Origin of the sequence: Rhodococcus sp. NPDC078407 (genome assembly GCF_044542515.1) — a bacterium.
Taxonomy (GTDB): Bacteria; Actinomycetota; Actinomycetes; order Mycobacteriales; family Mycobacteriaceae; genus Rhodococcoides.
The window spans coordinates 55,104-111,335 of record NZ_JBITUQ010000011.1; the positions used below are offsets into that span (position 1 = coordinate 55,104).

Consider the following 56,232-nt stretch of genomic DNA (forward strand, 5'->3'; position numbering starts at 1 on the left):
ACGAGCATCGCGTCCTTACCGCCGCACTCGGCGACCAGCGGCGTAAGCGACTTCGCGCACGTGGCCATCACCTTCTTGGCCGTCGCGGTGGAGCCGGTGAACGCGATCTTGTCGACGCCGGATTCCACCAGGGCCGTGCCCGTGGACCCGTCGCCGGTGACCGTCTGGAAGACCGGATGCGGAGCGGCCATCGAGGCCCACTTCTCGGCCAGCCAGACCCCGACGCCCGGGGTGAGCTCGCTGGGCTTGAACACCACGGTGTTGCCTGCGGCGAGCGCGTACGCGATCGATCCCATCGGGGTGTACAGCGGATAGTTCCACGGCCCGATGACCCCGACGACGCCGAACGGGCGGTAGCCCACGTAGGCCTTCTGGTTGACGGCGAGCAGACCTGATCCGACCTTGCGCTGCCGAAGAGTCTTCTCGGCATTGCGCGCGGCCCAGTCGAGATGTTCGACGCCCAACATGACCTCGAGCAGCGAGTCCTCGTCGGGCTTACCGGTTTCGGCGGCGATGACGGTCGCCAGGCTCGCGGCGTCCCGGGCGATGGCGGACTTGAATTCGAGCAACCAACGCTTCCGTCCGACGAAGCCCTGCAGGTCCCACCAGCGCGCGGCCGACCGGGCGCGCGCGACGGACGCGGCCACTTCAGCGGCATCCGCGACCGGATAAGTGGCGAGGGTGGTTCCCGTTCGCGGGTCGAGGCTCTCGAAGGTGGCGTCGTTCGTTCGTTCGATCTGGTCCGTCACGGGTTCCATCCTCCAGCGGATCGCATCACATATATTTGATGTGATTCAATGTTGTCCAGGCCACACTATGCGTCACCTTCGGTTGCTACAACCCCGCCGCCCGGCCGTGCAGGAGCAGGATTCTCGATGAGTATTGCCATTCCGCGTCGGCCGCAACTGTCCGAGGACGTGGCCGGGAGCATTCGCCAACGGATCGTGACCGGAGCCCTACCGCCCGGCTCCTTCGTGCGGATCGAGGAAGCGGCGGCAGAACTCGGGGTCAGCGCAACTCCGGTCCGCGAAGCGCTCGTCGCACTGCGCGGCGAAGGACTGGTGGAGCAGGTGCCGCATCGCGGCTACCGCGTGAACGAGTTGACGGCGCAGGACGTCGACGACATCTTCTGGCTGCAAGGCACCATCGCGGGCACACTCGCCGGCCGTGCAGCGACCGTCGTCACCGGCGAGCACCTGGACCACTTGAGCACACTCAACGACGGTTTGCGCGACGCCGTCGCCCGCTCCGACACCGAATCGGTGGAGCGCCACGAGTTCGAGTTCCACAAGTGCGTCAACAAGATCGCCGGCGGAATGAAACTGGCGTGGTTCCTTCTCGGTGCGGTGAAGTACACGCCGCGGTTGTACGCGACCGACACGGCGTGGGGTGAGGACGCGGTACGCAGCCACGAACAACTGATCGAGGCCTTCCGCCGGCGCGACGTCGACGCCGCTGCCGACGTGATGCGCCGCCAGTTCCGGAAGTGGGACATTCGATAGAACGGGCCCACTTCCGAAAAGGCCGGTCAGCTCAGGTGATGCGGCTGCGGGTGCGCCTTGTGTCCTTCGTCCGATCCCTCGCTGTCCTGATGACCGTCGGACGCACACTGTGTGCCCGAGCCGGCCGGAACCATCGAGATGATCACCGACTTCGAGGTGGGGGTGTTGCTGTGCAGCGCAGTCGAGTCCAACGGGATGAGCGGGTTGGTCTCCGGGTAGTACGCGGCAGCCGATCCACGCGGGGTGTCGTACTCGACGATCCGGAACGACGACGCGCATCGCTCCACATCGTCGTCGTCCCATTTGGTGATCAGGTCGACCATGTCTCCGTCGCGGAACCCGAGCGAGGAGATGTCTTCTCGGTGCAGGAAGATGACGCGACGGCCGTTCTCGATGCCGCGGTACCGATCGCTGAGGCCGTAGATGGTGGTGTTGAACTGATCGTGGCTGCGCAGCGTCTGCAGAATCAGATGTCCCGGCGGAACCTGTAGGACGTCGATCGGCGAGACCGCGAATTCACCTAGGCCACTCTTGGTCTCGAACGTACGGCTGTCGCGGGGAGGGTGCGGAAGGATGAAACCGCCGGGGCGTCGAACATTGACCTCGTAGCCCTCGCAGCCGGCGACGACACGAGAGATGTGCTGGCGAATGTTGCGGTAATCGTCGCGGTAACCCTTCCAATCGAGGCCGTATCGGTCACCGAGCGTGGCCTCGGCAATACCGCTGACGATCGCGACCTCTGAGCGCAGGTACGGGCTCGCAGGCTTGAGGGGACCGCGGGACGAGTGCACCGAGCAGGTCGAATCCTCGACCGAGATCCACTGCTCGCCACTGGCTTGCACGTCCTTCTCGGTGCGCCCCAACGTGGGCAGAATCAAGGCGGTCTCGCCGCACACCAGGTGCGAACGGTTGATCTTGGTGGAGATCTGCACCGTCATCCGCATCTTGCGCAGTGCCTCGAACGTGACGTCACTGTCCGGCGTCGCCTGAACGAAGTTGCCGCCGAGTCCGAGGAAGAAGTGCGCCTTGCCATCGCGCATTGCCCGGATGGAATCGACGGTGTCCAAGCCGTGCTCACGCGGCGGCTCGAAGTCGAACTCCGCGGCCATCGCGTCGAGGAAGGCCACCGGCGGGCGCTCCCAGATGCCCATCGTTCGGTCGCCCTGCACGTTGGAGTGGCCGCGCACCGGCAGAAGCCCGGCTCCGGCCTTGCCGATGTTGCCTTGAGCGAACGCGAGATTGGTGACTTCCTTGATGGTGGCAACGGCGTTGCGGTGCTGCGTCAATCCCATCGCCCAGCAGAAGACGGTGGCCTTGGAGTCGCGCAGCATCTCGGCGGCCTCAGTGATCTGCGCGACCGACAGCCCGGTGACTTCGGTGACGAGATCCCAGTCGACCTCGGCGACGTGCGCCTTCCACGCGTCGAAGCCGACCGTGTAGTTGTCGAGGAACTCGTGATCGAGTGCGTCCCACTTCACCAGCAGTGAGCCGAGGGCCTGGAAGAGTGCGAGATCGCCGTTGATCTTGATCGAGAGGTGCAGATCCGACAGGTCCGTTCCCGGTCCCACCATGCCGCGCGGGGTCTGCGGGTTCTTGAAGTTCAGCAGACCCGCTTCGCGAAGAGGGTTGATGGACAGGATCTTTGCGCCGTTCTGCTTCGCCATCTCGAGGGCCGAGAGCATACGGGGATGATTGGTGCCGGGGTTCTGACCGGCCAGGATGATCAATTCGGCGTTGTGGACGTCGTCGAGCGTGACGCTCGCCTTGCCGATGCCGATGGATTCTTGCAGCGCGATCGACGTCGACTCGTGGCACATGTTCGAGCAGTCGGGCATGTTGTTGGTGCCGAACGAGCGCGCGAACAACTGGTACGTGAACGCGGACTCGTTGGACGCGCGGCCCGAGGTGTAGAAGATGGCCTCGTCCGGGCTGGCCAGGCTCTTCAGCTCGTCACCGATCAGCCGGAACGCGTCGTCCCATTCGATGGGCTCGTAGTGGCTGCCGCCGGGCAGCTTGATCATCGGATGCGTGATGCGGCCCTGCTGTCCGAGCCAGTGCTCGGTGTGGGAGTCCAGCTCGGCAATGCTGTGCTGCGCGAAGAACTCCGGAGTTGCCCGCGTCGTCGTGGCCTCTTCGGCGACGGCCTTGGCGCCGTTCTCGCAGAACTCCGCTGCATGACGATGACCGGGATCGGGATCCGGCCACGCGCAACTCATGCAGTCGAAACCTTCTGCCTGGTTGAGCTTGAGCAGCGTCTGCGCGGTGCGCACCGGACCCATATGTCCCAGGGCGCGCTTCATCGACACCGCGACGGCAGTAGCGCCCGCCGCATGGGTCTTCGGCTTCTCGATGTCGAGATCGGCCTCGTCGACGTCGCTGTCCGTGCGTCTCATGCGGGTCCCTTCGTTGCGTTAACCCCCGCACTCGACCATAGCCTTCGGCTCAGCCGGCGAGGAGCTTGGTCACCAGATCCACGTACTGCTGCTTCGCCGAATCCTGGCTCGTACCTTCGAGCTTCGCCCAGGCATCGAACTTTGCACGGTTCACCATGTCCAGCCGCCCGGGCCGCTTACCCGTGACGTCGCCGATCGAACCCTGCTTGTAGAGCGAGTAGAGGCTGAGCAGATCGTCGTTGCTCGGCTTGGACGTGAGCTTCTTGACGTCTACCTGCGCGTCGGCGAACGACTGATCGAGATCGGACATGAAAAGAGCTCCTTCGGTTAGAGGTGGAGTCATCCTCGCACGGAGGCCTCGGAAATCAGCCGGATGCAGTGCGTTACGAGCGCCTCGCGGGACGCGGTGACGGTGCCGTCGAGGTAGCCGATGAACAGGGCGGTCAATGCGCCGACGGTTCCGACGGCGACCAGCTGCCGGTCCGCGGTGTCGGGAAGTTGTGAATGCACCAACTCGACGAAGCCCGGAAGCAAATCCAGGCCGCGTCGGCTCAGCGCCGGTTCCGCCAGCGGGGCGATGAGTAGCACCCGTCCGGTTCTCGGTTCGTCGATGATGAGTTCGACGAATGCCCGCACCGGCGCGGCGATGGCGTCCTCGGGTGACGCACTGGACATGGCGTTCTCCAGGGCCGTCCGCGCGCGCGACCCGACCCAGGCATACACCGCCCGGACGAACGTGTCCCGGTCGGTGAAGCCCTCGTAGAAGTAGCGCTCGGTGAGCCCCGCGGTTCGACACACGGCCCGAACGTTGACGGCCGGGCCGTCCGGAGAGCCGAGAAGCTCGACGCCCGCGGCGAGCAATGCGTCGTACCGCTTGGTTCTGCGCTCCTCCAACTGTTGACTACGCATGTTGTCGAACTTAGTCTGACAACATGCGTAGTCAGGACGACCGCCCCGTCCCGCTCGGTCCCGAATCGCTCACCTGGAGGTATTTCGGCGATTGGCGCGGCATGCTGCAGGGCGTCTGGGCAGGGTCGATGCAGAACATGCACCCGGGGCTCGGAGCCGGGGTGGAGCAGCACTCGACGTTCTTCGACGAGCGGTGGCAGCGTTTGTACCGATCGCTGTATCCCATCGGTGGGGTCGTGTTCGACGGCGACCGAGCAGAGGAGACCGCGCTGCAGGTCCGCGGGTACCACGCGAACATCAAGGGAATCGACTCCCGAGGCCGCAAGTATCACGCCCTCGATCCCGACACGTTCTATTGGGCGCACGCCACCTTCTTCATGGGCACCGTGCTCACTGCAAACCACTTCATGGGCGGGCTTACCGAGTCACAGAAAGTGCAACTGTTCGACGAGCACGTGCAGTGGTACCGGCTCTACGGCATGAGTATGCGTCCGGTTCCCGCGAGCTGGCCTGAATTCCAGAAGTACTGGGACAACATGTGCCGAAACGTGTTGGAGGACAACATGGCTGCGCGCGGGGTACTCGACCTGTCGAAGCTGGGGCCGCCGCCGTACGCGGCCTGGGTGCCTTCGCGCGTGTGGGCGGTGCTGCGGCGTCCGGTGGCGAGGCTGTTCGTATGGATCACCGTCGGGCTCTACGACGAGCCGGTCCGTGAACTACTCGGCTACCGCTGGTCTGCACGCGACGAGCGCCGGTTCGCCCTGTTCGGGAAGGTCGTCGACCTGGTGTTCGGGCTGCTGCCTCCGCGTCGTCGACGGCATCCGCGCGCCCGGGCCGGCTGGGATCGTGTTGCCGGCCGAGTGTCGGCAACCGCACCGCTGGTGCACACGCCGGCTCGTAACCTGCCACCCGTCACGCGGCGATCCAACCCGTCGCACTACAGCCCGAAGGTGTAAATCGACGCTGTCGGGGTACCACACGGGGTATGCACAACGTCAGAACCGGAACCGGAACCCCGATCGTCCTCGTTCATGGGCTCGGGTCCTCGCATCGAAACTGGGACCCGATCGTCCCCGCTCTCGCCAAGCATCGCGAGGTCATCGCCCTCGACCTGCCCGGGTTCGGGCAGACTCCGCCTTTGGCAGAGGTTTCCATCGCGTCGTTGACCGACGCGTTGAGGGAGTTCCTCGACAACGAGGGACTGGCCGACGCAGACCTCGTCGGTAGCTCGATGGGTGCGCGCATGGTCGTCGAACTGGCCCGCCGCGGTCATCGCGGGTCGATGGTGGCCCTCGATCCAGGCGGATTCTGGAACGACCGTCAGGTCAAGATCTTCGGAGCAACCATCACGGCTTCGTTGGCGCTGATGAAGAACGTGCAGCCCCTGGTGCCGTTCTTGGCCGGCAATCCGGTCACCAGGACTGCCGCGCTGGCGCAGTTCTCGGCTGCCCCGTGGAAGTTGCCGAGCGGATTGGTGGAGCGGGAGCTGAAGGGCTTCTCGGCCAAGACCTCGCCATCCCTGGACGCCGCGCGCAAGGCGTTGATCAACGGGCCCAAGCAGATGGGCGCAGCCAAAGGAACGTTGAACGGCTCCCTGCTCATCGGCTGGGGCCGTCAGGACAAGGTGACGACGCCCAGCCAGGCGAAGGTGGCGCTGGAGCGATTCCCCGACGCCACCCTTCACTGGTTCGACAAATGCGGACACTTCCCGCATTGGGATCAGCCCGTCGAGACTGCTCGAGTCATTCTCCGGGCGACGGGTCGCTGACGCTCCATGTGCACGCGAAGCCTTCGGTCGTTCCGCGGGCTCCACTCCGTGCTCGTAGCCTGCTACGAGGTTCCACTCACATGGGTCAGCCGTTCCACCAAGGGCGCAGCGGTAAGTTCGCCTGTCCCTTCGGCCCGAGCTTGACGGCCAGAACCTGGTGCAGCTGAACGACATTGCGCTCGAAGCCCAAGCGGGACCCGGCCATGTACAAACCCCACACCCGGGCCGTTCCTTCGCCCGCCTCGGCGACACATGCGTCCCAGTTGTCGACGAGGTTTCGGCACCATCCGGCGAGGGTCAGCGCGTAGTGCTCGCGCAGGTTCTCCTCGTGGCGGACCTCGAGGCCGACGTCCTGGATTTCGGTGATGATGCGTCCGGATCCGGTGAGTTCGCCGTCGGGGAAGACGTAGCGGTCGATGAAGCTGCCGGCCTTGGAATGGGCGCGGTTGTCGGGCCGGGTGATCGAGTGGTTGAGCAGTCGGCCACCGTCACGCAGCTTGGACTGGATGAACGAGAAGTACGACGGGTAATTCTGCACACCGATGTGCTCGGTCAGCCCGATCGACGAGATCGCGTCGAAGTTGGTCTCGGGCACGTCGCGGTAGTCCGAGAAGCGAACCTCGGCGAGATCGGAGAGACCTTCGTCAACGATCGCCTTCTGCGCCCACGACGCCTGTTCCTGGGAGAGCGTCACGCCGATCACCTGAACGCCGCGTCGGGCGGCGTAGCGCACCATCGAGCCCCAGCCGCAGCCGATGTCGAGCAGGCGGTCGCCCGGCTTCAGGCCGAGCTTGTCGAACACCAATCGATACTTGTTCTCCTGGGCGGCTTCCAGAGACTGATCCGCGCTTTCGAACGCCGCACACGTGTACGTCATCGAGGGGCCGAGCACCTTCTCGTAGAAGGCGTTGGAGACATCGTAATGGTGGTGGATCGCTTCGGCGTCGCGAGTCTTGGAGTGGCGCAGACCTTCTGCGATTCGACGCCACCGCGGAATCGCCTCCTGCGGCGGGGGAGCGATGGGCCGCAACACGTCCCAGCCGAGTGAACGCGCGATCGAGGTCAGCGTCATCGCAGACGGGCGACGGAAATGCAGCTCGTCACCCATCAGAGCGAGCAGCTCGTACGGATCACCGGGATGGACTCCGGTGGCCTCCAGATCGCCCGATACGTAGGCCCGCGCCATGCCCAGATCGCCGGGAGCGGTTGCGAGATAGGTGGTTCCGCGTGGGCTCTTGAGGTTGAGGCCGATCTTCGCGTCCTCGGGTCCGGCGGTACTGCCGTCGTATGCGGTGAAACGCAGTGGAATGTTGCCGTCGGAGATCAGTTCCAGGATCTCGGAGATCTTGAGCTTCTGGGCACCGCTCACCGTGCGATTGCCTGAGTCCTTGAACGTCGTCATCTGCGTTGCACCGCCTTCGAGTACAAATCCAACAATCGGGATTCGGGATCGTATTTCTTTTTCAGTTGGATGTAGCTTTCGCCGCCGTACAGCACGGCAAATTCATCTTCGGTGTAGTAAGCGTCCGAGTACAGCGATTTGTGCCCGGCGAAGTCGGTGACCTTCTTTTCGATGGCACGGTTCGCGGCACCCTCGGGTTCGCCGTCGATAATCGGGACGGACGACCAGAAACCGATGTTGACGTAGGTACGTCGGGGTTCGAGTGGATACAGCGGCCACGGGCGCGTCGGGTCGGCTCCGGGAGTTGCCGGCTCACGAAGACGCAACGGGCACAACCACAACGGCTCGATGGGAACGTTGTCGAGGAACCACGACACGAAGCCGGTGGTGTGTTCGATCGGAACCTCGACATCCTGCACCACGCGTTCGCGCGGCGGATTGCCCTTGCGCTTCTCCAGCCGATCGCCGATGTCGTACTTACGATCCAGCCCGATCAATTGCCAGTAGAAGCTGCTGCGCCGATACTTACGCGGCCAGAAGCGTCGGATCTTCGGGTTCTGAGTTCCGAATGCGCGCGAGCACCAGAACCAGTCGGTGTCCCAGCGCCACAGATAGTCGTGAATGGTCAGTCGATCGGTTTTCGGCGTGTCCCCGTCGTGCTGGATCGAACGGTAGAAGATGTCTGCCCCGGTGTAGTCGCTGACCGGTCCGGGTTCGTCGGTCTGGACTCCCAGCGTCAGGTAACTTTCGTCGGTACTGAAGACCACGCCGTCGAGGTAGTGGACCTCGATGCCGTCGTACTCGCGTCGGGTGACGATGTCGTACATCGTGGTCTGGAGGGTCTGGAGGTCGTGAAATCGCAAGTGGCGCAACGCGACATAAGGTAGGACGGCCTCGAGCTGAATTTTCAGCCGGGTCGAGTAGCCGAGGGTTCCGTAGGAATTCGGGAAGCCCCAGTACAGATCGGCATGTTCGCCCTCGGGTGTTGCGGTGACGATCTCGCCGCTGCCGGTGAGGACGTCGATCTCGAGAACCGACTCGTGCGGCAGACCACTGCGAAACGACGTCGACTCGATGCCGAGTCCGGTAACGGCTCCGCCCAGGGTGATCGTCTTGAGTTGCGGGACGACGAGGGGGGCGAGGCCGTAGGGAAGCGTGGCGTCGACGAGGTCCTCGTACGTGCACATGCCGGCGACATCTGCAGTGCGGGCCGCGGCGTCGACAGTGATGACCTTGTTCAGGCCCGACACGTCGAGGCCGGGGGTGTTCGATGTCGTCCTGGCCCGAAACAGGTTGGACGTCTTCTTCGCCAGGCGCACCGTAGCGTCGGTAGGGATCTCTCGATAGCTGCGAAGCAACTGCTCGACACCCGACCGGTGCGCTGAGTATCCGCTCTCTCTCGGTTCTGGCCGTCGTCCGAGAAGAGCATTCACTGAAGCCACGTATCGACGCTATATCTCGTCATGCTCGGTATCCACCGGCACGGACGTCGGACCGGTGAAACTTCACGCAACTGTTGCCGAATGAGGGTGAGAAACCAGAACAATTCGGGCAAAATGGTTGCAACATGCATGTGTTTTGTGTCCCATGAATATTTTTGTGATGCATGCCATATGTCGCTCGACGCGGTGCCGAATCCGGCCGTGAGGCGAGGCAGGATGGACGCACATCCCGTTCGCTATCGAAGGAGTTCGTCCGTGGCTCAGGTCAGTGCATCCAGTTCCGTCACCATCGCCACCACGCCGGATCGGGTACTAGCCGCTCTCGCCGACTACGAGACGGTGCGCCCGCGCATCCTGCCCGAGCAGTATCGCGACTACGAGGTGGTCCAGGGCGGTCAGGGAGACGGAACAGTGGCGAAATGGACCCTGCAGGCCACCGAAAAAAGAGTTCGCAACGTCGCCGCGACAGTCACCGTCGCCGGATCGACGATCACCGAACGAGACGCCAACTCCTCCATGGTCACCACCTGGTCGGTTGCGCCGGACGGCGGCGGCGCTTCCGTCACCACGACGACGGAATGGAAGGGTGCGGGCGGAATCGGTGGATTCTTCGAGAAGACCTTCGCACCGCTGGGCCTGAAGAAGATCCAGGCTGCGACGCTCGAGAACCTGCGCCGCGAGTTGATCTAAGCCTGCTCGAAGTCGGGGGCTTCGATCAGCGTCAGAGTGCCGACCACCACGGTGCGCATCGACCAGAGGAACATCGCGTGGGGTCCACGATCGACCGTGTCGTAGGCCCCCGGAAGTGTCTCGAGGTCGGTGCGCGCCGCGATCGCGTCGTCGTATGTTCGGTCGTGTCGGACATCGTTGTAGACGACCTCTGCCAGTGCGATCGCGTGCTCGACGACGGTGATGACGGCCCACGTCGCCTGCTTGGCGGTGAGGTCGTAGCGCACTCGGTACCGCGTTTGTATCGCGTCGGCCATCCGCAGGGCGTCGATGGAACTGGGATTGAGACCGACCAGGTACTCGGCGATGCCGGGATTGGAGTGCACCAGCTCGCGCATCGCCGACGCCAGGGCCATCAGAGCGTCGTGCATCGATTCGTCGTCCGCGGGCAGCGGGGGCGACCACCGGCGCAAAATTTCTTCGGCCACCAGGGCTTTGAGCGCGGGCAGATCGTCGATGTTGTTGTAGATCGCGACGATCGACACACCCAGGCTCTGCGCCACCGACTTCACCGACACCTTCGGAAGAGTGAGTGCGATGCCCGCCTCGGCCATGGTCTCGGGCGTCACCCGGCGCTTGCGCGGAGAGTGGCTCGCCGGCTGATCCATTCCGCAAGAATACGTGGGGTCAGTACTGACGAATGTTCATACGCGGGCCTCGAGAATCGCGTCGTGTTCTTCACATCTGCGCTGACTGTTACCGACGAGGATCGGTCGCTGGTCGAACTGGCCAGGCATACAATCGATTCGACGACGGATGCAGCTCCTGGTGAGGACGGCGTCCACACGATGGGTGCTGCGGTGCGAGTGTCGGACGGCCGCACTTTCACCGGGGTGAATCTGTATCACTTCACCGGTGGCCCGTGCGCAGAGACCGTCGCGCTGGCGGCAGCGCGGGCAGCCGGTGCTACCGAGCCGACGCTCATCGTGGCGGTCGGTAACCAAGGGCGCGGGGTGAGGAGCCCGTGCGGCAAGGACCGTCAGATTTTCGCCGACCTCTATCCCTCGATGCGCGTCATCATCGATACCCCCGACGGCCTCGTCAGCGTTCTCGCCGGTGAACTACTCCCCGCCGGGTACGACCATGGCGCGGAGCAACGCTGACTAACGTTCGGCTCGACTGCGCTGCGTGTCCACTATTCGTCACCGTAGGCGCGATCCCGTGTCTGCCGCGAGCTTGTGGACACTCAGCTCAGTAGTGTCGATCCGACGCACAGTGGATCGCAGCGATCGGAGGTGCGACTACGCTGGAGTTCGCTTCGAACCCACGCGAGAGGACGGCACAGTGCAACCCGGTGAGCAGCCCGACATGGCATCGATCCTGCAGCAGGCTCAGCAGATGCAGCAGCAGCTGATGGCCGCGCAGGCAGAGATCGCGGAAACCGAAGTGACCGGCCAGGCGGGCGGCGGACTCGTCGTCGCCACCGTCAAGGGGACCGGTGAGGTGGTCGGACTGACCATCGACCCCAAGGTGGTCGACCCTGACGATGTCGAAACCCTGCAGGACCTGGTGATCGGTGCCATCGCCGATGCGTCGAAGGCAGCGCATGCCGTCGCGAGCGAGAAGATGGGCCCCCTCGCTGGTGGTCTCGGTGGCATGCCCGGCCTGCCCGGGTTCTAGGCGGTGTACGAAGGTCCGGTTCAGGATCTGATCGACGAGCTCGGAAAGTTTCCCGGGGTCGGTCCGAAAAGCGCTCAGCGCATAGCCTTTCACCTCTTGGGCGTCGAACCGCCTGAGGTGGACCGGCTGATGCGCGCACTGCAGCGCATCCGCGACGGAGTGCAGTTCTGCATCGTCTGCGGGACCGTCTCGGACAAGGAACTGTGCCGAATCTGCGCCGACTCGCGACGCGACAGATCCATGATCTGCGTCGTCGAAGAACCCAAAGACGTTCAGGCCGTGGAACGTACGAGGGAGTTCAAAGGCCGCTACCACGTGCTCGGTGGGGCGCTCGATCCACTCAACGGCATCGGGCCGGACCAGCTGCGCATCCGAGAGTTATTGACCCGCGTGGGAACTCAGGACGACGGAGTGGACGTCACCGAGGTCATCATCGCTACCGACCCCAACACCGAGGGCGAAGCAACGGCCACGTACCTGGTGCGCATGATGCGAGACTTCCCCGGCCTGGCGATCACCCGCCTCGCCTCCGGTCTTCCGATGGGCGGCGACCTCGAATTTGCCGACGAACTTACGCTCGGCAGGGCTCTGACCGGTCGTCGGCGGATGTGAGTGGCGAAGCGAGTGTCGTACCCCTGGTGCACCATCCCGCCATGGACAACGACGAGACCCGGCTCCTTCGCTCGCTGCTCGACGCTCAACATGGCGTAGCGACCACCGTTCAGCTTCGCGCGTGCGGAATCACTCCGAGGTCCGTCCGTCATCACGTCGAGACCGGCCAGTGGCTTCGGGTGTTTCGCAACGTCATCTGCGTGACCAACGGTCCGCTCAACCGTGAGATGGAGCTGCAGGCGGCGTTGTTGTACGGAGGCGGCAGCGCAATCCTGAGCCATGACACTGCCGCACACGAGTGGGGGATGTTGCGTAGGACTCCCGGTCCCATCCACCTGACTGTGCCGCGTAATTGTTCTGCCATCAGCCAACCGCCGACGTTGCGGCATGTCTTGATCCGGCCGACTTCGCTCAGCAATGCTTGTATCCATCCCGGCGTTGTGTTGCACCGGTCATTGGCCATCCAACACATCGGTGTCGACACGGATCCGCGGCGGACGAGTAAAGAAGACACGGTCTTGGACTTGGCTGTATCCGCTCCGACGGCGCACGAGGGGGCCGCTGCCTTCGTCTCGGCCATGACCAACGGGAGAGTCTCCGTTTCGGCGATGCGTCGGAAACTCGAACTGCGGCGGCCGCGGCGGTACAAGAAGATTTTGCTCGACGCCCTGTCGTTGCTGGCTGGTGGCGTTCAGTCCGTTCTCGAATTCAGGTACGCAACCGATGTAGAACGTGCGCACGGGTTGCCGTCCGGGCGTCGTCAGGCGCCACACCACGTCGGTGATCGTGTGCTGTTCGAGGATGTCGAATATTCGGAAGGTGGGCTCATCGTTCGCCTCGACGGGCAACAATTCCATGCGGCCAGAAATGTCAGGTTTCGAGACCGTCTGCGAGACAATGCCGCCGAGCTCAGCGAACGCCCTCGGCTGGTCTATGGGTGGCAGGAAGTGAGCCAAGACCCGTGCGGGGTGTACCGCGAGGTACGTGAGGTCTTGGTGCGGGAGGGGTGGACAGATGCTTCCCACGAGTGCGAGCGATGCGCAGTGGTGCGATTAGGTACCGCCCAGGGGACTTAACCGCACCACTGCCGCAGGCACTATCGGAGCCGCTCCTTGCGAAGCTGCGTCACCTCGGGCAGCTCGAGGGGAGCGAGAGTGGTTCCCAACGCTCGCTCCAGCAGGTAGTCGGCCAACTCCGGGTTTCGGGCGAGTACCGGCCCGTGCATGTACGTCCCCAGCACCGAACCTTGTACGACGCCTTCTCGTCCGTCTCCCACGCCGTTGCCCACCCCGTGGGTGACCTTGGCGAGTGGAGATGCGTCCAGACCGAGAGTTGTTCCACCGCGGTGGTTCTCGAATCCGGTGAGCTTCTGGGTGAGACCCTCCAGCGCGGGCTCGGTGACGACCTCACCGATCGAACGTGTCGTTTGCGGTGCGGTGGTGACGTCGAACAGTGAGATGCCGTCTACGCGTTCGCCGGCAGAGGTTTCGTACCAGTGGCCCAGGACCTGGATTGCCGCGCAGATGGCCAATACGGGCGCGCCCCGCGCTGCGGCGTTCTGCAGTCCCGGGTACCGGGTGAGGTGACGGGTAGCCAAGCGTTGCGCTGAATCCTCCGCTCCGCCAAGGGTGTACACGTCGAGCGAGTCGGGAACCGGGTCGGTGAGGGTGATCTGCACTACCTCGGCATCGATGTTCCGCATGCGTAGCCGCTGCCGCAGAATGAGCGCGTTGCCGTTGTCGCCGTACGTGCCCATCACGTCGGGCAGAACGAGGCCGATGCGAACTGTGGACTCAGACATGGCGAGCCTCCCGTGCCAACGCGCGACCGAGATCGCGAAACGCAGTGTAGTTGGCCAGCACCTCGACGCGTCCGGGTGGGCAGGAAGCAATGGCCTGCAACGGATCTGTGATGGTGGTGTGCGGCGAGCCGGCATACAGCAGGCGCACCCCGAGGTCGGTCGCTCGTTCGCCGGCGGCGACAACGGCCACGTTCTCGAAATGCTCGAAGCGAACGTCCCACAACCACGACAGATCTTCACCGTCCGGCACCTGACCGTTGACTGCGATGACGAGGCCGTCGCAGGTGGGATCGATCATCGACAACGCTTCTTGCCAGCCCGCGGGATTCTTGGCCAGAAGCATTCGGACGGAATGGGATCCGTACTGGACGGTGGAGTAGCGACCGGCTACCTCGTCGACGCTCGACGCGGCTGCGACGGCGTCGGCAGGCGTTGCGCCCAGCGTCACGGCGGCCGCTACTGCTTGAGCGGCGTTGCCTCGGTTGGCTTTTCCTGGCAGCGACAACGTCATCGGGAGAACGAGACCATCGGGGCCGTAGAGGTTCTCGTCGTCGAGCCACCAGTCGGGCGTCGGACGCTTGAAATCGCTACCGGTGCTGTACCAATGCTCGCCGTCCCAGAGGATGGGCTCGCCCGTTCGGGGGCAGCTGACCGAGTCGCCTGCCCACCCGCCACCGGCGGCGACCCACACGACGTTCGGGGCGTCGAATGCGGCCGAGGTGACCAAGACGTCGTCGCAGTTGGCGATGACGACGGTCTCGGGGTGCCGGGCCAATCCGGCGCGCAGCTTGCGCTCGATCATGTTGATCTCGCCCACGCGGTCGAGCTGATCGCGACTGAGGTTGAGTAACACGATCGCTGCCGGGTCCACCGCGTCGGACACATGGGGGACGTGCAGTTCGTCGACCTCGAGCGCGGCGAGCTCGGCATCGAAGTGAGCGTGCAGCGCCGCGACGATGCCCGCGTCCATGTTTGCGCCATCGGCCTGGGTGGCGACGTCACCGAGTGTGGCCAGCGCCGCCGCGGTCATGCGTGTGGTGGTGGATTTGCCGTTGGTGCCGGTGACGATGACGGTGCGTCGTCCGCGTCCGAGCCCGCCGAGTATCTTCGGGTCGATCTTGAGCGCGACCAGCCCGCCGATCATCGAACCCTTGCCCCGGCCCGCTTTGCGGGACGCCCAGGTCGCCAGCTCCGCCGCGCGCAATGCCACGCGGCCCCGCGCGCCGATACGCCTGCGCTCACCCACTTCAATCATGCGCCGAGTCTGGCACAGAACCGCGCTCAGTTTCACGTTGGAGGTTGTGCCTACACAGGTGCTTTCTCCAGCACTTCGACGGGTCGGCGGACGGCCATACCCCCGAGGCAGCCGCCGATCACGATGGCGCCGCCGAGCAGGGCCAGCACTGAGGGGGTTTCGTCGAGAAAGGCCCATGCACCGGCGATGCCGACGACGGGAACCATGAGCGAGAACGGCGCGACGAGCCCCGCCGGGTTGCGGCTCATCAAAATGCTCCAGAGGCCGCTTCCGATGATGGTGGCCGGAATCACGATGTAGGCCAACGCGACCAGACCGGGCCAACCTTGGGGCCCGAACGACTCGGCCAGCGCATTCCAGCCCGTGCTCGGACCCTCGACGACGGCCGACAGCGCCAACATGGGCACCGGCGGCACGACGGTCATCCACAGCATCAGTGTCATCGGGGAATCCGACTTGGCGAGCCGGTTCCCGAGATTGCCGAACGCCCATCCGAGGCCCGCCAGCAGGGTGAGGATCACCGGCAGCAGGGTGGCGTTCTGGGCGCGGTCCCAACCGATCAGCACCATGCCGACCACGGCGATCGCAATGCCGATGGCTTGCCTGCGGGAGACGTGTTCGCGCAGCAGAACCGCGCCGAGAACGACGGTGAACGGTGCGGACGACTGCAGCACGAGCGATGCCAATCCGGTCGGCATTCCAGTGGCCATCGCTGCGAACAGGAAGGCGAACTGCAGGAAGCCGAAGCCGAAGCCGTAGAGCAGCAACCACTTCAGTGGCACCTTCGGCCGCGGGACGAACACGATGACGGGGATGGCGATGACCAGGAACCGCAGCGCGGCGAAGAAGAAGGGCGGAAAGTGATCGAGCCCGACGCGGATGGCGAGAAAGTTCAGGCCCCACAGCACGGCGACGGTCAGTCCGAGCAGGCGGTCGCGAGTGGTCATGGTGTCTATCGTGATGGCCGTTAATGATCAGCACAATCGAATAAAATCGCATCGACAGTTAAGATTTACTGTATGAATGTGGAGCGGCTGCGGATTCTCGCAGAACTCGCAGACCGCGGCACCGTCGCTGCCGTCGCCGACGCGATGTCCATGACTCCGTCGGCAGTGTCTCAACAGCTCAAGTTGCTGGCTCGCGAGGCCGGCGTGACACTGCTCGAGCCCGACGGGCGTCGGCTGCGTCTCACCGACGCGGGACGTGCCTTGGTGCTGCGAACCGACGATGTTCTCGCGGCTCTGGCCCGCGCCGCCGCGGAAATGGACCGCTATCGAGCCTCCCCGCGGGGGCGTGTACGCGTGGCACTGTTCCCGTCAGGTGCGGCACTGCTGCTGCCCGGCGTACTGACCCGTCTCGCGGACTCGGACGTCGATATCGACGCCCGCGACGAAGACCTTCCCGCCTCCTCGGTGCCCGAATTACTTGCCGACTACGACGTGGTGCTCACTCATCGAGACGAGCGGGCTCCGTCAACCGCGGGCCCCCGCATCGAGGTGGCTGCGTTGATGCGCGAACCCATCGACCTGGTGCTACCGCCGAGGCACCCATTGGCGCAGCACGGTTCGGTCGATCTGAGGGATCTCGTCGACGAACGCTGGATCAGCGTGCGTGGCGGATTTCCGGTGGACGACGTGCTGCTGTCGGTGGCCGCCGCAACCGGTGTCCAGCCGCGAGTGATGCAACGTATCAACGACTTCCGAGTGACAGAGACCCTCGTAGCCGCCGGGCATGGAGTCGCTCTGATGCCCAGATATGCCGTCGTACATCCCCATCTGGTGCGCCGAGAGCTCTCCGGTGTCAGAGCGGGTCGAATCTACGAACTGGCAACCCGGCCCGATGCGCGTCGATTACCCGCAATCGCTGCGGTGACCGACGCCTTCGAGGCGGAGGCGAACGCAACGACCAGAGCGTAGTCGCATCGGCGGATTCTCACCCTCGACGCACGAGAAAGCCGCCCATTCGCAAGAATGGGCGGCTTCGGCGTGCAGGTCAGCGCAGTGCGCGGTTCACAGCCGAGACCACCGCACGCAGTGATGCGGTGGTGATCGACGTCGCGATGCCGACGCCCCAGACCGTGGTGGCAACTCCGGCAGGTGAGGTCACCGAGGCTTCGACGTAGGCCGCGGCCTGCGCATCGTCGCCGGCGGACATGGCGTGCTCGGAGTAGTCGAGGACGCTGACGTCGTATCCGATGCTCGACAGCGCGTCGACGAACGAGGCGAGGGGACCGTTGCCGGAGCCCGAGATTTCTTGCTCGACGCCGTCGACCTTCACCGTCGCGGTGATCGTGTCGGTTCCGCCGTCGACCTCGGCAGCCTGTACCGACTGCTTGATGCGCTCGAGCGGCCGGATCGGCGTCAGGTACTCCTCGGCGAAGACGTCCCACATCTCCTTGGGCGAGACCTCGCCGCCCTCGCCGTCGGTGATGCGCTGTACGGCCTGGGAGAACTCGATCTGCAGGCGACGCGGCAGGTTGAGCCCGTGATCGGACTTCATGATGTACGCGACGCCACCCTTGCCGGACTGCGAGTTGACGCGAATGACGGCCTCGTAGGTGCGGCCGACGTCTTTGGGGTCGACGGGCAGGTACGGAACCTGCCAGGTGATGTCGCCGATGTCCGTACCCTGCTCGTCCGCAGTGACTTTCATCGCGTCGAGGCCCTTATTGATGGCGTCCTGATGGCTTCCGGAGAATGCGGTGTAGACCAGATCGCCGCCGTAGGGGTGGCGCTCGGCGACGGGAAGTTGGTTGCAGTACTCCACCGTTCGGCGAATCTCGTCGATGTTGGAGAAGTCGATCTGCGGATCCACGCCGCGGGTGAACAGGTTCAGGCCCAGCGTGACGAGGCAGACGTTGCCGGTGCGCTCGCCGTTGCCGAACAGGCATCCCTCGATCCGGTCGGCACCGGCCTGGTAGCCGAGTTCGGCTGCGGCAACACCGGTTCCGCGGTCGTTGTGCGGATGCAGTGACAGCACGATGCTGTCGCGGCGGTCGAGGTTTCGGCTCATCCACTCGATCGAGTCGGCGTAGACGTTGGGAGTCGCCATCTCGACGGTGGCCGGCAGATTCAGGATCAGCGGCTTCTCGGGTGTGGGATCGATGATCGCGGTGACCGCGTCGCACACCTCTTTGGCGTAGGAAAGTTCGGTGCCGGTGTAGGACTCGGGGGAGTACTCGTAGCGCCAGTCGGTATCGGGGAACTTGGCAGCTTCTTCGAGCACCTTGCGCGCACCGTCTGTCGCGATCTTCTTGATGACGTCACGATCGGCGCGGAACACGACTTTGCGCTGCAGTATCGACGTCGAGTTGTAGAAGTGCACGATGACGCTGCGAGCGCCCTCGCACGCGACGAAGGTGCGCTCGATCAGTTCGGGACGGCACTGCGTCAGAACCTGGATGGTGACGTCGTCCGGGATCGCGCCGTCCTCGATGATCTCGCGGACGAAGTCGAAGTCGGTCTGGCTGGCGGACGGGAAGCCGACCTCGATCTGCTTGTAGCCCATCCGAACCAGCAGGTCGAACATGCGACGCTTTCGCGCGGGGCTCATCGGATCGATCAGCGCCTGGTTGCCGTCGCGCAGATCCACTGCACACCACTGCGGCGTCCGGTCGATGATCTTGTCCGGCCACGTGCGGTCGGGGAGGGAGATGGATTCCACTTCCTCGGCGAACGGCCGATAGCGGAAGGTGGGCATCGAGGAGTTCTTCTGGGTGTTCCACACGGGCTGGTCGCTGGGTGCGGGCCGCGAGGGCGGGGTGATGGTGCGCGATCCCGAGGTGAATGCGTCGGCTGGTGACATGGTCTTCGTCTCTCCGTACAGATCAGAGCAATGTGTTCGACCGGCGCAACGAACCCCGCGACGGGAAGCCAGTCTGGTCTCAAACCCCGTCGCGGCTGTTAAGAAGGAGAGCTCGCAGCATGGGGTGAGTGTACTACCGCAGACCGACCGTCTACCCCAGGGTTCGGGGGTCGAACTTTTCGGCAATCGCGTCGTGCCTGCGCTGCCATTGTTCGATGTCGTTCAGTTGCTCGACACCGGCGGCGGTCCAACACCGGGCGAGGAGTTCGTATCCGAGGTGATCCACTTCTGCATGCCGGTCCCACACCTGGTGCGCCCAACGGCGATCGTTGTGCGCCGCTTCGGCTCCCGCGAGTGCGGCACCGACCAGCTCGAACTGCACGTCCCGTCGAAGCTCCAGAGCGACTGCCGCCGTTGCCGTCTCGATCCTCAGCACCGCCAGCAAGCGGGCCGTCGATTGCAGAACCCGTCGATCGGACCACAGCAGCGCGCGCCGAAAAGCGGCCGGCAACAACAACCACAACGCCGCGAAGGCAAGGGCCACACCCACCGCGGTCTCCACCACCCGATCCACGACGATGTCACCGAGAGGTGCCCCGGGATGGGAGATGGTGCCCATCAACAACGCGAGCGGCGTGATGAAGGTGACTGCGAGACCGTAATTGCGCGCAACGCTGATCTCGATCGCGAACTGCAGCACCATCAGCACCACGATCACTGCAAGACCCGTCAGCGGCGAAACATAGATCGCCGCGAACAGCACCACTCCGGCGAGAGTTCCGCCGAGCCGCTGCATACCGCGGTACGTGCCGTGGACGCGATCCGGGCCCTGTTGCAGCACCAGAACCGCGCCGAGGATCGCCCAATCCGGCCAGCTCAGATCCAGCGCCACACTGATGCCGCCTGCCGCTGCCGCCGCGCAGAACACTCGGATCGCCGTGGACGCCGCGTGCGAATCTCGATGCAACGACCGCCGCAACCTGTACCCAATACTCGGACGAGCCAGCGGCAGCTGGTCGCGTGGTGATTCGACCGCGCTTTCGGGATCCGGGACGGCACCGGCGAGCGCCGACGTGCTCGTCGCAAACGCGCGATGCGCGTCGAACAGGGTTTGTACCAAGACCGGACGCGATGCCAACCGCGCCGATCCGGCCTCGTACACCGCGGCCCAGGCCGCGTGCAGTCGCGAGGCCGCGGCATGTCTATCGGCCACGGAGGGCATCGGCGATGTGGTGTATTTCTCGATGGCGGCCACCGCCGCGACGACGGCCGCCCGTTCGGGACCTCTCGGGTCACGCACGACCCCGGATATGGCGACCACCAGCGCCGATGCCACCCCGATCGCCGCGCACACGGCACCGCGAGTCGCGCTGATGTCGGCAGCCGGGAGGTACGACGCCACCGCGCACACCAGCACGAAGAAGAAGGCTCCCGGTGGGCCGAGCCGCAGCGCCGCTACGACGTAGACCGCGACCAACGCAAGTACCGACATCACTCCGACCGGGATCATCCGTGCCCACCCGGTGTCGCCGAAGTCGAGGGCGAGTCGACCGGCCGTGGCCCCGAGCCATACCGACGCGACCAGCGCAGCCCCCGCGGTCAGCACCACCCACCACCGCGAACGATACGGCCGGCCCTCGCCGTAGATCACGGCGAAACTGCCCGAGACCACCAGCAACGCCTCGGTGTGGAACCCGAGCACCCAGGCCGCGATGGCGGGGATTCCGAACGCCAGCGCCGAGCGCAGACCACCGGGCCAACGACGGCCGACGGCGGGAAGCCCGAAGAGCACCCGCAGACCTCGGGCGGGCGGGGGTGGGCGATGCTCGGGAACTGTCACCCGAACATGTTAGGGCAGGCGAATCCGCAGGCGAACCGCCCTAAAGTCCCAGCTCGGAGCAACCCGGAACACCGCTCGGGGCACTCGCTCGGTAAGGTGACCCCCGGACAATCGAACGGTTGTCGGCTATCCAGCGGAGGTAATACGCGTGGCTCTGATCGTCCAGAAGTACGGTGGGTCGTCGGTGGGAACCGCCGAACGTATCCGACGCGTCGCTGAACGAATCGTCGAGACCAAGAAGGCGGGCAACGACGTCGTCGTCGTCGTATCGGCGATGGGCGACACCACCGACGAACTCCTCGACCTGGCGCAGCAGGTGTGCCCGGCTCCGCCGGCTCGCGAGATGGACATGCTGCTCACCTCGGGTGAACGTATCTCCAACGCACTGGTCGCGATGGCGATCCACTCGCTCGGTGCCGAGGCACGCTCGTTCACCGGCTCGCAGGCTGGCGTCGTCACCACCAGCGTGCACGGCAACGCCAAGATCATCGACGTCACTCCTGGACGCGTCCGCAGCGCGCTCGACGAGGGCTCGATCGTGCTCGTCGCCGGCTTCCAGGGCGTCAGCCAGGACAGCAAGGACGTCACCACCCTCGGCCGCGGTGGATCCGACACCACCGCCGTCGCCCTTGCCGCGGCATTGAACGCAGATGTCTGCGAGATCTACACCGACGTCGACGGCATCTTCACCGCTGATCCGCGCATCGTGCCCAACGCCCGCCACCTCGATACCGTCTCGTTCGAGGAGATGCTCGAAATGGCGGCGTGCGGCGCGAAAGTGCTGATGCTGCGCTGCGTCGAATATGCCCGTCGCTACAACGTTCCCGTTCACGTGCGCTCGTCGTACACCACCAAACCCGGAACCATCGTCTCCGGATCTATGGAGGACATCCCCGTGGAAGAAGCAATTCTCACCGGCGTCGCACACGATCGCAGCGAGGCGAAGGTCACCGTCGTCGGTCTGCCCGACACACCGGGCTACGCCGCCAAGGTCTTTCGCGCCGTGGCCGACTCCGAAATCAACATCGACATGGTGTTGCAGAACGTCTCCAAGATCGACACCGGCAAGACGGACATCACTTTCACCTGCCCCAAGGCCGACGGCCCGACGGCGGTGGAGAAGCTCACCAAGCTGCAGGGCGAGATCGGCTTCGCGCAGGTGCTCTACGACGATCACATCGGCAAGGTCTCGCTCGTCGGTGCCGGCATGAAGAGCCACCCCGGCGTCACCGCGACGTTCTGTGAGGCCCTGGCCGACGCCGGTATCAACATCGACCTCATCAGCACCTCCGAGATCCGTATCTCGGTGCTGTGCAGCGACACTCAGCTCGACGACGCCGTGCGCGCGCTGCACGCCGCCTTCGATCTCGGCGGGGACGAAGAAGCAGTCGTACACGCGGGAACAGGACGATAGAAGATGACCACAGTTGCAGTAGTTGGAGCCACCGGCCAGGTCGGTGCCGTCATGCGGACCCTGTTGGAGGAGCGCAACTTTCCCGCCGACACCGTTCGATTCTTCGCCTCGGCGCGCTCGGCCGGCAAGAAACTACCGTTCCGCGGCGAGGAAATCATCGTGGAGGACGCGTCCACCGCGGACCTCACCGGTATCGACATCGCACTGTTCTCGGCCGGTGCCACGCTCTCTCGTGAGCAGGCCCCGCGATTCGCCGCGGCCGGCGCTGTCGTCATCGACAACTCGTCTGCGTTCCGCAAGGACTCCGACGTGCCGCTGGTCGTCAGCGAAGTGAACCCCGAGGCGGCGAAGAACCCGCCCCGCGGCATCATCGCCAACCCCAACTGCACCACCATGGCCGCGATGCCGGTGCTCAAGGTCTTACACGACGAAGCAGGCCTGCAGCGACTGATCGTCTCGAGCTACCAGGCGGTGTCCGGTAGCGGCCTCGCCGGCGTCGACGAGCTCGCCACCCAGGCCCGCGCCGTCATCGACGACGTCGAGAAGCTGGTGCACGACGGTTCGTCTGTCGATTTCCCGGCCCCGAACAAGTACGTCGCGCCCATCGCCTTCAACGTCCTGCCCCTGGCCGGCGCGTTGGTGGACGACGGATCCGGCGAGACCGACGAGGACCAGAAGCTGCGCAACGAATCGCGCAAGATCCTCGGGCTGCCGGATCTGCTGGTCAGCGGCACCTGCGTGCGCGTGCCGGTGTTCACCGGTCACTCGCTGTCGATCAACGCGGAGTTCGCTTCGCCGTTGTCGGTTGAGCGAGCTCGCGAGTTGCTGGCCTCGGCACCCGGTGTTTCGCTGGTCGACGTCCCGACGCCTTTGCAGGCCGCAGGCGCGGACGATTCCTTGGTCGGCCGCATCCGTCAGGACCCGGGCGTTCCCGAGGGCCGCGGACTGGCTTTGTTCGTCTCGGGCGACAACCTGCGTAAGGGTGCCGCGCTGAACACGATTCAGATCGCCGAGCTGCTGGTCTGACCTTCGTGCGCGTTGTGCTGTGCACAACGCGCACGTTGGGTCAGTTCAGCCGGTGACCCTCGGCGGACGCGTCGAAGATGTGAGCGTGCGCGTCGTCGATGCGGACGTGAACGCGGTCGCCCTTCTCGGGCGGGCTGCGCCAATCGGCCCGGGCGACAATGGTTTCGGACTTGCCGTTGATGTCGGCTCGTCCGAACACGAAGGCCTCGGAACCGAGTTCCTCGACCACGTCGATCTCGAGAGCAATCCCACTGTCGGCGATTTCGATGTGCTCGGGACGGATACCGAACATCACCTCGGTGGCCGAACCGAGGGTCTGGCGCGACACCGGAATGACCTGATCGGCCAGACGGACACCGCCGTCGGTGACCGGAGCACGGAACAGGTTCATCGACGGTGAGCCCATGAACCCGGCGACGAACGCATTGACGGGAGTGCGGTAGAGCTCGCGCGGGTTGGCGCACTGTTGCAGCACACCACCTTTGAGCACCGCGACACGGTCACCCATCGTCATGGCCTCGACCTGATCGTGCGTGACGTAGACGGTCGTCGTGCCGAGTCGGCGCTGCAATTGAGCGATCTGCGTCCGCGTCTGGACCCTCAGCTTTGCGTCGAGGTTGGACAGCGGTTCGTCCATGAGGAACACCTGGGGCTGGCGAACGATGGCGCGGCCCATGGCAACTCGCTGCCGCTGCCCGCCGGAGAGGGCCTTCGGCTTGCGGTCGAGGTACGGCTCGAGGTCGAGCAGCTTGGCGGCCTCCTCGACGCGAGTGCGAATGTCTTCCTTGTTGGCCTTCGCCAACTTCAACGCGAAGCCCATGTTCTCCGCGACGGTCATGTGCGGGTACAGCGCGTAGTTCTGGAACACCATCGCGATGTCCCGATCCTTGGGTTCGGAGTTGGTGACGTCCTTGCCGCCGATAAGGATGCGTCCCGAGTTGACCTCTTCCAGGCCCGCGAGCATCCGGAGCGAGGTCGACTTGCCACAGCCCGAGGGACCGACCAGAACGAGAAACTCACCGTCCTCGATGTGCAGGTCGAGCTCGTTCACCGCGGGGGTGTCGGAGCCGGGAAAAAGCCTGGTCGTGCGCTCGAACGAGATTGTTGCCATGACGAAATAGATCCCTCCACCGGCAGGAACGTGCCGGACGATCCGAGTGTGGGGTGACGGCGGGAGCCGACCAGCACATAGTATGGGCCCAATCACAACCAGGAGGAAGGTGGCCGGGTGAGCGGCTCCGTATCCAGACGAACCGCCCTACGTGGGCTGGCGGTGGCCGCAGTGGCAGCCGGAGCAGCGGCGCTTCCGGTGGCATCGACAACCCGTCGAGCACTGGCCGACGACTTTCTCCGCGGTCAGAGCCCACTGCTGTTCCACTCGCCGCAGCTGACGCCGTTCCGCGACGAACTGCCGCGGTTGCCGCTGATCAGCGGTACCGAGATCTCGCTCGACGCGCACAGTGCCACCCACGCGTTCCACGCCGATCTGCGGCCTGCGCCTACCTTCGGCTACGGCCAGTGCGATTACCTCGGGCCCACCATCGAATCGCAGACCGGGCAGCCATGGAAGCTGAAGTACTCCAACACCACCGCCGGCAATCCTCTCGCTGCTGACGTCGACACCTCGCTGCACGGCATGAGCGAGATGGACCGCACGATGACGCCGACCGCTTTGCACTTCCACGGCAGTATCACCGAACCCGCCAGCGACGGGCATTCCGAGATGCTGGTGCGCCCCGGTGAGTCGATGACGCACAACTTCTCCGGGCTCAACGACGCTGCCGGGCTGTGGTACCACGACCACGCGATGTCGATGACGCGCATCAACGTCTACGCGGGCCTGCTCGGCATGAACCTCGTTCGAGACCGTTGGGACACCGGCACGTCCGACAACGCCCTCGGACTGCCTTCCGGCGAATTCGAGTTGCCGTTGGTGCTTCAAGAAAAGATCATGAATCCCGACGGCAGCATGAGCATCCGCTCCAACATCACTGTGCCGCAGGGTAAGTGGGAAGGCGGCGGCACCGGCGACGTGGGCGTCGTCAACGGCAAGATCTGGCCGACGATGGAAGTGGCCCGGGGTATGTACCGGCTGCGGCTGGTCAACGCTGGGTCGTACAGCGTGTGGAACCTGTTCTTCACCAACAAACTTCGCTTCTGGGTCATCGGAACCGACGGCGGATTGCTCGACGCTCCGGTGGAGACCACCAGTATCCGTCTCGCGCCCGCCGAGCGCGCGGACATTCTGGTCGACTTCGGAGCGGTCGAGGCCGGTGGCCTCGTCGAGCTCCTCAACGACGAGCCGCCGCCCGCGCAGGCCGCGTCCCTCGGTGCCGTCCCGATGCCGATGTTCTGCCAGTTCCGCGTCGCGTCCGCTGCCGGCTTCCGCGGCGGCATGCCGTCGTTGCTGCGCGGAGGGAAGGGTCAGCCGGATCTGTTGCCCGCGTTGCCGACCCCCACCTTCACGCGCACCGTCACCGTCAATCAGCCGTCCGGCGGGTTGAACCTGGACATGACGCTGATGAACCTGAACAACCTGCGGTACTCCGACCCGGACATCGAGATGCCCAAGCAGGGGACGGTGGAGATGTGGAACATCGTCAACACGACGGTGGAGCCGCACCCGATTCACCTGCACCTGGCGCATTTTCGGACGTTGGGACGCATCCCCATCGACCTCGCCGCGTACCAGCGCGACTTCCCGCGGCCGAGCTTCGGCACCAAATGGGCACCGCCGGTGGAAAAGTTCCTCACCGGGCCCTCGGTGCCGCCGGCCACCTGGGAAGCCGGGTGGAAGGACACCGTCAACACCTACCCGGGCACCGTGACCCAGATCCTCGTGCGTTTCCCGACGGCCGACGAACTCGGCTTCGACCCCGACGCCACCTTCGCAGGACCGGCCGGCCACCACGGCGGTCACGACATGAGTGGGCACGACATGGGTGGCCACGACATGCCTGCAACGGGGCCGACCGAGTTGCAGGGATACATGTGGCACTGCCACATGCTCGACCACGAGGACCACGAAATGATGCTGCGGTACCGCACTGTCGCTCCGTAGTTTCGCGCCACCGAGAACCTGTCGGTGGGTAGGTATAGCTTTCGTGGTGTGAAGACATGGGGGGATGTGTTCGGGCTCGGCGACCAGGAATTGGTCTCCGGGCTCGCTGACGTGACCTCCCGCGAGAATGCGCTCGCGGCAACGCGATTGACGCTGCTCGCCGAGATCGATCGACGCGGTGTGGCGATGAAGCTCGGGCACTCGTCCGTCACTCGTTGGTTCGCCCGATCGGTGCGCATCACCGACGGGTCAGCGGCCCGCCAGAATGCGCTGGGGTACTGGCTGGGCGATCACCACACGGTGCTCGACGCCCTCGCCGGTGGTCGGATCCATGCCGCGCACGCCGCAGCGGTCGCCGAGGGATACGACGTCGTGCTGGTGGCCGACCCCACCCTCGACGAGCAACGACGCGACGCAATCGTCGCCGAACTGCTCGAGACAGCTCTTCGGAGCACCGCAGGTGCGGTCACCTCACGCGCGCAGGCGCTGGCGCATTCGGCGGCCGAGGACGCTCGCGCCCGGCACGAGCAGGCGGAGAAGAAACGCCGCGACCGGGAACGGCAGGAACAGGAAAGACGCGATCGAGAACGGCGGGATCAGGCGGGACGAGGCGATGGTCCGGGTACCGCCGAGGGCACACTGCTGGATCCGGAACCGCCTGCGCCCGAGCCTGTTCCGCCGAGTCCGGCACCGCGACCGGTGTCGGAGAACCCAGCGCTGAACAGGTTCGATCTGCATCCTCTGGCGAACGGCCGCTATCAGGTCGGCGGCGACGTCGACCGACTCCTGGCGGAAAAGTTGCTCACTGCCCTGTCGGAGTTGACTGCGCCGCGGCCCGGTCCCGGTGGGGAGCGTGATTCGCGTGGCCCCTCGAAGCGCCGGGCCGATGCACTCGATCAGATCCTCGACAGGCACCTGAGCGGTGGTAGCCGTGGGACTGCGGGCGGGTCGCGAGCATCGGTGCACCTGATCGTCCCACTACGAGACTTGCTCGCCCACGGCAGTGAGAAGCAAACCGAGAGCACGACACCGGATTCGGCGGGAACGGCTGGGATCGCCGCGGATCCTACGGACGGCGGTGACGGCAGCGTCAGCCCTGTCCGACGTCCGGTAGGCGCAGCCTCAGGCGATACCGATGTTCGGGTCGGTTCCGGTGGTGATGCTGCCGGGCAGAGGTTTGTCCCCGAGCCGGGCAGCCGAGTTGCTCACGCCGGGGCCGGGCCCGGGGCCGGTGCCGGTGCCGGAGGCGACGCAGCCGGACAGAGGTCTGTCATCGAGCCGGACGGCCGAGTTGCTCACGGCCGGGTCGAGGCCGGTGGTGATCGTGCCCGGGAGCAGTCTGCCTTCGAGCCGGGCGGCCGAGATGCTTACGGCGGTGCCGGTGCCGGTGGCGGGCCCGAGGGTGATCGTGTCCGGGAGAAGGCTGCCCCCGAGCCGGGCGACGCCGACTGGCCGTTCCACCTCGACTGGACCGGCCCGATGAGTCGTCACCTCGCCGAGCTGCTCACCTGCGACGCCGACTTGACCCCAGTTATCGTCGACCACCACGGCGTCCCGCTCGCACTCGGACGCACAACACGACTGGCCACCGACGACCAGCGCATCGCTCTGACCATCCGCGACCGCTGCTGCGTGATGTGCGGCCGACCTGCGCAGTGGTGCCAAGCCCACCACATCAAATTCTGGGGACACGGAGGCAGAACCGACCTGAACAACCTGGCGCTGGTCTGCGGGGAATGCCACCGCCTCGTCCACCACGGCGACTGGCAGATGTTCATGGGCGACGACGGCCACCCGTACGCCACCCCACCCGAATCCGTCGACCCCCGAAGACAACCCCTCCCGAGCTACCACCGACGAAAACGGCCGGCAGCCTGACTCTGCGCCCTACGGTCCTGCCGATCTATCGGCCGGGAGGTACAACCGTGCGGTAATGCGCTGCGATGTCGCCGGGGGTGGTGAACCAGACGCCGTCGCTGTTGTCGGTCATGTGTTTCAGTGCGGCTCGGAACCGTCGGAGCCGGTAGGGCTGTTCGGTCAGGAAGGTGTGCAGCGAAACAGCGAGCACCACTGGTTGCAGCACCGAGTTCTCCTTCAGTTCGTCGAAGCTGTCGACGATGTTGTGCTCGAATGCTTCTGCGGTCTGATGGTGATGAACGAACACTGGCAGGTCGTTGATCTCATGGGGATACGGGACGCTGAGGAGCGGGCCGCCGCGGGTGTCGAGCCAGACGGGTTGGTCATCGATGGGCCAGTCCAAGCTGTACTCGTACCCGCGCTCCGCGAGCAAGTCCTCGGTCAAGCGGCTCGGGTTTGCGCCGGGGCTCATCCATCCTCGGGGCGGCGAGCCTTCGTGACGCTCGATAGCCGTCGTCACCTCGTCGATCGAGCGACGCTCGGCGTCCTCGCCCAGGTCGTTCGGTTGCACTGCGTTCGTTCGGCCGTGCGCGACGACTTCCGCACCCAGACCACGGAACGCCGCGGCCAGCTGCGGGGCGTGCTCGTACACCTCGGTGTTGACCAATAACGTCGGCCGAATCCCACACTTGTGCATTGTCTCTGCGATGCGGAACCCGCCGACGCGGTTGCCGTATTCACGCCAGCCCCAGTTGTACGTGTTGGGTTGGTCCATCGCGGGCGTGTAACCCAGGCCCGGCTTTCCGTCGTCGTACGGAAAGTGCTCGCAGTTGACCGCGACGTACACCGCGAGACGCGCGCCGCCCGGCCACTCGAACTGTGGCCGATCGACGATGGGGGAGTGCTCGAACCGGCCATGCGAGGGGAGAGCCATGGCCGGGGTATTGCCCGCTGCGAGTCGGGACAAACTGATGGACGGTCGGACCGAGTCGCCGCGTCCAGCAGGTGCGCGGCTCCCATGGCTCGAACACCTGGAACGCCACCGTCGTGTATTTCCCAGAAGGCCGAGTACTTCGTCGAGGGGCAGTCCTGCCAGCGAATCGGCACGGCAGGCGCACTTGGAACGAAACTTAAAGTCAGGCTGGACTGTTTGTAGCTTTCACGCTACTGTGCGAAGTGTGACTACCGACACAAAGCTCAGCGACGGCGAGCCAACGCAGCGCCGCACGCAGGCCGAACGCAGCGCGGGAACCCGCGCCAAGTTGCTCGACGCGGCTATCGACTGCCTCGTCGAGCTGGGTTTCGCGAAGACCAGCACTCAGGAGATCGCGCGGCGTGCCGGAGTATCCCGCGGAGCGCAGCTGCACCACTTCCCGACCAAGGAGTCGTTGGTGACCGCTGCCGTCGAGCATCTCGTCGACCGTCGTCTCTCGGAGATACTCGAAGCCGAGCCCGATCCGGAGCGAGGACCCGAAATTCTCGCCGACGCATTCTCGGGTCCGCTGTTCTACGCCGCGCTGGAGCTGTGGGTCGCAGCCCGTACCGATCCGGCTCTGCACGAGGCGATGGTTCCGCTCGAACGGCGCGTCGCCGAGGCCATTCAGGGCGGAGCTCAGATCGTCATGGGCAGTCGCATGTCCACCGAGTCGATCGAACTCAGTGTCGAACTCGCTCGCGGGCTGGCCGTCTCTGCCCTGTTCCGTACCCCCGAAGCCGACGCGCAGCTGCGTGGACGGCTCCTTCCCTTCTGGTCCGAAAAGGTGATGGACTCGTGAATTCTGTTCTGCCCCAGCAACTCGACGTTCTCGTGGTCGGAGCCGGATTCGCCGGCCTCGCCGCAGTCGCGAAGATTCTCGCCGACGACCCCAGCGCCGACGTCACCGTCATCGAGCGCGCATCGGACGTGGGAGGCACCTGGCGAGACAACACGTACCCCGGGTGCGCGTGCGATGTGCCCACCTCGCTCTATTCGTTCTCGTTCGCGCCCAGCCCCGAGTGGAGTCACACGTTCGCGCGCCAGCCTGAGCTGTTCTCCTACCTGAAATCGGTGGTGGAGCGGCTGGGGTTGCAGCGTCGGATCGTCACCGACTGCGAGCTGCTGTCGGCAGACTGGAGCGAGACGGATCAGCGGTGGTCGGTGCAGACCACCAAGGGCGCAACGAGCGTGCGGGTACTGGTCGCAGCAACAGGCGCGCTCTCGACGCCGAAGATCCCGAACGTGCCGGGCATCGACACGTTCGGCGGAACGGTGTTCCACTCCGCGACGTGGAACCACGAGCACGATCTCACCGGGGAACGCGTCGCCGTGATCGGTACCGGGGCATCGGCGGTGCAGTTCGTACCCGAGATCGTCGACAAAGCCGCGCGGCTCACAGTTTTTCAGCGCACACCGGCCTGGGTCATCCCCCGCCTGGACCGCACCATCGGCCGGCTCGAGCGGACTCTGTACGAGAAAGTTCCCGCGGCCCATCGCGCGGTTCGCGGCATCATCTACGGCTACCGCGAGGCCTACGTGACCGTGCTGGCCGACAACCCGTGGATGCTGCCGGCGGTGAAGGCTTTCGCCAAGGCCAACCTGAAGCGTCAGGTCAAGAACCCGACGACGCGGGCAGCGTTGACTCCCGACTACGCACCCGGCTGCAAACGGCTTCTGCTGTCCAATGATTGGCTTTGGACGCTGGATCGACCCGACGTGGATCTGGTGACGTCGGGCCTCGAGTCGGTGACCGAGAACGGCGTGGTCGACGCATCCGGCCGTAATCACGAGGTGGACACCATCATCTTCGCGACGGGGTTCACCCCCACCGAACCGCCGGTGTCGCATCTGTTGCGCGGCACCGACGGTCGCACGCTGGCGGAGCGTTGGGGAGGTAGCCCTCAGGCGCACCTGGGTACCACCGTCGCCGGGTTCCCGAACCTGTTCCTGATGTACGGCCCCAACACCAACCTCGGGCACAGCTCCATCGTGTACATGCTCGAGTCGCAGGCCAATTACGTCGTGTCCGCGCTGAACGAGATGAAGAATCACAGCATCGCGGCCGTGGAGGTCGAAGAATCTGCTCAGCGGCAACACAATTCATGGGTCGACTCGTCGCTCGAGGGCACGGTGTGGAATGCCGGTGGCTGCTCGAGCTGGTACCTCGACTCCAATGGACGCAACTCGACGATGTGGCCGACCTACACATTCCGGTTCCGCAACAAGACGAGAGAGTTCGACACCTCGAACTATCGACTCGCATCCGGCACCAACGAATCAGACAAGAAAGTGGTATCCGCATGAGCGACTACGACGTACTGATCATCGGCTCGGGCTTCGGCGGCAGCGTCGCGGCGCTGCGGGCCGTCGAGAAGGGCTACCGCGTGGCGGTGCTGGAATCCGGCCGACGGTTCGAGGACGACGAACTACCCAAGACCAGCTGGCGGCTGCGTAAGTACCTGTGGGCTCCTGCGTTGGGTTGCTATGGCGTGCAACGCATTCACCTACTACCCGATGTCCTGGTGATGGCCGGTGCGGGCGTGGGCGGCGGGTCGCTGAACTACGCGAACACGCTGTATCAGCCGCCGGCGAAGTTCTTCGAGGATCCGCAGTGGGGTTCGATCACCGACTGGCAGCGCGAATTGAACCCGTACTACGACCAGGCGCGTCGAATGCTCGGTGTCGAGACCAACCCGACGATCACTCCGTCGGACAAGGTCATGAAGGAGGTCGCCGAGGACATGGGTGTGGGCGACACGTTCACCTCGACTCCGGTCGGCGTCTACTTCGGTGACCGTGGCAAGACTGCACCCGACCCGTTCTTCGGTGGTGCGGGCCCCGAGCGCACCGGGTGCACCGAGTGTGGCGCGTGCATGACCGGTTGCCGCGTCGGCGCGAAGAACACCCTCGTCAAGAACTACCTCTACCTGGCCGAACATGCGGGCGCGCACATACTTCCGCTGACCACCGTGGTGGATGTCCGGCCGAACGGCAGCGGCTACGACGTGGTGACGCGCAAGACCGGAGGCAAGCTTCGCCGCAAGGAGAAGACGATCACCGCCGATCAGGTTGTCTTCTCGGCCGGCACCTACGGAACGCAGAAGCTCATGCTCGCGGCCAAGGAGAAGGGGTCGTTGCCGCGGTTGTCGAACAAGATCGGCTCGTTGGTACGCACCAATTCCGAGGCAGTCCTCGCCGCCACCGCGCGCGGCCGCGAGGTCGATTACCACGAGGGCGTGGCGATCACGTCGTCGTTCCACCCCGATGATCACACCCATATCGAGCCGGTGCGATACGGCAAGGGCAGCAACGCGATCGGACTGTTGCAGACCGTACTCAGTGACGGCGGCGGCAAGATGCCGCGAATTCTCAAGACGCTGGGAGTTGCGCTTCGCCATCCCGGCGCTGCGGCGCGCAGTCTGTCGGTCCATCGGTGGTCCGAGCGCACCGTCATCGCCTTGGTGATGCAAACCGACGACAACTCTCTCGAGCTCGGCTCGAAGAAGGGCCCGTTCGGGCGTCGGCTGACCAGCAGGCCCGGGGCAGGCGACCCGCCGCCGGCGTGGATTCCGCAGGGGCACGAGGCAATTCGTCTGCTCGCCGACAAGATCGGCGGCGATCCGGGCGGGTCGATCGCCGAGATCGTCAACATTCCCATGACCGCACACTTTCTCGGTGGCTGCGCCATCGGTGACTCACCGCAAACCGGTGTGATCGACCCCTATCAGCGCGTCTACGGCTACGACGGATTGCATGTGCTCGACGGCTCGGCCGTCAGCGCAAATCTCGGCGTCAATCCATCCCTGACCATCACCGCACAGGCCGAGCGCGCAATGGCGTTGTGGCCCAACAAGGGGGAGCCGGACCGTCGGCCGGCCGTCGGCTCGGGCTACACCGAGGTGGCACCTGTTCATCCGTCGAACCCGGTGGTGCCGGTGTCAGCACCCGGCGCTCTGCGTCTGCCGCTGACCGTCGTGGGGAGGGATTCCTGATGTGGAGTGTCGTCGAGTCCGAGACCGAACGCACCGACTGGCCGGTGAGCCCTGCTGCGCCGTGGCCGGCGGACGTCAGGGCCACGATCTGGTGGCATCGCGCCCGGTCGTCCGAGTTCGCGCCTGCCGGCGCGAAGACGCTGCCGATCACGATGTGCATGGTCGTCGACTACACGACGTCGCCGGTCGGTCCCTACCGGGAGATACTTGCGAGTCCGGTGATGCGCCGGGACGTCGGGAAGATTCCGCGGATGTCGGTGCCGTTCATCGCCGTCGATTCCGCCATGTCGGTGCACGGCGGCCGCAAGAACTGGCATCTGCCCAAGGTGTTGGCCGAGTTCGACGGCGACGTTCTGAGTCAGGCCGGGGTACGCGGTGGCGAGTGGTCGGTGCGGACCGACTCACGCGGGTTCGGGCCGCAATTCCCGATGCAAGGGTCCATCGGGTTCGCGCAGCCGGTCACCGGCGGGTCGGCCGTCGGTGTATCGAGCTTGAAGGGAAAGGCCAGGCTGGCGCGGGTCGAGGTGGACTCGAAGGGGCCGACGCTCAGCAGCTGGTTGCCGTCGGGAACATATTTCGGCCTCCAGATCGTCTCCGGTTCGATGCGGACGGGTGAGGCGCGGTTGGTGTCCTGAGATTCGGTCTTTTCTTGACTGAGTCCAGATTGGTGAGGCATGCTGGCGGTCGGTCTCATTGGTTTACGTCCGACGACTACGGGCATTCCCAATGAGAAACCGGCCGCGCCCTCGGCCGCCCGGTCGAGTCCGAGACAGCCCTCTCGGACTCGACACACGACACAGCCATCAGGAGGCTTCGTATGACCAAGCCGACCACCAGCAAGCCCACCACCAGCAATTCGGGAATTCCCGTGCCCAGTGACGACCAGTCGCTGACCGCGGGCGCGCAGGGACCGATCCTGCTCCACGATCACTACCTCATCGAGAAGATGGCGCAGTTCAACCGCGAGCGGGTCCCGGAGCGTGTGGTGCACGCCAAGGGCGCAGGTGCGTTCGGCGAGCTCGAGATCACCGGTGACATCAGCAAGTACACCAAGGCCAAGGTGCTGCAGCCCGGTGCCAAGACCGAGATGCTGGCACGCTTTTCTACCGTCGCCGGCGAGCAGGGCAGCCCGGACACCTGGCGCGATCCGCGCGGCTTCTCGCTGAAGTTCTACACCGACGAGGGCAATTGGGACCTGGTCGGCAACAACACGCCGATCTTCTTCGTCAAGGACCCGATCAAGTTCCAGGACTTCATCCGCAGCCAGAAGAGGATGCCCGATTCCGGTTTGCGTGACAACAACATGCAGTGGGATTTCTGGACCCTCTCGCCGGAATCGGCGCACCAGGTCACGTGGCTGATGGGGGATCGCGGCATTCCGAAGTCGTTCCGCCACATGGATGGATTCGGCTCGCACACGTACCAGCTGATCGCCGAGGACGGCACGAAGACCTGGGTGAAGTTCCACTTCAAGACCGACCAGGGCATCGACTACCTGACGCAGGACAAGGCCGACGAAGTTGCGGGTACATCGCCCGACCACCACCGCCAGGACCTCTTCGGGTCGATCAAGAACGGCGACTTCCCCAGCTGGACCCTCAAGGTCCAGCTCATGCCGTACGACGAGGCCGAGAACTACAAGTACAACCCGTTCGACCTCACCAAGGTCTGGTCGCAGAAGGACTACCCGCTGATCGAGGTCGGCAAGATGACCTTGAACCGCAACCCGGAGAACTTCTTCGCACAGATCGAGCAGAGCTCGTTCGAGCCGTCGAACACCGTGCCCGGCATCGGCTTCAGCCCCGACAAGATGCTGCTCGGACGCGTCTTCTCCTACGCCGACGCACATCGGTACCGCATCGGGGCGAACTACGCGCAGCTGCCGGTCAATGCCCCGAAGTCCGAGGTCAACTCGTACTCCAAGGACGGCAACATGCGGTACTCCTTCAACTCTCCAGAGACGCCCGTCTACGCGCCGAACTCCTTCGGCGGCCCGTCGGCAGACACGAACAAGTACGGCGACGACGGCGCGTGGGACTTCGAGCCTCGCTTCGTGCGCACCGGCTACATCGAGCACCCCGAGGACGGCGACTTCGTCCAGGCCGGCAACCTTGTCCGCGAAACGATGGACGACGCGCAGCGCGAGCGTCTGGTCGGGAACATCGTCGGCCACGTCCTCAACGGGGTCAGCGAGCCCGTTCTGAGTCGCGTGTTCGAGTACTGGACCAACGTCGATCCGGAGCTCGGCAAGAAGGTGGAGGAAGGTGTTCGGTCGCAGCAGGACGAGACCGCACCGACCACTGGCGCAGGCGCGATCGACGATCCCGCCGACGAGGCCGCAAAGGTCTGATCGAAGGGATCGGCGTCACAGCGATGATGCCGCCGATCAGGAACAACGTGCGCCGACCTGCCGTTGTGTAGTACAGACGAAAGAACAATACTGGTGTGCGATGCATACCGTCGTCCAACGGCAGGGAGGCCACATCATGACGAACCCCATCACCAGCACGCTCGACGCAGGCCAGCAGAAGATTGCGGGCGACGCTCTCCAGGGCACCGTGGTCGATCTCATCGACCTCTCGCTCATCGCGAAGCAGGCGCACTGGAACGTCATCGGCAAGAACTTCCGTTCCGTTCACCTCGAACTCGACGAATTGGTCACCGCTGCACGAGAATTCACGGACCAGGCGGCCGAGCGGGCGACGGCTATCGGCGTCAGCCCGGACGGCCGGGCGGCCACCGTCTCCTCGACTGCAGGCACCAAGGGCTTCGGTGCCGGGTGGACTCAGGACAGCGAAGTGGTGCCGGCCGTCGTCGACAACATCGGTGCAGTGGTCGAGCGTCTGCGTGGACGTATCGCCGACACCGGTGAAGCAGATCCAGTGACGCAGGACCTGCTCATCGCCATCACTGCTCGGCTCGAGCAGCTGCATTGGATGTGGCAGGCCCAGGCCAGCTGACCCCCGATTCGACGCAGGCCCCGTACCGACCGGTGCGGGGCCTGTTGTTGTTTGCGTGTATAGGCCACGGGTATTCAGCGCTCCATGTCAGAAAGCGCTCCCACGGTCGACGCGGTCCTGCTAGATATCGACGGCACGCTCGTCGATTCCAATTACGTGCATGTGGACGCGTGGTCCCGCGCGTTCCGCGACGCCGGGCAGGAGGTGCCGTCGTGGCGCATTCATCGCAGCATCGGAATGGACGGCTCGAAGCTGCGGGAGGCGCTGGTCGGTTCGGCGGACAGTCCGCTGGCCGAAAAGGCCAAAGAACTGCACACCGAGTACTACGCGGCTGCGTCCGAGACTCTGGAAATTCTGCCTGGCGCTCGGGAGCTCCTGGCGGAGTTGAGTAGTCGTGAACTTACCGTCGTTCTCGCAACCTCGGCACCCGAGAACGAGCTGTCCACTCTGCGCGATCTGCTCGAGGTCGAAGACTCGGTGGCAGTGGTGACGTCCGGAGAAGACGCCGACGTGGCAAAACCGGAACCCGACATCATCGGTGTCGCTCTGGAGCGCGCCGGCGTCGACGCCGAGAACGCCATCATGGTGGGCGACAGCGTCTGGGACATCGAATCCGCCGGCCGAGCCGGAGTGCGGGCCATCGGGGTGTTGAGCGGAGGTATCTCGCGCGGCGAGCTGCTCGACGCGGGTGCTGTGGCCGTGTTCGACGACCCGGCAGACCTGTTGTCGCACCTCGAGGACAGCCCGATCTTCTCCCGTGAGGCACGTGCGTGAGCGACGCGCGAAAGCCGCATCCGAGGGTCGACGGCTACGTCCCGATCGAGAGTTACGGAGCGATCGGGGACGGGCGAACGGTGGCGATGGTGGCCGACGACGGACGCATCGACTGGTTCCCGGTGCCCAACTTGGACTCACCGCCGCCGTTCGCAGCGTTGCTGGATGCGATCGGTGGTGGGCACATTGCGCTGAGCCCCACGGAGGAGTTCACGGTGGAGCGCGAATTCGTGTCGGGGACCAACGTTCTGGCCACCACCTTTCGTACCGATACCGGCACGGTTCGGATCACCGACTCACTCAACACCGGCGTCGCCGGACGTCTGCCCTGGGTCGAGTTGGCCCGCCGGATCGACGGTCTCGACGGGACGGTGGCACTGGCGTGGGCGGTGGCCCCGGGAACGATGCTGGGCTCCGCATCGCCGTGGGCCTACCAGACCGAGCATGGCACCGTCCTGCGGATCGACGGATTGACCTTGGCGGTAAGAACTCTGGGCATCGAGAACGTACACGTGGCAGACCGGGCGATCAGCGGTGTAGTCACGACCGCCCCGAGATCTCGCCACGTTCTGGGTGTGGTGGGCACGGAGAACGAACCGCTACCCCTGCCCGATCCGCAACACCTCGACGAGGGAATCGACCGGACGATCGACAACTGGCGGGTGTGGTCCGACGAATTCTCGTACGAGGGCCCGTGGTCGGAGCATGTCGCTCGTAGTGCACTGGCGCTGAAACTGCTGTTGCACAGTCCATCCGGTGCCATCGCGGCTGCAGCGACGACCTCGCTGCCCGAGAACCGCACCGGTGGCAAGAACTGGGACTACCGCTACGCCTGGGTGCGCGACGCCGCGTACACCATTCGCGCGCTGCACCGATTCGGTTTGCGTGAGGAGATACACGCGGCGGTGGCGTGGCTGCTGAAGGTCATTCGCTCCAACGACCCACTCGTCAACGTGTTCTATACTCTCGGCGGCGAATTGCCCGGCGGCACAGAACAACCCGACGTTCCCGGCTGGCGGGGTGTGGGTCCGGTCGTCAACGGCAACGCCGCAGCGGATCAGCTGCAGCTGATGATCTTCGGCGACCTGTTCTCGATCATCCGTCAGTACGTCGACGCCGGCAACATTCTCGATGCGCAGACCGGGCGGTTGTTGGCGGCCATCGCCGACGAAGCGTGTGATCTGTGGCAGCGCAAAGACGCCGGTATCTGGGAACTCGAAGTAGAGCAGCACTACACCAGCTCGAAACTGGGTTGCTGGCAGGCGCTCGATTGCGCGGTGCACCTCGCCGAGGCCGGCGAAATCCCCGGAATCCCGGACCGGTGGAAGGCGGAGAAGGAGACGATCCGTCGCTACATAGAAAGTGAGTGCTGGTCGGAAGAGCGGCAGACGTACCTGGCCTACCCCGGTGCGGAAGGCCTGGACGCGTCGGTGCTGTTGGCCGCCGAGATGAATTTCGATCGTGGAGAACGACTTTCGTCGACCATCGATGCGCTGGTCGGCGAGCTCGGTGTGGGGCCGCTGATGTATCGCTACAGCGGCGTTGCCCAGGAAGAGGTGACGTTCGTGGCCTGCGCCTTCTGGCGGGTATCGGCGTTGTCGTGTGTCGGCCGCGACGACGAAGCGAAAGCTCTGATGGATCAGTTGGTGGAGCACTCGAACGACGTCGGGCTGTACAGCGAAATGATCGATGCTTCGGACGGGTCGTTTCTGGGTAACTTCCCGCAGGGCTTGAGCCACCTGGCCCTGGTGAATGCGGCGCTGACAATCGCTCGCTCGCACGACGCAACCACGTGAACCGCAACCTCTAGCGCAAGGTGGGATCGTATGGATTTGGGAATCGGCGGAAAGGCCGCACTGGTGACCGGAGGCGACTCCGGCATCGGATGGCACACCGCGAAGTTGTTGCTGGACGAGGGCGTTCGTGTCGTCATCAGCGACAAGGACGGTGAGAAGCTCGATGAGGCCGCGAAGAAACTGGGCGCGCCAGACGGCCAGTTGTTCGCCTTCGCGGCAGACGTGACCGACACCGAGGCCGTCGAACAATTGGCTGCCCGGACGCAACAGGCCGTGGGCGACATCGACATCTTCGTCCAGTCCTCGGGCGTGACGGGCGCGCAGGGCATGTTTCACGAGATCGACGAAGAAGGGTGGCGCTCCACCCTCGACATCGACCTGATGGGCCCCGTTCGGTTACTGCGGGCATTCCTGCCTGCGCTGCGCCGCGGCGGTTGGGGCCGCGTCGTGCTGGTGGCCTCCGAGGACGCAGTCCAGCCGTACGACGACGAATTGCCCTACTGCGCAGCCAAAGCCGGTGTACTGGCCCTCGCCAAGGGTCTCTCACGCAGCTACGCGTCGGAGGGGCTGCTGGTGAACGCTGTCTCTCCGGCCTTCATCCACACCCCGATGACCGACGCGATGATGGACAAGCGCGCCGAGGAGAAAGACACCGATCGTGACGGTGCCATCGAGACCTTCCTCGACGAGGAGCGTCCGTTCATGGAACTGGGACGTCGAGGCGAACCCGAGGAAGTTGCCGCAGTCATTGCATTTCTGTGCTCGGACCGCGCCAGCTTCGTCAACGGATCCAACTACCGAGTCGACGCCGGTTCCGTCGCAACAATTTAGGAGAAGTGCATGACGAATTTCGGATACACCCTGATGACCGAGCAGAGCGGCCCGAAGGAGCTGGTGAGATACGCCGTCGGTGCCGAGAAGGTCGGCTTCGACTTCGAGGTCAGTAGCGACCACTACTCACCGTGGCTTTCGTCGATGGGTCATTCGCCCTACGCCTGGACGACGCTGGGCGCGGTGGCCCAGGCGACCGAACGTGTCGAGTTGATGACGTACGTGACGTGCCCGATCATCAGGTACCACCCGGCGGTCGTCGCGCAGAAGGCCGCGACCTTGCAAATCCTGGCCGACGGCCGCTTCACCCTGGGCCTGGGCAGCGGTGAGAACCTCAACGAGCACGTCGTGGGGGAGGGCTGGCCGTCCATCGACAAGCGACAGGACATGTTCGTCGAGGCGCTCGAGATCATCAGGGCCCTGCACGCCGGCGGCCTGGTCACGTACGAGGGTAAGCACTTTCGCGTCGACTCGGCCCGAATCTGGGACCTGCCCGAGGGTGGGGTCCCGATCGGAATCGCAGCCGGCGGTGAGAAGGCCGTGGCGCGGTTCGCCGAGTACGCCGATCACCTCATCGCCACCGAGCCAGACGCAGACCTGGTCAAGGCGTGGTCCGACAACCACGAGGGCCCGGCGCGGTCCATCGGACAGATCCCCATCTCGTGGGATCCCGACAAGGACGCTGCCATCGACCGCGCGCACGACCGATTCCGCTGGTTCGCCGGCGGCTGGGCCGTCAATGCGGACCTGCCGACCACGGCCGGATTCGCCGGAGCGACGAAGTTCGTCCGGAAAGAGGATGTGGCCGAGACGATCCCGTGTGGACCGGACCTCGACGCCATCGTCGAGGCCGTGAAGCCCTACTGGGAGGCCGGCTTCACCGACATCGCACTGGTGCAGGTGGGCGACGAGACCCAGGAGCGCTTCCTGGACGAGGCTGCCGGACCGCTGTTGGAGAAGTTGCGCGCCGCGTCCAGCTGACCGTCGACTACGCACGAGACCCCGATCGAGATCCTCGATCGGGGTCTTGTCGTCGTGCGGCCGGTTTGTCGTGAAACGTGGCTACGGAGCCAGGCGCGGCAAATTCTTCGAGATGCTCGACGTCAGTGCCTTGCCGACGACTGCGGCCATACCGGGAATCGGTGCGTCGAATCCGATCGTGTAATACAGCTCGGTTCCGCCGTCGGTGGTGGGCGTGAGCTTTTGCACGCCCCAGTGGCCGCTGAGCGGACCGCCCTTGGTGATGCGGTACTCGATGAGCGTGTTCGGCTTGGAGACGGTCGTGGTCTCCTCGAACGCGGGGAGCGGACCCAGCTTCAGGCTGCGGGCCGATCCGACGCCGTTGCGGGTGGTGTCGCCGTCGCGCACGCGCTTGATCTTTGCCATGAACAGCACGCCCAGGTTCTCGTGCTCGGACAGCGCCGCGAAGACGACGTCGGGGGGAGAGGCGAACCGGTGCTTCACATGTACGCGGGTGGGTGTCGGCATGACTCACAGTAGCGTCGATCAGGCAAAGAAAAAGGACCCACACGAGTGGGTCCTTTTCTCTGTCCAACTGTCGGGGTGGCGGGATTCGAACCCACGACCTCTTCGTCCCGAACGAAGCGCGCTACCAAGCTGCGCCACACCCCGTGTACCGCTGGAGAAGTCTAACTCACGACTGCCTCGGAACGCGAAACGCCCTCGTCGGAGACATTTTTCGGGCCCTTTCTGGAGGCCGGAGTCAGTGTGATCAGGGTGGCCTCGGGTCGGCAGCAGAACCGCGCCGGCGCGTAGGGCGAGGTTCCGATGCCCGCGGAGACGTGCAGCTGGGTGTGCGCGCCCCACTTCGACGGCCCCTTGACCCGCGAACGGTCGATGTCACAGTTGGTCACCAACGCGCCGTAGAACGGCAGGCACAACTGACCGCCGTGGGTGTGCCCGGCGAGGACGAGGTCGTAACCGTCCTGGGCGAACCTGTCCAACACCCGCGGCTCCGGCGAATGCGTGATGCCGAGGCGCAGGTCGGCCAAGGGATTCGGCTGACCGGCGATGGTGTCGTATCGATCGCGCTTCAGGTGGGGATCGTCGACGCCCGCCGCCGCGATGCGTACCCCGGCAACCTCGAGTTCGCGGCGCACATGCGTGACGTCGAGCCAACCTCGCTCGGAGAACGCCGCCCGCAGATCGCGCCACGGTAGCGATTCACCCGTCGTGCGCTTGTGGTTCTTGTCGAAGTACTTGAACGGGTTCTTCGGCTTCGGCGCGAAGTAGTCGTTGCTGCCGAACACGAACAGGCCCGGCCGGCCGAGCATCGGACCCAGTGCCTGCACGACGCTCGGGACCGCGCGTTGGTGGGAGAGGTTGTCTCCGGTATTGACCACCAGATCGGGCTCGAGCCGGTCCAGTTCACGGAGCCAGTTCTGCTTCATCCGCTGGCCGGGCATCATGTGCAGGTCGCTGATGTGCAGCACCCGCAAGGTCGCCGAACCCGGCTCGAGCACGGCCATCGACGTCTCGCGCAGCGTGAATGCATTGCGTTCGATCAGCGTGGCGTAACCGAGGCCCAACGCGGCGGCACCTGCCGTTCCGATCACCGAACTCTTCACCGGTGACGCTCTCACGGCATCTCGCGCGTGCTCGGCAACAGAGCGCACCGTCGTGGAGGCACTGCGCAGTTGGTTCGAGGTATTGCGCAGTTGCGTCGTGGAACGGAGAAACGAGGGACTGAATTGTGCGGACACCTCATCCACGATACGGCAGCAACCCGATATGAACGTGCGAGCCGACGACTGTTCCGCGTAGCGTTTCCGGCATGTCCGAACTCAAGGCCCGTCTCCGTACCGACCTCACCGCAGCGATGAAGGCGAAGGACAAACTCCGCCTGGCAACGCTGCGCATGATCCTCGCCGCCATCCAGACCGAGGAGGTCTCCGGTAAGGAGGCCCACGACCTCACCGACGACGACGTTCTCAAAGTGCTTGCCAAGGAAGCGAAGAAGCGCGGCGAATCGGCGGAGATCTACACACAGAACGGACGCGGCGAACTCGCTGCCAACGAGCATGCAGAGGCTCAGATCATCAACGAGTACCTGCCCACTCCGCTGACGGACGAGGAACTGGCCACCATGGTCGACACCGCCATCGCGCAGGTTGCCGAGGATCTGGGGGAGCGGCCGGCGATGAAGCAGATGGGCCAGGTCATGAAGATCGCGTCGGGTCTGGCCGCAGGCAAGGCCGATGGCTCGCGGCTGTCGAAGGCCGTCAAAGACCGCTTGTAGTGCGCTGCGCGCAGTGGTGCGGTTATGTGCCCCAGGAGGGCCGTAACCACACCACTGCCGCAGGCACTAGCGAGGTGCCGTCAACCCGGGGATTGCCGGAATCTGGATGCCCGGGGGTAGGTCCGGTATGCGAATACTCGGGAGCGCAGGTGCCGGAGCCGGTCGAACCGAGCCGTCACTGACGTAGATCGTGATGTTCGCTCCCGGTACCGCGCTGCCCGACGGAGACGTCGACACCACGGTGCCGCGGGCAGCCTGGTCGGCCGTCATCACCGCCGTCACCTGGAAGCCCGCACCCTGCAGCGTGGACGTCGCCGAGGACTGGCTCTGGCCGCTCACATCGGGAACCTGGCCGTTGGCCGAGCCGCGGACGTACTTCTGGTCGACGGGTGGCAACGTCACGGGTCCGAAGTTCGTGGCGATCGGGCTCATGGCGTCGAACCACGTCCGTGCCGGCTCGTTGCCGCCGAACAGGTTGCCCGATCCACAGGGTCGCAGCGGGAAGGAACAGATCTCGCTGGGCGTCGGTGAGTCGCCGTAGGTGTACACGGCGGCGGCGTAGTTGTTGGTGAATCCGAGGAAGCCCGAGGATCGGTTGGACTCGGTCGTTCCGGTCTTACCGGCCATCGGCAGGCTCCAGCCGACCGAAGCAGCGGCGGACGACGACGTGCCGCCTGCCTGGTCGTCCTTGCTCATCGCGTTGGCCAGGGTGTTCGCCAAACCGGGCTCGACGACCTGCTCACACGTCTGGTGAGCGACCGGTACGGGCTTGCCGTCGCGGTCGAAGATCGAATCGATCGGCGTGGGCGGGCACCATTTGCCACCGGACGCCAACGTGGCAGCCACGTTGGACAACTCCAATGGGTTGACCCAGGTGGGCCCGAGGGTGAACGAGCCGAGATTCTGACTCTTCTGGAAGTCGGCCATCGACTGCTCGGTGCCCGACGAACCCGGGTCGTTGTACGAGCGCAGGCCCAGGCGCACGGCCATGTCGACGGTCGGCGTGACGCCCACGGACTCGATCAGCTTGACGAATGCGGTGTTGGGGGACTGAGCCAGTGCGTCGGTGATGGACAGCGCGGGTGGGTAGTTGCCCGCGTTCTCCACGCAATACGTGGAAGGGGGGCAGCCCCGGGCACCGCCGTCGCCGACACCCTTGACCTCGACGCGTTTGGGAACCTGCAGCGTGGCGCTGGTGCCCAGTCCTCGCTCCATGGCGGCGGCGGTGGTGAAGACCTTGAAGATCGAGCCCGCTCCGTTGCCGACGAGGGAGTGCGGCTGCGGTTGCACGGTCTCGTTCTCGTCGCCGTTGAGGCCGTAGGTGCGGCTGCTGCCCATCGCGAGGATGCGGTGTTGATCCTGCCCCGGTGCGACGACGTTCATGACCGTGGCGACGCCGTCCAGGTCCGGGCTGGTGTTCTCGACCAGCGCGGCCTTGGTGGAGTTCTGCACGGCCGGATCGAGTGTCGTGCGGATGAGGTATCCGCCCTTGTCGATCTGCTCCTGGCTGATGCCGGCCTCGGCAAGGTACTCCAGTGCGTAGTCGCAGAAGAACCCGCGGTCACCTGCCGCGATGCATCCGCGGGGCAGGGTCTGCGGCACCGGCAGCACGCCCAGTGGCTCGGACTTGAGTGCCTCGAGCTCCGCGGCGCGTTCGGGAAGGTTCTGAATCATCGTGTCGAGCACGGTGTTCCGCCGCTCGATCACGCCCTCCTCGTTGGTGTACGGGTTGAGGGCCGAGCTGGACTGCACCATGCCGGCGAGCATTGCTGCCTGGACGGCGCTGAGCTGGCTGGCGTCGATGCCGAAATAGGTCTGGGCCGCGTCCTGGATGCCGAACGACGCGTTACCGAACGGCACCAGGTTGAGGTAGCGGGTGAGGATCTCGTCCTTGGTCAGTTCCTTGTCGAGCGTCAACGCCATCCGGATCTCGCGGATCTTGCGGGCGGGAGTCGTCTCGATGGCTGCGCGGCGCTCGGCGTCGGTCTTGGCCACCACGAGCAGTTGGTAGTTCTTCACGTACTGCTGATCGATGGTGGACGCGCCCTGCTCCACCTGGCCGCTGGTGGTGTTGGTCAGGAACGCACGCAGCGTGCCCTGCCAGTCCACGCCTCGGTGCTCGGCGAAGCGGCGGTCCTCGATCGAGACGATGGCGAGCTTCATCTCGTTGGAGATCTGGTCGCTCGGTACTTCGAAGCGGCGCTGTTCGTAGAGCCAGGCGATGGGAGCGCCGTTGATGTCCGTCATCGTCGAGACGGCCGGTACCGCGCCCTCGACCAACTCGGCCGAGACGTTGTCGACGGTATCGGCGGCGCGGTTGGAGGCGTACCCGAACCCTCCGGCCAAGGGGAACATCACGCCGGCGACCAACGCACCGGCGAGTGCTGAACATCCGGCGAGCTTCGCCACGGTTTTTCCGACTGACACAGGACACAGCGTACGTGGGTGCTGCTCGCACCGGCATCAGGCCGCAGGCTCTGTGTGCTGCGCCCCTGCTCGGGACGGCCGTACCAGAAATGTGACCCCGCCGTCTTGCATTCGCGGCCCGCGTTGACCTAAATTATGAGCACGGTGTGATTCACGTAACACTTGATAATGATTGTGGGGCAGCTCTTAGAATTTGTGCTTCGTCAGCGAGGTACAAAGTTCCTTGGAGCCTCCGGGTCGTCCAGCGAGGGCGACCGACACGCAAAGGGGTATCCGCATGCACACGACAACCGCGCCGACGCGACTCGATGTAGAAGAAGCAGAAGCACGCATCGCCTGGGTGTCGCACGCCCGCTGCAAGGGCACGGATCCGGATCAGCTCTTCGTTCGGGGTGCAGCGCAGCGCAAGGCCGCCACGATCTGCCGGCACTGCCCGGTACTCATGCAGTGTGGTGCGGATGCACTCGACAACCGAGTCGAGTTCGGTGTGTGGGGCGGAATGACGGAACGCCAGCGCAGGGCGCTGCTCAAGCAGCACCCCGAGGTCGACTCCTGGTCGGAGTTCTTCGAGAGCCAGCGTCAGCAGCAAGCCGCGATCTAGCCGCTTGCCGCGGCCGAGTCAGCCCCTGCGGGTCAGCTGATCGGCCACGGCCCGCAGCGCCGCGAGGTCGGAGACCTCGAACGGCAGAGACGGAACACCGACGATGGGCACGCGGGGGTGCGCACCGGTGAAGCGTCGAAGCAACCGCACTTCACGCGCTGCCGTCACGGCACGTTGCGCGTGAATGCGCAGGACTGCAGCAGTGAGCTCCGCGCCGGGCTCCTCGATCCGATCGAGCAGGTCGGCGGCCGTGGCAGCGTGATCGGCCTGCATAGACGACAGAGTCGGATGCGTCCGGTTCACGACCAATCCCGCCAACGGCATCTTCTCGGCCGAGAGGCGTTCGACGAAGAACGCTGCTTCACGCAATGCGTCGGGTTCCGCGGCAGCAACCACGAGGAAGCTGGTGCCGTCCTCGCGTAGCAACTGATAGGTGCGCGTTGCACGTTCACGGAATCCGCCGAACATCGAATCCAGCGACTGCACGAAAGCCGATGCGTCGGAAAGCATCTGGCTTCCGATGACGGTGGAGACGCCGCGCATCGCCAGGCTCATCGCGCTGGTGACGACCCGGGTGATGCCGCGGCCGGGGGCGGTGAGCAGCCGGATGAACCGGCCGTCGAGGAACGAACCGAGCCGCTGCGGCGCATCGAGAAAATCCAGTGCGTTGCGCGACGGGGGCGTGTCCACCACGATCAAATCCCACGACTTGTCCAGGGACAACTGCCCCAGCTTCTCCATCGCCATGTACTCCTGCGTGCCCGAGAAGGACGACGCCACAGTCTGATAGAAGGGGTTGGCCAGGACCTGCTCGGCCTTCTCCGGCGTCGAATGCTCGATGACCATCTCGTCGAACGTCCGCCGCATGTTCAGCATCATCGCGTGCAGCTCGCCCTTGGCACCGGCCCCCAACTTCACCGGCTGCGGGCTGTTGTCCAGATCGCCGAGCCCGAGAGCCTGAGCCAGTCGGCGGGCCGGGTCGATCGTCAAGACGACCACCTTCCTGCCCTGCTCGGCTGCACGTAGGGCCATCGCGGCTGCCGTCGTCGTCTTGCCGACCCCGCCTGCCCCACAGACCACGACGATGCGCGACGTGGGATCGGTCAGAATTCGGTCGACGTCGAGTTCGGTTGCTACTGGTCGAGTCATCGGACACCCTGTTCTGCCAGCTTGGCGGCGAGCTCGTACAAGCCGCCGAGATCCACACCATCGGCCAACATCGGCAACGACATGCGCGCGACGTCGAGTTCGTCGAGCGTGGTTGCGCTCTCCACCTGAGCCGAGAGCGTCGAGGCATGCTCGATCGATTCCGTGAGCAATCCCGCGAAATCGGCCTCGGAGAGCGTGATTCCGGTCTTGGCGAGACCGTCCTGGATGGCCGCGGCGTCGATGTCGCCCTCGGCGATGGCGTCGAGCGAGTCGCTGGGCAGGAACGTCGGTTCGGTGCGGTTGACGACGACGGTACCCAGCTGCAGATCTGCGGCCGCGAGCTCGCGCACCGCGTCGGCTGTCTCCTGTACCGGCAGTGCCTCGAGCAACGTGACCAGATGTACGACGGTCTCTGCCGAGTGCAGCAACCGCACGACGCCCTCGCTCTGCGAACGCACCGGGCCGCCCTTGGCCAGATCGGCCATGGCCTTGGTGACGTCGAGGAAGTTTCCGATGCGGCCCGTCGGCGGCGAGTCCACGACCACCTCGTCGTACGCGCGGTTGCCCTTCTTGTCGGTCCGCACCACGCATTCCTTGACCTTGCCGGTCAGCAGGACGTCACGCAGGCCGGGGGCGATGGTCGTCGCGAACTCGATGGCACCGATCTTGCGCATCGCGCGGCCGGCGAAACCGAGGTTGTAGAACATGTCCAGGTATTCGAGGAACGCGGTCTCGATATCGATCGCCAGCGCATAGACCTCGCCGCCGCCGTCTGCGGAGGCCACGCGCGTCTCGACCGGCGGCAGCTGCGGCACGTCGAAGAGCTGCGCGATGCCCTGCCTGCCTTCGACCTCCACCAGCAGGACGCGTCGGCCACCTGCGGCGAGCGCGAGCGCCAACGCGGCGGCGACCGTCGACTTTCCGGTCCCACCTTTGCCGGACACGAAATGCAGCCGCGCGGCATCTGCCTTCGCCGGCCATCCCTCTTGGTTCGATGTACCCACGTCTCGACCATATAGAGACGCGATGCCGGTCGTCGGACAGAACCGATAATCACCTGATCGCAGTGACGCACCCCTCGTACTCCGGTGGGCGATAGGCTTCGGGTCATGAGCGAAAAGATCATCTGGGAGTACTTCACCGCACCGGTACTGATTCATGCCACCAAGCAGATTCTCGACAACTACGGCTCCGAGGGCTGGGAGCTCGTGACGATCATGGCGGGACCGAACGGCGGCGACACGCTGGTCGCGTACTTCAAGCGTCCGAAGGCCTGAGCGCAGATGGCCGCCTGGAGTGAACGACTGTCCGAGCTGGGCATCGAGTTACCTGAGGTCGTCCCGCCGTTGGCGGCGTATGTCCCTGCGATACAGGTGGGTTCCCTCGTCTACACCTCCGGTCAGCTACCGATCGTGGACGGGAACCTGACGTCCGTGGGCAAGGTCGGCACCGACGTCTCGGCGGAGGACGCCACTGCCGCGGCGCGTATCTGCGCCTTGAACGCGCTCGCTGCGGTGCATGCGCTGGTCGGTATCGACTCGGTCGCGCGCGTGGTCAAAGCAGTCGGCTTCGTCGCCTCCGCGGAGGGATTCACCGGTCAGCCCGGTGTCGTCAACGGAGCATCGAACGTCATCGGTGACATCTTCGGCGATGCAGGCAAGCACGCCCGCTCGGCCGTCGGTGTCGCTGAATTGCCGCTCGGCGCGTCGGTGGAAGTGGAGCTCATCGTCGAACTGCGGTAGTCGACGTGCCGTGCAGCGCAGCGCAGGTCTCGTCGACGGCCGAACGCAGTATGTCGGCGTACCGGGCGTGATCGGGGATCGTCGTCGGACAGGCCGTCACACAGACGGTAACGACGTCCCCGTAGCCGTACACGGCGTGCGTGATGCTGCAGCCCGGGCCCAACGACGCGACGCCCGCGCACACCCGCGCCCGGCTCGACCCCAACTCGAGGTCCAGACCGGTTCTGTTGACGCTGGTCACCACGGTATGGCCGGTGACACGCTCGGGCCTACCGGTGCGCGGGGCGACCCGTCGAGCACGGCGGCCGAAGCCGAGCAGTAGAGCCGCGGGATAGAGCTCGGCCGACCGAGTGGCGTCGATGTGGCGTGGATCGTCGACGCGAGCACGCTGCAGGGTCAGCGCGTGCGCTACCGCCGTTGCTCGTTCGGATGCATCGGTGAGCTCGAGATGCAGATCGACGGCAGCCGGGACGGTGCGATTGATGGCGGGCCAGTCCGTCGACGTCCCGATCGCCATGGGCACTGCGGCGCGGATGCGGGTGTCGTCCCCCTCTCCACACGCAGTGAGATACGAGTTCAAGGCCGCGCCGACGGCGGTGAGCGCAGTGACCGTGACTGTGGTCGATCCGCCCGTCCACTGCGACCTCGGGAACTGCAGCACGTGCACCACCCTGGTCCCGTCGGGGTCGGCGTTGATGCACGTGGTCGCGATAGGCGCGGGAGCAACCAACTCCCCGGACCGCACGGCGTCGAGATACGTCCGCTGTGCCCGCACCATCCTTAGCTGCGACCGCGCCCAGCGGTACGGCAGGAGTGCGGTCGCGGCAACCGCGTCCCGTACGGGTCGTGGGCGCGAGACGACGGGGTCGTCGGGGAACGTGACGACGTCCGTCACGTCGTCTCGTCCGAAGAGAGCACGCACGATGCGGGTACCGGCGGACCCGTCGGACAATGCGTGGCTGACCTGAACGATCACGACGGTGGCCGCCCCTCGAATACCGTCGACGCCCGTCAGGCCGCGGCCCACGTGCACGGTCCATGCCTGTGTCGTTGCATCGACCGGAACGCACGCGCGCTCGGCCAGAAACGAATTCAGTGTGTGTCGGCCGTGCGAGAGATCGTGGTCGACCAGGTGGTCACGGGGCGGCGTCGGATCCCGAATCCACCGCGGGTACTCCAACGAACCCAACGCGTCGCCGATTCGTATCTGCAGCCGGGGAATCGATCGAGCACGTTTCTCGACGTGGGCGACGACGTCCTCGAACGTCGGTGGCTCGTGGTCCCCGGAGTCGAAGACGAACGTCGCGTACTGGTCCATCGAGCGATGCGGGACCGAGGTGTAGTGGAACATCGCATCTTTGACGTCCATAGTGGTCACGACGTCAGGGTGCCCACTGCCGCGCCTGATCAATCACCCTCTGCAAGTGCAGGCCTCGGTGTACCGAGCATTCGTGGTCGGTTCCCGTCTCGACCGACTCGAGAAATTCGTCCAGCAGGACGGCGAAACAGTCGATCGAGGAGGTGGATCGATCGGTGAGCGCCTCGACTCCGTCGCTGCCGCTCAGTTCGATGCGCATGAGCGACGGCATGATCGGCGTCCGCAGCGACAGCTGGACCGTGCTCCGGGCACCGCCCTCGTGTTCGAGTAGCACCGTCCAACTGTCCGACGCCACCGCGCGGTGCGAATACACAACGCGGGCAATGGTTCCCAGTGAGGCATCGAGGAGGTCGAACACATGGGGGCCGATGTCGAGGATTGCCCCGTCGTCATGTCGCCACCGAGAATCTGCGTATGCACCGCCGAGAATCGCGCCGGAGAACCAGGTTCCGGAGCCGGCAGCCCATGATCGGCCCGCTGTCGAGGCGAGGAATTGCCTTGTCTCCGGAGCGAATCGGAGTGTCAGGGTCACCATGGAGCGAACCCCGGCGGCTGTGACGGCCTCGGCGAGTTCCTCGGCCTCTGCCACCGAGGCGGCAATCGGCTTGTCCAGCAACACATGTTTGCCCGCTCGCGCCGCACGCAGTGCGTACCCCGCTTGCACGGCCGGCGGTACTGCGAACGCCACCGCGTCGACGGCGTCGAGCAGGGCTTCGAACGAGTCTAAGACCGGCGCGTTCAGCTCGGCCGCGGCTGTCGGTCTGCGCGCCCACACTCCGGTGAAATCGACGTCCGGGTGCGCGAGCAGTGCAGGTGCTTGAGTCTTGCGAGCCCAGGGGCCCGCCCCGACCAGTCCAATCTTCATGATTGTCGACGGTAGTCCGCATCCGCGCCGGTCGGGACGAGCCACCTACAGTATTCGAATGGCCGTTTCGAACTCCCAGCATCCCACATACGGATCACTCCGACAGGTGACGCCCACGGCGTCGGTTCTGCTCGCGGAGAACCCGGGCAAGATGACGCTCGACGGGACGAACACGTGGATTCTGCGTGCACCGGGGTCCGAGGAGTGCATCGTCGTCGATCCGGGTCCGAAGGACAAGGCTCATCTGGACGCCGTCGCCGCGTCGGGCACGGTGGCGTTGACCCTGGTGACGCATCGCCACGCCGATCACACGGGGGGTCTGAAGCGATTCCACCGCAAAACCGGAGCGCCGGTCCGGGCGGTGGGGGAGAAGTTTCTGTACGGCGGCGGAGAACTGCTGGCCGACGGCGAGCTCATCGACGCGGCGGGTCTGCGGATCCGGGTGCTGTACACGCCCGGTCACACGGCGGATTCGGTGAGTTTCGTGCTCGACGACGCAATCCTGACCGGAGATACGATTCTCGGCCGCGGCACGACGGTGCTCGATCCGAAGGACGGCTCACTCGCGGACTACCTGAAGTCCTTGGATCGGCTGGAAGCGGTAGGTGCCCAGAAAACGGTGCTGCCCGGGCACGGACCCGAACTGGCGAACGCCGCCGAGGTGGCGCGGTCGTATTGCGCGCACCGCCTGCAGCGGTTGGACCAGGTTCGCTCGGCACTCGCGGAGATCGGCGAGAACGCGAAACCGATGCAGGTGGTGCGCCACGTCTATTCCGACGTCGACAAGAAGTTGTGGCCGGCTGCGCGCATGTCGGTCAAGACGCAGCTGGCCTACTTGCGGGAGAACTAGCTGGATCGCTCGCTTTCGGCCTGCTTTGTCGCCGCGATGGCTCTGCCCGCGGACGGTGGTGTGCTGTGACGCTGGGCGTTCGACATGGTGTGTTCCGGGTACTCGAGAGCGGGAGGGGACGGAGTTCCCTCATCGAACCGGCACCCGAGAAAGGAGCACTGTCATGGGTAATGCAGCAAGCATGCTCGAGAGCTACCCGAAGGACCTGGGCGACATCGACACCACTGCGTTGGTTGCCTGCATCGAGGCGTGTACCGAATGCGCACAGATCTGTACAGCCTGCGCTGATGCGTGCCTCGGCGAGGACACCGTCGCTGAACTGACGTCGTGCATCCGCACAGACCTGGATTGCGCCGACCTGTGTGCGGCCACCGCCCGAATCCTCTCGCGCCAGACCGGGGACAACGCGACGGTCACGAAAGCGATAGTGCAGGCCTGCGCCGCTGCCTGCCAGGTGTGCGGCGACGAATGTGTCCAGCACGGTTCCCATCACGAGCACTGCCGGATCTGCGCAGAGGCGTGCCGCAACTGCGAGCGGGCCTGCCGAGATCTGCTCGCGGCTCTCGGCTGAGCGCTGCGCCGTCACCACTGGCACCTGATCACCACGGGCACCCGATCACCACCGGCACCTGATCACTGCTGCGCGTTCCGGTGTCCGTGGTCGGCAGCATAGGCATGGCAGATTTGCTCGAGCGTCCCGCCGGTGTGCAGATAGCGGGCATCGAGATGGTCGGTGAGTGACGACAGTTGCCGCTTGCTCCGGGCTGACGCACGGCGCACCTCCATCGCCGCCGAAGCCTCCCCCGCCAGAACCAGGGATGGGACGTTCGCGAGCATCGCGGCCAGGGACCGATCAGGATCACTCTCGCGGAAAAAGTAGGTTTCGCCGTACTGACGCACGTCGAACTCCGCGGTGATCAGCGTATCGGTGACACCGTCGAGCAGAGCGCACGCGATGCTCGCTTCCCCGTGTCGGGCGACCTCGGCCGAATCGGTGGTGGCCAGCAGGTACACACTCCGAGCCGCGGCACGCCGACGGATGAGGGCCGGGTAGATCTGCAGGATCCACGAGATGGCAGCGGTGAACAGCACGAACCCGATCAACGCCTGCAGCGGGATCAGCAACCGTAGCGCCGGATAAGCCGGGGTGATGTCGCCGTAGCCCAGGGTCGCCACGGTCACCAACGACAGATACAGCGCGGCCACCGGATCGGACGATGACTGTGGTTGCAGCGCCGAGGAAAAGTAGAAGCCGTCCGGCATGTGCGGCAGGTAGATCAGCGCCCACCCGGCCACGATCGATGCGGCCCACAGCAGCACGGTGGCAATCATGCCCAACGGCCCCGCCGACCCAAGCGCACGGCCGCGTGGGCCCACTCGCGCAGCGATCGCCCAGATGATCCGGAACATCGACCGACTGAGCGTGCCCAGCCCGGTCGGATGCCACAACGTCGCATAGATGTCTCTCAGCGCAAGCGCGATGAACGCCGCGCCGAGCAGAGTCAGTACCCACGTCACAACCAGCTACCCCTATCGTCTTCGCGCGAGTGCCCCGCTCTGCCACTGGCCCGGACGTACAGCGTGCGTCCGGCCGCGGCGGTGAGACCGAACGCCACTGTGCTCGCGGTCAGCACCAGCGTGCCGGCACCGAGTACCGCGTCGTCGACGCCGAGCCGATCTGCCTCCAGCGTCAGATAGAACAATGCCGATACCCCCACGGGCCCAAACCAACCGAGGTACAGCGCGTCCGGGAGCGGAAGGTGCAGCGGACGCCGCAACAGCAGCACGATCGGGATCCGACGAAGAAGCAGGACCGTGATCACCAGGGCGGGCACCTTCCATCCCAGCTGGCCCCATAGCTGCCATGGCAAAGCGGCACCGAGTAGGACGAACAGCGGCAGCACCACGAATCTGTTGACGGCTTCGTCGATCTCGACCTCGGAGGTTCGTTCGGTGCCAGTGCCGACGGCGTTGAAGGTCAGGCCTCCGACGAACACTGCCAGCACCCCATCGACGTGCAGGAGCCCGGCGGCACCGAGGATGCCCAGTGCCAGCACAACAGTGAACAACAAGGCCGGCCCGTGTGCGGTAGCGCCGTATCTGTCGCCCAGGCGCAGGGCCGCACCGCCGACCGCGCCGAGAATGGTACCGACAACGAGCGCTCCCAGCACCTGCCACATCGATTCGGCAACCGCAGTGCCGGCGCCCAGCGGACCGGCCACCGCGATCGCCGCGAGCACCAGAGGCAGCGCCAGACCATCGTTCGCGCCGGATTCCAGTGAGAGCAACTGGCGAGACCGGGCGGGCAGGTCACGCTCGGCCAGGTCCCCGGTAACCACACTCGATGCCAGCACCGGGTCGGTGGGGCAGATCGCGGCGCCGAACAACAGCGCCGCGGCCAACGGCAACCCGGCCACCGCCCATCCGAGACCTACCGACATGGCCGCCATCGCGGGCATGACCACCAGCAGCAGCACCGCCAGCACGCGTGCGTGGCGACGCACCGCGGTGACGGGATAACGCAACGCGACCGCCATGACGGAGATCGCCAACAGAATCCGGGCGAGCTCATGGAACAGACCGTGCTCCACGGTCACCGGTTCGATCGGCAAGGCACCGAGCAGCTGCGGGCCCAGCACTATCCCAGCGACCAGGCCCAGGAGCGGTTCCGACAGTGGCAGTCTGCGCAGTGCCGACGACATAGCTGCCACCACCACCCCGAGCACGCCGACCACAATGAGAAGGACATCGATGCGCATGTCAGTCGTGTTCCCGGATCCGCGCGCCGCAATCGTGCTCGGCTTCAACGATCGCGCGGTGCCGGGTCGTGGTGGCGTTCGGAGGTGACGTCGCTGGGTGAAAATGCCCAAATCTGATCTATCGACGTGCTCACCCGTGTGGCTCCGCACATGAGGGTGGGTCTCCTCCGATGCTGGTGGTCTCGGACCACACACCAGCGACCCGAAGGAAACCCGCGAACTCATGCTTACCAGGCTGCTGGTGTGGGTATTTTCATCGAGTGTGGTTCGATAACGGGTCCGGTCTGCTGCGTGTGATTCTTGTCGGTGCGGCCGCCTATGTTTGGCTGGTATTCGTGCTGCGGGTCTCCGGCAAACGAACCTTGGCCAAACTCAACGCCTTCGACCTCATCGTCACTGTCGCTCTTGGATCGACATTGGCAACAATCCTGCTCAGCTCCGAGGTGGCGTGGGCCGAGGGCGCGGTGGCCTTGGTGCTGCTGGCCGCACTGCAGTATCTGACGGCCCTGCTCTCCTCCCGCAGACCCCGCATCGCCCTGGCGCTCACCGCCGGCCCCACCCTGCTCCTCGAGCACGGCGTGATACTCGACGGTGCTCTGAAAAAGCAACGGATCCGCCCGGATGAAGTACGGCAAGCGGTGCGGGCCTCCGGGTTCGGTGACCTGACTCAGGTTGCGGCAGTAGTGCTCGAAACCGACGGCACCCTCAGTGTCATCGGGCGAGAAAAACACGGTAACGGCTCAGCCCTCAGCAATGTCCCCCCGCCTCGATAGCCGACCACGAGCGCTCGACAAGGACGCAGCTGTCGCCGGTCTGCTCCGCACCCGCGTGATGCTCGATTGTCGACCGAAGGCGACATACGGTCGAGCTCGCCGGCCCAGCCTTACTGAGTCTCCAGCGGAGTGAGCCACAGAATGATGATGTGGGAACCGCTGTCTTACCGAGGTGAAGAAATCGGCTGTACGAGCGGTCGGTGGCGGCCGCGAGTCGAGTGTGAAGCTCGGTCCGAGTGATCTCTAGCGCGCGCGGCGGGCCAGACGCTCGGAGTCCGAGATCAGGACGGACTTGCCTTCGAGCCGTAGCCATCCGCGGTGTGCGAAGTCTGCCAGTGCCTTGTTGACGGTCTCACGCGATGCTCCGACGAGCTGAGCGATCTCTTCCTGCGTCAGGTCGTGGGTGACGCGCAGCGATCCCGCTTCCTGGGTGCCGAAGCGCTGCGCGAGCTGCAGCAACGCCTTCGCGACGCGTCCGGGGACGTCGGTGAAGATGAGGTCGGCCAGGTTGTTGTTGGTGCGGCGCAACCGGCGAGCCAGCACGCGCAGCAACTGCTCGGCGATCTCGGGGCGCTGGTCGATCCAGTCCTTGAGGGCAGCGCGGTCCATGCTCACCGCGCGCACCTCGGTGACCGTGGTGGCCGAGGAGGTACGTGGGCCGGGGT

General features: G+C 65.2%; 54 protein-coding genes and 1 tRNA gene (2 of these 55 running past the window's edge). 30 read left to right on the forward strand and 25 right to left on the reverse strand.

Translation table 11 applies throughout. The annotated features are described in order from the left end of the window. Window positions 1–758, reverse strand: partial view of an aldehyde dehydrogenase family protein gene (locus tag ACIGGF_RS13405; protein WP_397521799.1) — the 5' portion only. The gene continues 748 nt to the left of window position 1, outside the view; only the first 758 of its 1,506 coding nucleotides appear in the window; it begins with the start codon at window positions 756–758; the stop codon falls past the left edge of the window. Window positions 759–875: 117 nt separating this feature from the next. On the opposite strand from ACIGGF_RS13405, the gene ACIGGF_RS13410 reads away from it, so the two are divergent. After that, window positions 876–1,502 carry a GntR family transcriptional regulator gene (locus ACIGGF_RS13410; protein ID WP_397521800.1) on the forward strand — a complete coding sequence of 209 codons (627 nt, stop codon included), beginning with the start codon at window positions 876–878 and terminating at the stop codon, window positions 1,500–1,502. Between the two features lie 26 nt (window positions 1,503–1,528). Here the strand turns inward: ACIGGF_RS13410 and ACIGGF_RS13415 are convergent, their stop codons facing one another. From ACIGGF_RS13415 to ACIGGF_RS13425, 3 genes are read right to left on the reverse strand one after another with little or no spacing between them, the layout of a single operon-like run. Next, a complete protein-coding gene (locus tag ACIGGF_RS13415) occupies window positions 1,529–3,895 on the reverse strand; it encodes an FdhF/YdeP family oxidoreductase (RefSeq protein ID WP_397521801.1) in 2,367 nt (788 codons plus the stop codon). 49 nt (window positions 3,896–3,944) lie between these two features. Further along, entirely contained in the window at window positions 3,945–4,205 is a 261-nt protein-coding gene (locus ACIGGF_RS13420) for an acyl-CoA-binding protein (RefSeq protein ID WP_222095017.1), read from the reverse strand. A 29-nt stretch (window positions 4,206–4,234) separates the two neighbouring features. After that, window positions 4,235–4,804 carry a TetR/AcrR family transcriptional regulator gene (locus tag ACIGGF_RS13425; RefSeq protein ID WP_397521802.1) on the reverse strand — a complete coding sequence of 190 codons (570 nt, stop codon included), beginning with the start codon at window positions 4,802–4,804 and terminating at the stop codon, window positions 4,235–4,237. Between the two features lie 23 nt (window positions 4,805–4,827). On the opposite strand from ACIGGF_RS13425, the gene ACIGGF_RS13430 reads away from it, so the two are divergent. Continuing rightward, entirely contained in the window at window positions 4,828–5,760 is a 933-nt protein-coding gene (locus ACIGGF_RS13430) for an oxygenase MpaB family protein (protein WP_397521803.1), read from the forward strand. Between the two features lie 29 nt (window positions 5,761–5,789). Continuing rightward, on the forward strand, window positions 5,790–6,572 hold the full coding sequence (locus ACIGGF_RS13435; RefSeq protein WP_397521804.1) for an alpha/beta fold hydrolase: 783 nt from the start codon (window positions 5,790–5,792) through the stop codon (window positions 6,570–6,572). An 85-nt stretch (window positions 6,573–6,657) separates the two neighbouring features. On the opposite strand, the gene ACIGGF_RS13440 is transcribed toward ACIGGF_RS13435, so the two are convergent. Both ACIGGF_RS13440 and ACIGGF_RS13445 read right to left on the reverse strand, forming a co-directional pair. Beyond that, a complete protein-coding gene (locus tag ACIGGF_RS13440; RefSeq protein ID WP_397521805.1) occupies window positions 6,658–7,974 on the reverse strand; it encodes a class I SAM-dependent methyltransferase in 1,317 nt (438 codons plus the stop codon). After that, the gene (locus ACIGGF_RS13445; protein WP_397521806.1) at window positions 7,971–9,416 is read right to left on the reverse strand and encodes an FAD-binding oxidoreductase; all 1,446 of its coding nucleotides are present in this window, start codon (window positions 9,414–9,416) and stop codon (window positions 7,971–7,973) included. Before ACIGGF_RS13445 ends, ACIGGF_RS13440 begins: the two co-directional genes overlap by 4 nt. A gap of 255 nt (window positions 9,417–9,671) precedes the next feature. On the opposite strand from ACIGGF_RS13445, the gene ACIGGF_RS13450 reads away from it, so the two are divergent. Continuing rightward, window positions 9,672–10,106 (forward strand): SRPBCC family protein, encoded by a 435-nt coding sequence (locus ACIGGF_RS13450; protein ID WP_397521807.1) that lies wholly within the window; start codon window positions 9,672–9,674, stop codon window positions 10,104–10,106. Here the strand turns inward: ACIGGF_RS13450 and ACIGGF_RS13455 are convergent. After that, the gene (locus ACIGGF_RS13455; protein ID WP_397521808.1) at window positions 10,103–10,753 is read right to left on the reverse strand and encodes a hypothetical protein; all 651 of its coding nucleotides are present in this window, start codon (window positions 10,751–10,753) and stop codon (window positions 10,103–10,105) included. The two genes, ACIGGF_RS13450 and ACIGGF_RS13455, sit on opposite strands and share 4 nt — an antisense overlap. A gap of 63 nt (window positions 10,754–10,816) precedes the next feature. Here ACIGGF_RS13455 and ACIGGF_RS13460 point away from each other — a divergent pair, with 63 nt between their 5' ends. The 4 genes from ACIGGF_RS13460 (at window position 10,817) to ACIGGF_RS13475 (ending at window position 13,453) form a co-directional block, all read left to right on the forward strand. Then, window positions 10,817–11,248, forward strand: a complete 432-nt coding sequence (locus ACIGGF_RS13460) for a hypothetical protein (protein ID WP_397521809.1) — start codon at window positions 10,817–10,819, stop codon at window positions 11,246–11,248. A 205-nt stretch (window positions 11,249–11,453) separates the two neighbouring features. Beyond that, a complete protein-coding gene (locus ACIGGF_RS13465; RefSeq protein ID WP_397521810.1) occupies window positions 11,454–11,765 on the forward strand; it encodes a YbaB/EbfC family nucleoid-associated protein in 312 nt (103 codons plus the stop codon). A 3-nt stretch (window positions 11,766–11,768) separates the two neighbouring features. Next, entirely contained in the window at window positions 11,769–12,377 is a 609-nt protein-coding gene (recR, locus tag ACIGGF_RS13470; protein WP_397521811.1) for a recombination mediator RecR, read from the forward strand. Between the two features lie 41 nt (window positions 12,378–12,418). Beyond that, window positions 12,419–13,453 carry a type IV toxin-antitoxin system AbiEi family antitoxin domain-containing protein gene (locus ACIGGF_RS13475; RefSeq protein WP_397521812.1) on the forward strand — a complete coding sequence of 345 codons (1,035 nt, stop codon included), beginning with the start codon at window positions 12,419–12,421 and terminating at the stop codon, window positions 13,451–13,453. Window positions 13,454–13,473: 20 nt separating this feature from the next. Here ACIGGF_RS13475 and ACIGGF_RS13480 read toward each other — a convergent pair whose 3' ends face one another. The 3 genes from ACIGGF_RS13480 to ACIGGF_RS13490 are packed head-to-tail and all read right to left on the reverse strand — an operon-like array spanning window position 13,474 to window position 16,380. After that, window positions 13,474–14,178 (reverse strand): type 1 glutamine amidotransferase, encoded by a 705-nt coding sequence (locus tag ACIGGF_RS13480; protein ID WP_397521813.1) that lies wholly within the window; start codon window positions 14,176–14,178, stop codon window positions 13,474–13,476. Next, window positions 14,171–15,433 (reverse strand): MurT ligase domain-containing protein, encoded by a 1,263-nt coding sequence (locus ACIGGF_RS13485; protein ID WP_397521814.1) that lies wholly within the window; start codon window positions 15,431–15,433, stop codon window positions 14,171–14,173. The genes ACIGGF_RS13480 and ACIGGF_RS13485 overlap by 8 nt, the downstream gene beginning before the upstream one ends. Window positions 15,434–15,483: 50 nt before the next feature. Beyond that, a complete protein-coding gene (locus ACIGGF_RS13490; protein WP_397521815.1) occupies window positions 15,484–16,380 on the reverse strand; it encodes an EamA family transporter in 897 nt (298 codons plus the stop codon). A gap of 72 nt (window positions 16,381–16,452) precedes the next feature. Between ACIGGF_RS13490 and ACIGGF_RS13495 the strand changes: the two genes are divergently transcribed. Then, window positions 16,453–17,349: a LysR family transcriptional regulator gene (locus ACIGGF_RS13495; protein ID WP_397521816.1), complete on the forward strand. Its 897-nt coding sequence runs from the start codon at window positions 16,453–16,455 to the stop codon at window positions 17,347–17,349. A 76-nt stretch (window positions 17,350–17,425) separates the two neighbouring features. Here ACIGGF_RS13495 and leuA read toward each other — a convergent pair whose 3' ends face one another. Together leuA and ACIGGF_RS13505 are read right to left on the reverse strand one after the other, a co-directional pair. Beyond that, the gene (leuA, locus tag ACIGGF_RS13500) at window positions 17,426–19,237 is read right to left on the reverse strand and encodes a 2-isopropylmalate synthase (RefSeq protein ID WP_397521817.1); all 1,812 of its coding nucleotides are present in this window, start codon (window positions 19,235–19,237) and stop codon (window positions 17,426–17,428) included. A gap of 151 nt (window positions 19,238–19,388) precedes the next feature. Beyond that, a complete protein-coding gene (locus tag ACIGGF_RS13505) occupies window positions 19,389–21,077 on the reverse strand; it encodes an FUSC family protein (protein ID WP_397521818.1) in 1,689 nt (562 codons plus the stop codon). A gap of 148 nt (window positions 21,078–21,225) precedes the next feature. Here ACIGGF_RS13505 and ACIGGF_RS13510 point away from each other — a divergent pair, with 148 nt between their 5' ends. Continuing rightward, on the forward strand, window positions 21,226–22,491 hold the full coding sequence (locus ACIGGF_RS13510) for an aspartate kinase (RefSeq protein WP_397521819.1): 1,266 nt from the start codon (window positions 21,226–21,228) through the stop codon (window positions 22,489–22,491). Window positions 22,492–22,494: 3 nt separating this feature from the next. Continuing rightward, the gene (locus ACIGGF_RS13515) at window positions 22,495–23,517 is read left to right on the forward strand and encodes an aspartate-semialdehyde dehydrogenase (RefSeq protein ID WP_397521820.1); all 1,023 of its coding nucleotides are present in this window, start codon (window positions 22,495–22,497) and stop codon (window positions 23,515–23,517) included. A gap of 40 nt (window positions 23,518–23,557) precedes the next feature. Here the strand turns inward: ACIGGF_RS13515 and ACIGGF_RS13520 are convergent, their stop codons facing one another. Next, on the reverse strand, window positions 23,558–24,628 hold the full coding sequence (locus ACIGGF_RS13520) for an ABC transporter ATP-binding protein (protein WP_397521821.1): 1,071 nt from the start codon (window positions 24,626–24,628) through the stop codon (window positions 23,558–23,560). 117 nt (window positions 24,629–24,745) lie between these two features. On the opposite strand from ACIGGF_RS13520, the gene ACIGGF_RS13525 reads away from it, so the two are divergent. After that, window positions 24,746–26,578 (forward strand): multicopper oxidase family protein, encoded by a 1,833-nt coding sequence (locus ACIGGF_RS13525; protein WP_397521822.1) that lies wholly within the window; start codon window positions 24,746–24,748, stop codon window positions 26,576–26,578. A 48-nt stretch (window positions 26,579–26,626) separates the two neighbouring features. Next, window positions 26,627–28,456: a DUF222 domain-containing protein gene (locus ACIGGF_RS13530; protein WP_397521823.1), complete on the forward strand. Its 1,830-nt coding sequence runs from the start codon at window positions 26,627–26,629 to the stop codon at window positions 28,454–28,456. A 25-nt stretch (window positions 28,457–28,481) separates the two neighbouring features. Here the strand turns inward: ACIGGF_RS13530 and ACIGGF_RS13535 are convergent, their stop codons facing one another. Next, window positions 28,482–29,369 carry a polysaccharide deacetylase gene (locus tag ACIGGF_RS13535; RefSeq protein WP_397521824.1) on the reverse strand — a complete coding sequence of 296 codons (888 nt, stop codon included), beginning with the start codon at window positions 29,367–29,369 and terminating at the stop codon, window positions 28,482–28,484. Window positions 29,370–29,604: 235 nt separating this feature from the next. Here ACIGGF_RS13535 and ACIGGF_RS13540 point away from each other — a divergent pair, with 235 nt between their 5' ends. The 10 genes from ACIGGF_RS13540 (at window position 29,605) to ACIGGF_RS13585 (ending at window position 40,745) form a co-directional block, all read left to right on the forward strand. After that, entirely contained in the window at window positions 29,605–30,210 is a 606-nt protein-coding gene (locus ACIGGF_RS13540; RefSeq protein WP_397521825.1) for a TetR/AcrR family transcriptional regulator, read from the forward strand. Then, on the forward strand, window positions 30,207–31,715 hold the full coding sequence (locus tag ACIGGF_RS13545) for a flavin-containing monooxygenase (protein WP_397521826.1): 1,509 nt from the start codon (window positions 30,207–30,209) through the stop codon (window positions 31,713–31,715). Before ACIGGF_RS13540 ends, ACIGGF_RS13545 begins: the two co-directional genes overlap by 4 nt. Continuing rightward, window positions 31,712–33,403 carry a GMC oxidoreductase gene (locus ACIGGF_RS13550; RefSeq protein ID WP_397521827.1) on the forward strand — a complete coding sequence of 564 codons (1,692 nt, stop codon included), beginning with the start codon at window positions 31,712–31,714 and terminating at the stop codon, window positions 33,401–33,403. The genes ACIGGF_RS13545 and ACIGGF_RS13550 overlap by 4 nt, the downstream gene beginning before the upstream one ends. Continuing rightward, window positions 33,403–34,038 carry a hypothetical protein gene (locus ACIGGF_RS13555; RefSeq protein ID WP_397521828.1) on the forward strand — a complete coding sequence of 212 codons (636 nt, stop codon included), beginning with the start codon at window positions 33,403–33,405 and terminating at the stop codon, window positions 34,036–34,038. Before ACIGGF_RS13550 ends, ACIGGF_RS13555 begins: the two co-directional genes overlap by 1 nt. A 182-nt stretch (window positions 34,039–34,220) precedes the next feature. Continuing rightward, a complete protein-coding gene (locus ACIGGF_RS13560) occupies window positions 34,221–35,753 on the forward strand; it encodes a catalase (protein ID WP_397521829.1) in 1,533 nt (510 codons plus the stop codon). 136 nt (window positions 35,754–35,889) lie between these two features. Beyond that, window positions 35,890–36,363, forward strand: coding sequence for a Dps family protein (locus ACIGGF_RS13565; protein ID WP_397521830.1), 474 nt, complete (start codon window positions 35,890–35,892; stop codon window positions 36,361–36,363). 84 nt (window positions 36,364–36,447) lie between these two features. Beyond that, a complete protein-coding gene (locus ACIGGF_RS13570; RefSeq protein ID WP_397521831.1) occupies window positions 36,448–37,137 on the forward strand; it encodes an HAD family hydrolase in 690 nt (229 codons plus the stop codon). After that, window positions 37,134–38,933, forward strand: a complete 1,800-nt coding sequence (locus tag ACIGGF_RS13575) for a glycoside hydrolase family 15 protein (protein WP_397521832.1) — start codon at window positions 37,134–37,136, stop codon at window positions 38,931–38,933. Before ACIGGF_RS13570 ends, ACIGGF_RS13575 begins: the two co-directional genes overlap by 4 nt. A gap of 30 nt (window positions 38,934–38,963) precedes the next feature. Continuing rightward, window positions 38,964–39,764 carry an SDR family NAD(P)-dependent oxidoreductase gene (locus ACIGGF_RS13580; RefSeq protein ID WP_397521833.1) on the forward strand — a complete coding sequence of 267 codons (801 nt, stop codon included), beginning with the start codon at window positions 38,964–38,966 and terminating at the stop codon, window positions 39,762–39,764. A gap of 9 nt (window positions 39,765–39,773) precedes the next feature. Next, window positions 39,774–40,745, forward strand: coding sequence for an LLM class F420-dependent oxidoreductase (locus tag ACIGGF_RS13585; protein ID WP_397521834.1), 972 nt, complete (start codon window positions 39,774–39,776; stop codon window positions 40,743–40,745). A gap of 81 nt (window positions 40,746–40,826) precedes the next feature. On the opposite strand, the gene ACIGGF_RS13590 is transcribed toward ACIGGF_RS13585, so the two are convergent. From ACIGGF_RS13590 to ACIGGF_RS13600, 3 genes are all read right to left on the reverse strand, one after another. After that, on the reverse strand, window positions 40,827–41,252 hold the full coding sequence (locus ACIGGF_RS13590; RefSeq protein WP_397521835.1) for an SRPBCC family protein: 426 nt from the start codon (window positions 41,250–41,252) through the stop codon (window positions 40,827–40,829). Between the two features lie 70 nt (window positions 41,253–41,322). Next, window positions 41,323–41,396: transfer RNA gene (locus ACIGGF_RS13595), tRNA-Pro, on the reverse strand. Window positions 41,397–41,413: 17 nt separating this feature from the next. Further along, window positions 41,414–42,367, reverse strand: coding sequence for a metallophosphoesterase (locus ACIGGF_RS13600; RefSeq protein WP_397521867.1), 954 nt, complete (start codon window positions 42,365–42,367; stop codon window positions 41,414–41,416). A 191-nt stretch (window positions 42,368–42,558) separates the two neighbouring features. On the opposite strand from ACIGGF_RS13600, the gene ACIGGF_RS13605 reads away from it, so the two are divergent. Further along, complete coding sequence (locus ACIGGF_RS13605; protein ID WP_397521836.1) at window positions 42,559–43,023, forward strand: GatB/YqeY domain-containing protein; 465 nt, start codon at window positions 42,559–42,561, stop codon at window positions 43,021–43,023. Window positions 43,024–43,089: 66 nt separating this feature from the next. Here the strand turns inward: ACIGGF_RS13605 and ACIGGF_RS13610 are convergent, their stop codons facing one another. Then, complete coding sequence (locus ACIGGF_RS13610; protein WP_397521868.1) at window positions 43,090–45,432, reverse strand: transglycosylase domain-containing protein; 2,343 nt, start codon at window positions 45,430–45,432, stop codon at window positions 43,090–43,092. Between the two features lie 295 nt (window positions 45,433–45,727). Between ACIGGF_RS13610 and ACIGGF_RS13615 the strand changes: the two genes are divergently transcribed. Beyond that, window positions 45,728–46,051 (forward strand): WhiB family transcriptional regulator, encoded by a 324-nt coding sequence (locus tag ACIGGF_RS13615; RefSeq protein WP_397521837.1) that lies wholly within the window; start codon window positions 45,728–45,730, stop codon window positions 46,049–46,051. An 18-nt stretch (window positions 46,052–46,069) separates the two neighbouring features. Here the strand turns inward: ACIGGF_RS13615 and ACIGGF_RS13620 are convergent, their stop codons facing one another. After that, window positions 46,070–47,200 carry an ArsA family ATPase gene (locus ACIGGF_RS13620; RefSeq protein ID WP_397521838.1) on the reverse strand — a complete coding sequence of 377 codons (1,131 nt, stop codon included), beginning with the start codon at window positions 47,198–47,200 and terminating at the stop codon, window positions 46,070–46,072. Continuing rightward, entirely contained in the window at window positions 47,197–48,204 is a 1,008-nt protein-coding gene (locus ACIGGF_RS13625; protein WP_397521839.1) for an ArsA family ATPase, read from the reverse strand. Before ACIGGF_RS13625 ends, ACIGGF_RS13620 begins: the two co-directional genes overlap by 4 nt. A 105-nt stretch (window positions 48,205–48,309) precedes the next feature. Between ACIGGF_RS13625 and ACIGGF_RS13630 the strand changes: the two genes are divergently transcribed. Both ACIGGF_RS13630 and ACIGGF_RS13635 read left to right on the forward strand, forming a co-directional pair. Then, window positions 48,310–48,477, forward strand: coding sequence for a DUF4177 domain-containing protein (locus ACIGGF_RS13630; protein ID WP_094609297.1), 168 nt, complete (start codon window positions 48,310–48,312; stop codon window positions 48,475–48,477). 6 nt (window positions 48,478–48,483) lie between these two features. Continuing rightward, on the forward strand, window positions 48,484–48,942 hold the full coding sequence (locus ACIGGF_RS13635; protein ID WP_397521840.1) for a RidA family protein: 459 nt from the start codon (window positions 48,484–48,486) through the stop codon (window positions 48,940–48,942). Here ACIGGF_RS13635 and ACIGGF_RS13640 read toward each other — a convergent pair. Both ACIGGF_RS13640 and ACIGGF_RS13645 read right to left on the reverse strand, forming a co-directional pair. Beyond that, the gene (locus tag ACIGGF_RS13640) at window positions 48,923–50,311 is read right to left on the reverse strand and encodes a wax ester/triacylglycerol synthase domain-containing protein (RefSeq protein ID WP_397521869.1); all 1,389 of its coding nucleotides are present in this window, start codon (window positions 50,309–50,311) and stop codon (window positions 48,923–48,925) included. The genes ACIGGF_RS13635 and ACIGGF_RS13640 overlap by 20 nt on opposite strands. Before the next feature lie 13 nt (window positions 50,312–50,324). Further along, window positions 50,325–51,185: a Gfo/Idh/MocA family protein gene (locus ACIGGF_RS13645; RefSeq protein ID WP_397521841.1), complete on the reverse strand. Its 861-nt coding sequence runs from the start codon at window positions 51,183–51,185 to the stop codon at window positions 50,325–50,327. Window positions 51,186–51,243: 58 nt separating this feature from the next. Between ACIGGF_RS13645 and ACIGGF_RS13650 the strand changes: the two genes are divergently transcribed. Together ACIGGF_RS13650 and ACIGGF_RS13655 are read left to right on the forward strand one after the other, a co-directional pair. After that, entirely contained in the window at window positions 51,244–52,035 is a 792-nt protein-coding gene (locus tag ACIGGF_RS13650) for an MBL fold metallo-hydrolase (RefSeq protein ID WP_397521842.1), read from the forward strand. 163 nt (window positions 52,036–52,198) lie between these two features. Next, complete coding sequence (locus ACIGGF_RS13655; RefSeq protein ID WP_397521843.1) at window positions 52,199–52,606, forward strand: four-helix bundle copper-binding protein; 408 nt, start codon at window positions 52,199–52,201, stop codon at window positions 52,604–52,606. A gap of 62 nt (window positions 52,607–52,668) precedes the next feature. Here the strand turns inward: ACIGGF_RS13655 and ACIGGF_RS13660 are convergent, their stop codons facing one another. Both ACIGGF_RS13660 and ACIGGF_RS13665 read right to left on the reverse strand, forming a co-directional pair. Beyond that, complete coding sequence (locus ACIGGF_RS13660; RefSeq protein WP_397521844.1) at window positions 52,669–53,553, reverse strand: potassium channel family protein; 885 nt, start codon at window positions 53,551–53,553, stop codon at window positions 52,669–52,671. Then, window positions 53,550–54,794, reverse strand: coding sequence for a cation:proton antiporter (locus tag ACIGGF_RS13665; protein ID WP_397521845.1), 1,245 nt, complete (start codon window positions 54,792–54,794; stop codon window positions 53,550–53,552). The genes ACIGGF_RS13660 and ACIGGF_RS13665 overlap by 4 nt, the downstream gene beginning before the upstream one ends. 260 nt (window positions 54,795–55,054) lie before the next feature. On the opposite strand from ACIGGF_RS13665, the gene ACIGGF_RS13670 reads away from it, so the two are divergent. Beyond that, the gene (locus ACIGGF_RS13670; RefSeq protein WP_397521846.1) at window positions 55,055–55,567 is read left to right on the forward strand and encodes a DUF421 domain-containing protein; all 513 of its coding nucleotides are present in this window, start codon (window positions 55,055–55,057) and stop codon (window positions 55,565–55,567) included. Window positions 55,568–55,810: 243 nt separating this feature from the next. On the opposite strand, the gene ACIGGF_RS13675 is transcribed toward ACIGGF_RS13670, so the two are convergent. Next, window positions 55,811–56,232, reverse strand: partial view of a Crp/Fnr family transcriptional regulator gene (locus ACIGGF_RS13675; RefSeq protein WP_027494494.1) — the 3' portion only. Its footprint extends 253 nt past the window's final position; the window shows 422 of its 675 coding nt (coding positions 254–675); its start codon lies off the right edge, out of view; it ends in the stop codon at window positions 55,811–55,813.

Excerpts from the sequence above, each read along its gene's own strand:
- ACIGGF_RS13410 (WP_397521800.1), top strand. The coding sequence starts at position 876 with ATGAGTATTGCCATTCCGCGTCGGCCGCAACTGTCCGAGGACGTGGCC.
- ACIGGF_RS13415 (WP_397521801.1), bottom strand. The coding sequence starts at position 3,895 with ATGAGACGCACGGACAGCGACGTCGACGAGGCCGATCTCGACATCGAG.
- ACIGGF_RS13420 (WP_222095017.1), bottom strand. The coding sequence starts at position 4,205 with ATGTCCGATCTCGATCAGTCGTTCGCCGACGCGCAGGTAGACGTCAAG.
- ACIGGF_RS13425 (WP_397521802.1), bottom strand. The coding sequence starts at position 4,804 with ATGCGTAGTCAACAGTTGGAGGAGCGCAGAACCAAGCGGTACGACGCA.
- ACIGGF_RS13430 (WP_397521803.1), top strand. The coding sequence starts at position 4,828 with ATGCGTAGTCAGGACGACCGCCCCGTCCCGCTCGGTCCCGAATCGCTC.
- ACIGGF_RS13435 (WP_397521804.1), top strand. The coding sequence starts at position 5,790 with ATGCACAACGTCAGAACCGGAACCGGAACCCCGATCGTCCTCGTTCAT.
- ACIGGF_RS13440 (WP_397521805.1), bottom strand. The coding sequence starts at position 7,974 with ATGACGACGTTCAAGGACTCAGGCAATCGCACGGTGAGCGGTGCCCAG.
- ACIGGF_RS13455 (WP_397521808.1), bottom strand. The coding sequence starts at position 10,753 with ATGGATCAGCCGGCGAGCCACTCTCCGCGCAAGCGCCGGGTGACGCCC.
- ACIGGF_RS13465 (WP_397521810.1), top strand. The coding sequence starts at position 11,454 with ATGGCATCGATCCTGCAGCAGGCTCAGCAGATGCAGCAGCAGCTGATG.
- ACIGGF_RS13475 (WP_397521812.1), top strand. The coding sequence starts at position 12,419 with ATGGACAACGACGAGACCCGGCTCCTTCGCTCGCTGCTCGACGCTCAA.
- ACIGGF_RS13480 (WP_397521813.1), bottom strand. The coding sequence starts at position 14,178 with ATGTCTGAGTCCACAGTTCGCATCGGCCTCGTTCTGCCCGACGTGATG.
- ACIGGF_RS13485 (WP_397521814.1), bottom strand. The coding sequence starts at position 15,433 with ATGATTGAAGTGGGTGAGCGCAGGCGTATCGGCGCGCGGGGCCGCGTG.
- ACIGGF_RS13490 (WP_397521815.1), bottom strand. The coding sequence starts at position 16,380 with ATGACCACTCGCGACCGCCTGCTCGGACTGACCGTCGCCGTGCTGTGG.
- ACIGGF_RS13495 (WP_397521816.1), top strand. The coding sequence starts at position 16,453 with ATGAATGTGGAGCGGCTGCGGATTCTCGCAGAACTCGCAGACCGCGGC.
- leuA (WP_397521817.1), bottom strand. The coding sequence starts at position 19,237 with ATGTCACCAGCCGACGCATTCACCTCGGGATCGCGCACCATCACCCCG.
- ACIGGF_RS13515 (WP_397521820.1), top strand. The coding sequence starts at position 22,495 with ATGACCACAGTTGCAGTAGTTGGAGCCACCGGCCAGGTCGGTGCCGTC.
- ACIGGF_RS13520 (WP_397521821.1), bottom strand. The coding sequence starts at position 24,628 with ATGGCAACAATCTCGTTCGAGCGCACGACCAGGCTTTTTCCCGGCTCC.
- ACIGGF_RS13535 (WP_397521824.1), bottom strand. The coding sequence starts at position 29,369 with ATGGCTCTCCCCTCGCATGGCCGGTTCGAGCACTCCCCCATCGTCGAT.
- ACIGGF_RS13550 (WP_397521827.1), top strand. The coding sequence starts at position 31,712 with ATGAGCGACTACGACGTACTGATCATCGGCTCGGGCTTCGGCGGCAGC.
- ACIGGF_RS13555 (WP_397521828.1), top strand. The coding sequence starts at position 33,403 with ATGTGGAGTGTCGTCGAGTCCGAGACCGAACGCACCGACTGGCCGGTG.
- ACIGGF_RS13560 (WP_397521829.1), top strand. The coding sequence starts at position 34,221 with ATGACCAAGCCGACCACCAGCAAGCCCACCACCAGCAATTCGGGAATT.
- ACIGGF_RS13565 (WP_397521830.1), top strand. The coding sequence starts at position 35,890 with ATGACGAACCCCATCACCAGCACGCTCGACGCAGGCCAGCAGAAGATT.
- ACIGGF_RS13570 (WP_397521831.1), top strand. The coding sequence starts at position 36,448 with ATGTCAGAAAGCGCTCCCACGGTCGACGCGGTCCTGCTAGATATCGAC.
- ACIGGF_RS13580 (WP_397521833.1), top strand. The coding sequence starts at position 38,964 with ATGGATTTGGGAATCGGCGGAAAGGCCGCACTGGTGACCGGAGGCGAC.
- ACIGGF_RS13585 (WP_397521834.1), top strand. The coding sequence starts at position 39,774 with ATGACGAATTTCGGATACACCCTGATGACCGAGCAGAGCGGCCCGAAG.
- ACIGGF_RS13590 (WP_397521835.1), bottom strand. The coding sequence starts at position 41,252 with ATGCCGACACCCACCCGCGTACATGTGAAGCACCGGTTCGCCTCTCCC.
- ACIGGF_RS13605 (WP_397521836.1), top strand. The coding sequence starts at position 42,559 with ATGTCCGAACTCAAGGCCCGTCTCCGTACCGACCTCACCGCAGCGATG.
- ACIGGF_RS13615 (WP_397521837.1), top strand. The coding sequence starts at position 45,728 with ATGCACACGACAACCGCGCCGACGCGACTCGATGTAGAAGAAGCAGAA.
- ACIGGF_RS13620 (WP_397521838.1), bottom strand. The coding sequence starts at position 47,200 with ATGACTCGACCAGTAGCAACCGAACTCGACGTCGACCGAATTCTGACC.
- ACIGGF_RS13630 (WP_094609297.1), top strand. The coding sequence starts at position 48,310 with ATGAGCGAAAAGATCATCTGGGAGTACTTCACCGCACCGGTACTGATT.
- ACIGGF_RS13635 (WP_397521840.1), top strand. The coding sequence starts at position 48,484 with ATGGCCGCCTGGAGTGAACGACTGTCCGAGCTGGGCATCGAGTTACCT.
- ACIGGF_RS13640 (WP_397521869.1), bottom strand. The coding sequence starts at position 50,311 with ATGGACGTCAAAGATGCGATGTTCCACTACACCTCGGTCCCGCATCGC.
- ACIGGF_RS13645 (WP_397521841.1), bottom strand. The coding sequence starts at position 51,185 with ATGAAGATTGGACTGGTCGGGGCGGGCCCCTGGGCTCGCAAGACTCAA.
- ACIGGF_RS13650 (WP_397521842.1), top strand. The coding sequence starts at position 51,244 with ATGGCCGTTTCGAACTCCCAGCATCCCACATACGGATCACTCCGACAG.
- ACIGGF_RS13655 (WP_397521843.1), top strand. The coding sequence starts at position 52,199 with ATGGGTAATGCAGCAAGCATGCTCGAGAGCTACCCGAAGGACCTGGGC.
- ACIGGF_RS13665 (WP_397521845.1), bottom strand. The coding sequence starts at position 54,794 with ATGCGCATCGATGTCCTTCTCATTGTGGTCGGCGTGCTCGGGGTGGTG.